Here is a 55,248-nt window from a genome sequence, read left to right on the forward strand (position 1 = left end):
CGGGCAGGGCGCCGTGCCCGGCCCACACCACCTCGCCGGTCGCGGTCAGCTCGTCGAGGTGGGCGGGCTCGTAGTCGCGGACCCGGGAGGCGAGCACCAGCGGCTCCAACGCGCTCGCCGGGACCGCGCAGCCCGCGAGCTGGTCGAGCACGGCGAGCACGCCGTCGACCCCGCGCAGCCCGCCGCGCCCGGTGCCGGCGGCGGTGACGTGCTGCCAGACGGGGAGGAACCGCGCGAGCGCGGCCGGCTCGACCGGCTCGACCTCCTGGCGCAGCCGGGCCAGCGAGCGGCGACGCAGCCGGCGCAGCACCTCGGCGTCGCACCACTCCTGGCCCGCCCCGGAGGGGCGGAACTCGCCGTCGAGCACGCGCCCCTGCGCCGCGAGCCGCTCGAGGGTGTGGCGTACGACGGCCGCGCCCAGGCCCAGGCGGGCCGCGACCTGCTCGGTGGTGAACGGCCCGTGGGTGCGGGCGTGGCGCGAGACCAGGTCGGCGAGCGGGTCCTCGACCGGGTCCGTGAACGCGGTGGGGGTCCCCGGCGGCACCGGGACCCCGAGGCCGTCGCGCAGCCGGGCGACGTCCTCGATGACGCTCCAGCGCTCCTCGCCGCCGACGCGGACCTCCACGACGCGGCGCGCCCCGGCGAGGGCGGCAAGCCAGTCCTCGACGTCGGCACCGTCGACGCAGCGGGCGCCGGCCTCGGCGAGCGAGAGCGGGCCGAGCCCGCGCAGCAGGTCGACGAGCCCCTCGGCGTCGCGGGCGCGCCGGTCGGGGGCGAGGCGCTGGAGCTCGGCCTCCACCTCGGCGAGGACGTCGGGGTCGAGCAGCTCGCGCAGCTCGGCACGCCCGAGCAGCTCGGCGAGCAGGCCCTGGTCGAGCGAGAGCGCGGCGGCGCGGCGCTCGGCGATGGGGGAGTCGCCCTCGTACATGAACTGCGCGACGTAGCCGAACAGCAGGGTGCGGGCGAAGGGGGACGGGGCGTGGGTGGCGACGTCGACGACCTGGGTCTCGCGGCGCTCGACGCTGCGCATCAGCGCCACCAGCGAGGGCAGGTCGTAGACGTCCTGGAGGCACTCGCGCACGGCCTCCAGGACGATCGGAAACGAGGGGTACTTGACCGCGACCTCCAGCAGCGCGGCCGCGCGCTGGCGCTGCTGCCACAGCGGCGAGCGGCGCCCGGGGTCACGGCGGGGCAGCAGCAGCGCGCGGGCCGCGCACTCACGGAAGCGCGCGGCGAACAGCGCCGAGCCGCCGACCTCGGTGGTCACGAGGTCCTCGATCTCGCCGGGCTCGAAGACGATGACGTCGCCGCTCGGCGGCTCCGCGTCGGTGTCGGGGATCCGGATCACGATGCCGTCGTCGGAGGCGACCGCCTGCCCGTCGGTGCCGTAGCGCTCGCGCAGGCGCGCGTTGATCGCCAACGCCCACGGGGCGTGGACCGGGGTGCCGTAGGGGGAGTGGATGACCAGGCGCCAGTCGCCGAGCTCGTCGCGGAAGCGCTCCACGAGCAGGGTGCGGTCGCTGGGCAGGACGTTGGTGGCCTCGAGCTGCTCGTGCAGGTAGGTCACGAGGTTGTCGGCGGCCCACTCGTCCATGCCCTGCGCGCGGGCGCGGGCCCGGGCGGTCTCGGGGAGCTCGGAGCCCAGCTCGCGGGTGAACGCGCCGATGGCGGCGCCGAGCTCGGCCGGACGGCCGAGCGAGTCGCCCTTCCAGAACGGCAGCCGCCCGGGCACGCCCGGGGCGGGGGTCACCAGCACCCGGTCGTGGGTGATGTCCTCAATGCGCCAGCTGGTCGCGCCGAGGGCGAAGACGTCGCCGACGCGCGACTCATAGACCATCTCCTCGTCGAGCTCGCCGACCCGGCGGCCCGGGCCCTCCCCGCCGACCAGGAAGACGCCGAACAGGCCGCGGTCCGGGATCGTGCCGCCGCTGGTGACGGCGAGACGCTGGGCGCCCGGGCGCCCGGTCAGCATGCCGGTCACGCGGTCCCACACGATGCGGGGGCGCAGCTCGGCGAACTCGTCGGAGGGGTAGCGCCCGGCCAGCAGGTCGAGCACCGCGTCGTACGCCGAGCGCGGCAGGCGGGTGAACGGCGCGCTGCGGCGCACCAGGTCGTAGAGGTCGTCGGCCGACCAGGCCTCCAGGGCGGTCGTGGCGACCACCTGCTGGGCCAGCACGTCGAGCGGGTTGGCCGGCACCCGCAGCGACTCGATGGCGCCGGTGCGCATGCGCTCCACGGCGACGGCGGTCTGCGCGAGGTCGCCGCGATGCTTGGGGAACAGCACCCCGCGCGAGACCTCGCCGACCTGGTGGCCGGCGCGCCCGACCCGCTGCAACGCGCTCGCGACCGACGGCGGGGACTCGATCTGCACGACGAGGTCGACGGCGCCCATGTCGATGCCGAGCTCGAGGCTGCTGGTGGCCACCACGGCAGGGAGCCGGCCGCGCTTGAGGTCGTCCTCGATCAGCGCGCGCTGCTCCTTCGACACCGAGCCGTGGTGGGCCTTGGCGATCACGACCGTCGGCTGGTCGGGGTCCGGTGCGAGGGCCGTGGCGGTGGAGCCGGACTGCGCCATGAGCTGGGCAGGCACCCGGGCGGGCGAGAGCCCGGTCGCACGCGCGGTCGCGATCTCGTTGAGGCGCGCCGTGAGCCGCTCGGCAAGGCGGCGGGAGTTGGCGAAGACGATGGTCGAGCGGTGCTGGGCGATCAGGTCCGCGACCCGCTCCTCGACGTGCGGCCAGATCGACTGGGCGCGCTGGGGGTCGCCGTCGCCGTCGGGGTCCACCTCCTCGGGGGCGGTCATGTCCTCGACCGGCACGACCACCCGCAGGTCCCACTCCTTGACCGCGGGCGGCGCGACGATCTCCACCGGCGCGGTGCCGCCGAGGAACCGGGCGACCTCCTCCAGCGGTCGCACGGTCGCGGACAGGCCGACGCGCTGCGCGGGGCGGGCGAGCAGGGCGTCGAGACGCTCCAGGGTGATCGCGAGGTGGGCGCCGCGCTTGGTGCCGGCGACCGCGTGCACCTCGTCGAGGATCACCGTCTCGACACCGCGCAGCGACTCGCGCGCCTGGGAGGTCAGCATCAGGAACAGCGACTCGGGGGTGGTGATCATGATGTCCGGCGGGGCGCTCACGAGCTTGCGCCGCTCCGCCGCCGGGGTGTCGCCGGAGCGGACCCCGACCCGTACCGGTGTGACTGCCTCGCCCAGCCGCTCGGCGGTGTGGTGGATGCCGGCCAGCGGGGCGCGCAGGTTGCGCTCGACGTCGACCGCGAGCGCCTTGAGCGGGGAGATGTAGAGGACCCGGCAGCGGTGCTGCTTCTCCTCCGGCGGGGCGGTGTGCAGCAGCCGGTCGAGGGACCACAGGAACGCGCTCAGGGTCTTGCCGCTGCCGGTCGGGGCGACGACGAGGGCGTGGCGCCCGGCGGCGATCGCCTCCCAGGCGGCGACCTGCACCGGGGTGGGCCTGGCGAACGCGGCCTCGAACCAGGTGCGCGTGGCCGGGCGGAACCGCTCGAGGGCCGCCCGCGCGCCTGCCTCTGCCCCGCCGCCGGAGGTCGGTGTCGCTGCCATGTCGCCATCCTCTCCCACGGCACCGACACCGGGGTCCCGGCTCACAGCACGACCAGCGCCACCCCGGCCGCCACGGCGCCCGCGCCGGCCAGCCGGGTGGCGGTGAGCCGCTCGCGACCGGTGAGCGCGAGCAGCAGGACGACCATCACGACACTGGTCTCGCGCACCGCGGCCACCGGCGCCGCCGGGGACTCGGTCAGGGCGAGCAGGACCAGGCCGTAGGCGCCGAGGATGCCGAACCCCGCGACCAGGGTGCGCCACGCGTCCGGCCCCCGCAGCGTCGCGTCCAGCAGCGTCCCCACCCCGGTGCGGCTCGCGATCGCGCCCGCCTGGACGAGCGCGGTCGCCCCCAGCACGACCACCAGCAGGGCCACCGGCGAGGCGTGCTCGAGCGCCAGGCTGTCCAGCAGCGTGTACGCCGCGATGCAGGCGCCGATCCCCACCGCGAGCAGCACGTGGCGCAGCCGCACGTCGCGCCCGGGTCCCCGGACCAGCAGGACCCCGGCCACCACCAGCGCGACCCCCACCGCGGCGTACCACGCGACGGCCTGGCCCAGGGTGAGCCAGCCGACGAGCAGCACCAGCACCGGCGCGCTCCCGCGGGCGACCGGGTAGACCACCCCCAGCGGCGCCACGCGGTACGCCGCGGACAGCGCGACGAAGTAGGCCAGCTCGCACGCGGCGGAGGCGGCGGCCAGCGGCCAGACCTCGGGCTCCCAGCGCCACCCGGGCACGGCGAGCGGCACGGCCACGACGCAGGCCACGAGCATCCCCACCGCGGATCGGGCCGCCGGGTTGGCCGACCCGGCCAGGACCTGGTTCCAGACGGCGTGCACCAGCGCGGCGGCGAGGGCCAGCAGGAGCGCGGTCGGGGTCACCGGTCGCAGTGTGGCGTGTCCGGGGGCGATGAGGACGCCGAACGGGGCAGGTCACACCTACAGTGCTCAGCGTGCCCGAGACCGACGTCATGATCCGTGCCCGCGGCCTGCGCAAGTCCTTCGGCGACTTCGAGGCCGTCCGCGGCGTCGACGTCGACGTCCACCGCGGGGAGGCCTTCGGGTTCCTGGGGCCCAACGGCGCCGGCAAGTCCTCCACGATGCGGATGATCGCCGCGGTCTCGCCCGTGACCGGGGGCGAGCTGCGCATCCTGGGGCTCGACCCGGCGACCCACGGCCCCGCGATCCGGGCCCGCCTCGGTGTCTGCCCCCAGGAGGACACCCTCGACACCGAGCTCAACGTGCGCGAGAACCTCTACATCTACGGTCGCTACTTCGGGCTGCCCAAGGCCGAGGTGCGCGACCGGGTCGAGGAGCTGTTGGAGTTCGTGCAGCTCACCGACAAGGCCGAGGCGCTGGTCGAGGACCTCTCCGGCGGGATGAAGCGCCGCCTCACCATCGCGCGCTCGCTGGTCAACAGCCCCGACCTGCTGCTGCTCGACGAGCCGACCACCGGGCTCGACCCGCAGGCCCGCCACGTGCTGTGGGACCGGCTGTTCCGGCTCAAGCAGGCGGGCGTGACGCTGGTGATCACCACCCACTACATGGACGAGGCCGAGCAGCTCTGCGACCGGCTCGTGGTCATGGACAAGGGCGTGATCGTCGCGGAGGACTCCCCGCTGGCGTTGATCCGCACCCACTCCACCCGCGAGGTCGCCGAGCTGCGCTTCGGGGTCGCGGAGACCGACCAGGGCCACGAGGCGCTCGCGGAGAAGGTCGCCGACCTCGGGGAGCGCGTGGAGGTGCTCGCCGACCGGTTGCTGGTCTACGGCGACGACGGCGAGGAGGTCGTCGCCAAGGTTCACGAGCGCGGGCTGCGCCCGGTGGCCACGCTGGTGCGCCGCTCCAGCCTCGAGGACGTCTTCCTGCGCCTCACCGGCCGCACCCTGGTGGACTGATGGACCCCTCCGAGATCTCCCGCGCCGCGCCGCGGCCCGCCGACGCGGGGGCCGGCCGTGGCCCCGCCTCCGGGGACCTCCCGCTCGCCGAGGGCGTGCGCCGCCAGGTCGACTACTGGATGGTGGTCGTCCGGCGCACCTGGAAGGGCTCGGTGGTCTCCTCCTTCCTCTCCCCGCTGCTCTACGTCGTCGCGATGGGCGTCGTGCTCGGCGGCTTCATCGCGGGCGACCCCGAGACCCTCGAGGGCGCGGACTCCTACCTGGCGTTCGTGGTGCCGGGCCTGATCGCGGCCCACGCGATGCAGACCGCGGTCAGCGAGACCACCTACCCGGTGATGGGCATGATCAAGTGGCAGCGGGTCTACGACTCCATGCTCGCCACGCCGCTGCAGGTCCAGCACGTCGTCGCCGCCCACCTGGGCTTCGTGGCGGTGCGCCTCGCGACCACCTGCGCGGTCTACAACCTGGTGCTGGCGCCGTTCGGGGTCTTCGCGACCTGGTGGGGCGCGATCGCGGCGTTCCTGGCCCAGGTGCTGGTCGGCATGTGCTTCGCCACCCTCGTCTACGGCGTCAGTGCCCGGCTGCGCTCCGAGGAGGGCTTCGGCGTGATGTTCCGCCTCGGGGTCTTCCCGCTCTTCTTGTTCTCCGGCGCCTTCTTCCCGGTCTCCAACCTGGGGGAGGCGGGCGCGTGGGCGGCGCGGCTCACCCCGCTGTGGCAGGGCGTGAACCTGTCACGGATGTTCGCGCTCGACCACGTCACCTGGTGGCTGGCCGGGGTGAACACGCTGGTGCTGCTGGTGCTGTGCGTCCTGGGCTGGTTCTGGTCGGTCTCCGGCCTGCGGCGACGGATGGTCTCGTGAGCGCCACGAACCCCGTGGCCCCGGGGACTCCCGCCGCCGGCTCCCCGCTCGGCCCCGTCGAGGCGGTCGGCCTGCTGGTCCTGCGCAACTACCTGACCTACAAGAAGGCCTGGAAGCTCTACCTCACCGGCTTCCTCGAGCCCTTCTTCTACCTGCTCTCGATCGGCATCGGCGTCGGGCAGCTGATCGACACCTTCGACTTCAACGGCGAGCCCATCCCGTACGCCGAGTTCGTCGCCCCCGCCATGCTGGCCGCGTCGGCGATGAACGGCGCGCTGATGGACTCGACGTTCAACGTCTTCTTCAAGCTGCGCCACCAGAAGCTCTACGACCAGATGCTGGCCACCCCGCTGAGGAGCATCGACGTCGCGCGCGGCGAGATCGCCTGGGGCCAGCTGCGGGGGAGCAGCTACTCCGCGGCCTTCCTCGTGGTGATGGCGCTGATGGGGCTGGTCCACTCCTGGTGGGCGCTGCTGGCGCTGCCGGCCGCGCTGCTGATCGGCTTTGCGTTCAGCGCCGTGTGCATGGCGCTCACGACCTACCTGAAGTCCTGGCAGGACTTCGACAAGATCACCCTGGTGCAGCTGCCCCTGTTCCTGTTCTCGGCCACGTTCTTCCCGATCACCGCGCTGGACCCGTGGGCGCGCTGGCTCGTCGAGGTCACCCCGCTCTATCGCGGCGTCGTGCTCTGCCGCGAGCTGGTCACCGGCTCGGTCACCTCCGCGTCGGCGGTCTCCGTGGTCTACCTGCTGGTGATGGGCGTGGTCGGGCTGGTCGTGGTGCGCCGGCGCCTGGAGCGGCTGCTCCTGCAGTGAGCCCGGGCAGCACGGGGGAGCACCGGCGGCCCGGCTGGGCGCGCTGTTCTACGGTGGGCGCATGAGGCACACGGAGTTCTGGGCGCGCATGGAGCAGGCCCTCGGTGCCGGCTACTGCCGGGTGTGGGCCGACCAGTTCGTGATGGCGGACCTCGGCGGTCGCACCGCGAGCGAGGCGCTCGCCGCCGGTGTGTCCCCCAAGCAGGTGTGGGCAGCGGTCTGGCAGGCGCTCGACCTGCCCGCGCGCGAGCGCTGAGGCGCGACACGCCGACCCGACGTGTGTGCTCGAACAGACGTTCGGGCTAGGGTGTGTCCACAGGTACGACGCCGGGCGAGGTCGTCCACAGTCGCGACGCGCTGATCAGGCGTTGTCGGTGGCTCGCTCTAGCGTCGAAGACGTACCTGACACACGACGATCAGATGGGGATTGACATGGCTGGTGGAGACCGCGAGAAGGCCCTGGACGCCGCGCTCGCCAATATCGAGAAGTCCTTCGGCAAGGGCTCGGTCATGCGCCTGGGCGACGAGACGCGCGCGCCGCTCGAGGTGATCCCCACCGGGTCGATCGCGCTCGACGTCGCCCTCGGCCTCGGTGGCCTGCCCCGCGGCCGGGTCGTCGAGATCTACGGCCCGGAGTCGTCGGGTAAGACCACCGTCGCCCTGCACGCCGTGGCCAGCGCCCAGGCCGCCGGCGGCATCGTCGCCTTCATCGACGCCGAGCACGCGCTCGACCCCGACTACGCCAAGGCCCTCGGCGTCGACACCGACGCCCTGCTGGTCTCCCAGCCCGACTCCGGTGAGCAGGCCCTGGAGATCGCCGACATGCTGGTCCGCTCCGGTGCGCTGTCGCTCATCGTCATCGACTCGGTGGCCGCGCTCGTGCCGCGTGCCGAGATCGAGGGCGAGATGGGCGACAGCCACGTCGGTCTGCAGGCGCGCCTGATGTCGCAGGCGCTGCGCAAGATGACCGGTGCGCTCAACAACTCCGGCACCACCGCGATCTTCATCAACCAGCTACGCGAGAAGATCGGCGTCATGTTCGGCTCGCCGGAGACCACCACCGGTGGTCGCGCGCTGAAGTTCTACTCCTCGGTGCGCCTCGACGTGCGCCGCATCGAGACGCTGAAGAACGGCACCGACATGGTCGGCAACCGCACCCGCGTCAAGGTGGTCAAGAACAAGGTCGCCCCGCCGTTCAAGCAGGCGGAGTTCGACATCATGTACGGCAAGGGCATCAGCCGCGAGGGCGGTCTGATCGACGTCGGCGTCGAGGCGGGTCTGGTCCGCAAGGCCGGCGCTTGGTACACCTACGACGGCGACCAGCTCGGCCAGGGCAAGGAGAACTCCCGCAAGTTCCTCCAGGACAACCCCGACCTGGCCAACGAGCTGGAGAAGCGCATCCTCGAGAAGCTCGGCGTCATCCCGAGCGTCGAGGCCGACGCCGGTGCCGCCGCCGAGCCGGTCGGGGTCGACGACTTCTGATCCCGGCAGGCTCGCATCACCGAGGGGGTGCTGTGTGAGGGAGGACCGGCCGCCGCCGTCGTGGCTCGGTGACGTCTCCGCAGGTGTGGACGCGTGGACCCAGCGCGCGTCCGCCCCTCCCGCCCCGGAGCCCGTGCGCGAGGACGAGCGCCCCGCCCGCAGGCGCGGCGCGGGCTCGCGGCGTACGACCGGCGGGCGCCGCTCGCGATCCTCGGCTCCCCCCGAGGACACCGTCGCCCTCGGTCCGCCCGCCGACCCCGAGGCGGTGGCGCGCAAGATCCTGCTCGACCAGCTGACCGGGCAGGCGCGCACCCGCAAGGAGCTGGGCGACAAGCTCGCGGCCAAGGAGGTCCCGACCGAGATCGCCACCCGTCTCCTCGACCGTTTCGAGGAGGTCGGGCTGATCGACGACGAGGCGTTCGCGCGGGCCTGGATCGCCAGCCGCCAGCCCGGCAAGGGGCTGGCGCGCCGTGCCCTGGCCCAGGAGCTGCGCCGCAAGGGCGTCGACGACGAGGTCGCCCGCGACGCGCTGGACGAGATCGACCCCGACGACGAGGAGGAGGCCGCGCGCCGGCTGGTGCGCAAGAAGCTCCGCTCGCTGTCCCGGGTCGACGACCAGACCGCCACCCGGCGCCTGGTCGGGATGCTGGCGCGCAAGGGCTACTCCTCGGGCCTGGCGTTCTCCGTGGTGCGCGAGGAGCTGGCGCAGGCCGGTCGTGACGAGCCCGACATCGATCCCGACTGACGCCCCGGTCGCTCCCGGGCCTGACCGGTGCTCGGTGCACAATGCCGTCATGGCCGACCACGAGCGCGAGATCCTGACCTACGAGCTGTTCGGCGTTGCCGTACGCGACCTGGCCCAGCAGGTGGTCGACTCCGGTTACCGCCCCGACCTGGTGCTGGCGATCGCCCGCGGTGGTCTCGGACTGGCGATGGGTCTGGGCTACGCGCTCGACGTCAAGAACCTCTCGGCCGTCAACGTCGAGTTCTACACCGGCGTCGACCAGCGCCTCGACGTGCCGATGATGCTGCCGCCGACCCCGGCGGCCGTGGACCTGTCCGGGCTCAAGGTGCTCGTCGCCGACGACGTCGCCGACAGCGGTCGCACCCTGCAGGTGGTCCGCGAGTTCTGCGGCGACCACGTGGCCGAGGCGCGCACCGCGGTGATCTACGAGAAGCCGTGGTCGGTGGTGAAGCCGGACTACGCCTGGCGCCGCACCGAGAAGTGGATCAACTTCCCGTGGTCCAGCGAGCCGCCGCTCGTGGACCGTCGCGGGGGCCTCGCGCACTGACGAGGCGCACCACCGGTTCCTCGCGGGGGTTGACAGGGCCCGCGAGGATCGAGCCATGGCGATCGAGCACCCGACGAGGCTGGCGGCCGGGCCGGTGGACCTGAGGGCGCTCGAGACCGGCACGACGCCGGGCTTCGAGGGGGACAAGGCGGCCGGGCAGAAGGCACTCGAGCACCTGGGGCGTGAGCTCGCCGACCTGCAGGAACGGCTCTTCGCGCACGGCCGGGTCGGCGGACGTCGACGGATGCTGCTGGTGCTCCAGGGCATGGACACCTCCGGCAAGGGTGGCACCGTGCGCAAGACGGTCGGCCTGGTCGACCCGCAGGGCGTGCGCACCGTGTCCTTCCGGGCACCCACCGAGGAGGAGCGCGCGCACGACTTCCTGTGGCGGGTACGCCGGGTGCTGCCGCCCCCGGGCGACCTCGGCGTCTTCGACCGCTCGCACTACGAGGACGTGCTCGCGGCCCGGGTGCGGGGCCTCGCGCCGCCCGCGGAGATCGAGCGGCGCCTGGGAGCGATCAACGAGTTCGAGGCCGAGCTCGCGGCCGACGGGGTGAGCATCGTGAAGTGCCTGCTGCACATCAGCCCGGACGAGCAGCTGCACCGGCTGCTGGCGCGCCTCGACGACCCGAGCAAGCACTGGAAGTTCAGTCCCGACGACATCGACGACCGGGCCCGGTGGGGTGAGTACCGCGCGGCCCACGAGGTCGCGCTCGCCCGCACCAACACCGAGGCCGCGCCGTGGTTCGTCGTACCGGCCGACCGCAAGTGGTACCGCAACCTCGCGGTGGCGCAGATCCTGCTGGCCGCGCTGCGGGACATGGACCTCGCCTGGCCGCCGGGGGACTTCGACGTGGACGCCGAACGGGCCAGGCTGCTCGGCACGGAGCCGAGCGCCTGACCCGTTCTGAGTCGTGATCTGCCCAGGATCAGCGGGCGTGGATCAGCGGGGCCGCATCAGTAGGTGATGTAGCGCCCGGTCGTCGGGGCGAACTTCTTGTTGCCCTTGAAGGTGATCTTCCACTGGAACTTGCCGTTGCGGGGCGCCGGCAGGTAGATCGTGAAGCGGCCCTTCTTGTCGGTCTTCTGGGTGCGGAAGCCCTTCCACTTCTTGCCGGCCTTCTTCTGGATCGTGATCTTGGTCTTGGCCCCGGGCACGATCTTGCCCTTGACGCCGGCCCGCTTGCCCGAGATGAACGAGGTGTTCAGCTTGCGCTGCACCTTCTGCTTCTTCGAGATGCTCGAGGCGCTGTAGGCCGAGGTGCCGCCGTAGACGGCACGGTAGGTGCCGTTCTGGCGGGCCTTGATGGTCTCGTAGAGATAGGCGGTCGAGGAGCTCGCGACCGTCTTCCACTTCTTGGTGCCGGTCGCCTTGAACTGCACCTGCAGCGGGCCGTCATAGATCTGGGCGCCGCCGCTGTTCACGACGTTGACGGAGAGGTAGAGGCTCTCGCCGACGGCGGGGACCTTGCCCTGGCTGCGGTAGCCGGGCTCCAGCCACGGGCCACCGTCGCCGCTCACGATGCGGGTCGACTCGGCCGCGGAGGCGGGGGCGGCGGTGCTGATCACGGCTGCGGTGGGGCCGACCAGGGCAGTGGCCAGCACCGCGGCGATGAAGGGGCGAATACGCACGGGATCGTCCTGTTCTTCGTGGAGGTGAGGGAGGGCCCCGAGGCCCGAGGCCGTTACCTTCCCCACTTCGGCCCGGCTCACACCGGGCGGCGCTGCGAGCAGTCTCACGGCGCCCACCGCGTGTCGTGCAGGGGGGATCGAGGCGCCTCGTGGCGCAACGGCGAACCTCGCTAGGGTGACGCCGTGATCCCTGTCGTGGCCGTGACCCGTTACGTCACGCCGTTGCGGGAGGGCGGCTCCCTCCCGGGCGTGGTGGAGGCGGAGGACCTCGGCACCTACGTGTGCAAGTTCCGCGGCGCCGGCCAGGGCGTGCGGGTGCTGGTGGCGGAGGTCGTCGTCGCCGAGCTCGCTCGCCGCATCGGCCTGCGCACGCCGCGGCTGGTCGGGCTCGAGCTCGACGCGAGCCTGGCGCGCTACGAGGCCGACGAGGAGGTCCAGGACCTGCTGGTGGCCAGCGTCGGGCTCAACCTCGGCGTCGACTTCCTGCCGGGCTCCTTCGGCTTCGACGGCGAGGTCGCCGACCCGGCCGTGGCCGCTCGCGTGCTGTGGCTCGACGCGTTCTGCGCCAACGTCGACCGCAGCTGGCGCAACCCCAACCTGCTGCTGTGGCACGGCGACCTGTGGGTCATCGACCACGGCGCCTCGCTGTACTTCCACCACGGGTGGCGCGGCGGTGTCACCGACCCGGCCCGGTTCGCGGCGCAGCCGTGGTCGATGGACGACCACGTGCTGGCGGCGTACGCCGGCGGTCTGGCGAAGGCCGACGCGAGCATCAGCGCGACGCTGGGCACCGACGACTTCGTCGAGACCCTCGCGCTGGTGCCGGACGCTTGGCTGGAGCCGGTGCCGGGCGCCGAGACCCCCGAGGCCGTGCGCGCGGCGTACGTCGATTTCCTCTCGGCCCGCTTCGCCACCCGCTCCTGGCTGCCGCAGGTGGGCGCATGAGCACCCGCCTGCCCTACCAGTACGTCGTGCTGCGCTGCGTCCCGCGCGTGGACCGCGAGGAGTTCCTCAACGTCGGGGTCGTCCTGTACTGCCAGGCCGCCGACTACCTCGCCGCCCGCTGGGACGCCGACCCCGAGCGGCTCGGTGCGCTCTTCGCCGGCCTCGACGTGCAGCAGGTCTGCGACGCGCTCGCCTTCGCCGAGGGCGTGTGCGCCGGGGACGAGCGCGGGGGCGCCGCGTCCGCGCACCCGATCGGTCAGCGCTTCGGCTTCCTCAGGGCGCCCAAGAGCACGGTGATCCAGCCCGGTCCCGTCCACGGCGGGCTCACCGAGGACCCGGCGGCGGAGCTCGTGCGCCTGGTCGCCCACCTGGTCGGCTGACGACAACGGCGGCGGGCCGTCCGAGGACGACCCGCCGCCGTGGCGTGTGCAGGGCGAAGGCTCAGACCGGCACGAGCTCCACCGCGCCGACGGCGTAACGCGCCAGGATCGTGCGCGCGACCTCCGGGTGGGCACCCAGCGGGGCGGACACGGCGACCGCGCCGGCCTCGAGCGCCAGCTCGGCGGCCCGGTCCGGCAGGAGGCCGGGGGCCAGGAACAGCGAGGCGACCGCGATGTGGCGCCGGCCCTCGGCACGGAAGGCACGCACGGCCTCGCCGGCCGCCGGCGGGGCCGCGGAGGCGAAGGCCGCGGTCACCGGCAGCTTGTGGTGGCTGCCCCAGACCCGCGCCAGCCGGGCCACGGCCTGGTTGGCCAGCGGGTCGCTGGAGCCGGCGGCGGCGAGCACCAGCGCGTCGAGCTCGCGCACCCGGGCCTGGGCCAGGGCAGCGCGCAGCCGCTCGTCGAGCACCTCGAGGAAGCGGGCCTCCAGGCCGAGGATGGACGTCGCGCGGATCTTGAGCCCGGGGTGGCGCTGCGTCGCCGCGTCGATCGCGGACGGCACGTCGACCTTGGCGTGGTAGGCCTCGGTCAGCAGCAGCGGTACGACGACGATCTCCTCGTGCCCGGCCCGCACCAGCCGGTCGACGACCGTCTGGAAGGAGGGGCGGGACAGCTCGAGGAACGCCTGCTCGATGCGCAGGTCCGGGCGCATGGCGCGGACCTCGTCGACCAGGGCGGTGATCGTCTCGGCGGAGCGGGGGTCACGGCTTCCGTGAGCCAGCGCCACCAGGGCGGGAGCAGCCATCAGTGCGGCCTCCTCGGGTGCGGTGCAGCGGGGTGCGGGGCGACGGCGTTGTCGCCCCCGGGGTGGGTGGGGTGGTCGGGGTGCGCGAGCGCGGGGCGGCTCATGTGTGGATCCCGCACTCGGTCTTGTTCAGGCCGGCCCAGCGGCCCGAGCGCGGGTCCTCGCCGGGCGCGACGCGACGGGTGCACGGCTCGCAGCCGATCGAGGGGTAGCCGTCGTAGGCGAGGGGGTTGACCAGGATGCCGTTCTCGGCGGTGTAGCGCTCGACCTGCTCGTCGCTCCAGCGGGCGAGCGGGGACACCTTGACCTTGCCCTTCTTGGCGTCCCAGCCGATCACCGGCGCGATGACCCGGTTGCGGGTCTCGGCGCGGCGCAGGCCGGTGGCCCAGGCGTCGTACCCGCCGAGCATCCGGCTGAGCGGCTCGACCTTGCGAAGCTTGCAGCACAGGTCCGGGTCGGTGCGGTACAGGTCCTTGCCGTACGTCGCGTCCTGCTCGGCCACGCTCTGCACGGGCGTGATCGAGATCAGGTTGACGTCCAGCGTGGCGGCGACCGCGTCGCGGGTGCCGATGGTCTCCACGAAGTGGTAGCCAGTGTCGAGGAAGAGCACGTCGACGCCGGGGACCACCTTCGAGACCAGATGGGCCAGCAGGCCGTCGCCCATCGAGGAGGTGACGCAGAACCGCTCGCCGAAGGTGGCGGCGGCCCACTCGATGATGACCTCGGCGGGAGCCAGCTCGAGCTCGGCGCCCCAGTGGGAGACGATCTCGCGCAGCTCCTCGGGGCTGCGGCCCTCGGTCAGCACGCCACGGGCGTTGCGGGCGGCCACGGACGAGGCGGAGCTCATGCGGGTCCCTCCTTGCCGGTCTCGGGGGCGGTGTGGCGGTCTCGGTCGCGCCGGAGCAGGCCGAGGTACTTGAGCGAGAAGGCGCGCATGCAGCCCCGGCACTCCCACGTGCCGTGCGGCGAGGTGATCTCGCCGTCCTCGGCGACGACCTCGTGCGGGCGGAGGTCCTCCTCGCCGCAGTAGGGGCAGTGGAACGGGGCAGCGCGCTCGCTCACGGTGCTCCGACCTCCTGCAGGGTGGACTCGCCGCGCAGCAGCTGCTCGTCGGCACGCACCACCCAGTCGGCGAACGACTCCCCGTCCTGGCGGTCGGCCAGGTAGGCGTTGACGACGTTGGTGACGTAGTCGTCGAGGCCCGCGCTGGTGACCTTGTGCGCGCGCAGCTTGCGCCCGAAGTTGGCGTTCAGGCCGGTCGCGCCGCCCAGGTGCACCTGGAAGCCCTCGACCTGCTCGCCGTCGGCCATCACCAGCTGGCCCTTGAGGCCGATGTCGGCGACCTGGGTGCGCGCGCAGGCGTTGGGGCAGCCGTTGACGTTGATCGTGATCGGGGTGTCCAGCTCGGGGAAGCGGCGCTCGAGCTCGGTGACGAGACGGCGGGCGCGCTCCTTGGTGTCGACGATCGCGAGCTTGCAGAACTCGATGCCGGTGCAGGCCATCGTGTTGCGCCGCCAGTTCGAGGGACGCGCGGAGAGCCCGATCGCGTCGAGGCGGGGGAGCAGGTCCTCGACCACGTCCGGCTCGACGCCGATCAGCACGATCTTCTGGTACGGCGTGAGGCGGGCGCCGGCGACGCCGAACTCCTCGAGCAGGTCCGCGAGCTGCACCAGGGTGGTGCCCGAGATCCGGCCGGCGGTCGGGGCGACCCCGACGTAGGCCTTGCCGTCCTTCTGCTCGTGCACGCCGATGTGGTCGCGGTGCCCGACGGGGGAGACCGGCGAGGGGTTGGAGACCAGCGCGCGCTTGAGGTACTCGGTCTCGAGGACCTCGCGGAACTTCTCCACGCCCCAGTCGCTGACCAGGAACTTCAGGCGGGCACGCGAGCGCAGGCGGCGGTAGCCGTAGTCGCGGAACACCGAGGCCACGCCCTCCCAGACGTCGGGGACCTCGTCGAGGGGGATCCAGACGCCGAGCTTGGCGGCGAGCATCGGGTTGGTCGACAGGCCGCCGCCGACCCAGACGTCGAAGCCGGGGCCGTGCTCGGGGTGCACGGTGCCGACGAAGGAGACGTCGTTGGTCTCGGGGGAGACGTCGTGGCTGGGGTGGCCGGTGAGCGCGGTCTTGAACTTGCGCGGGAGGTTCGAGAACGCCGGGTCGCCGATGTAGCGGCGGAAGATCTCCTCGAGCGCGGAGCTGCCGTCGATGATCTCGTCGGCGGCGACGCCGGCGACCGGCGAGCCGAGGAACGGGCGCGGGGAGTCGCCGCACGCCTCGAGCGAGCTGAGCCCGGCCTCGTCGAGCCGGTCCCAGATCGCCGGGACGTCCTCGACGCGGATCCAGTGGTACTGGATGTTGGCGCGGTCGGTGACGTCGGCGGTGTCGCGGGCGAAGTCCTGGCCGATGGTGCCGAGGGCGCGCACGGCGGCCGGCGCGAGCAGGCGGCCGTCGGAGCGCACGCGCAGCATGAAGTAGCGGTCGTCGAGCTCCTCCTCCGGCACCGTCGCGGTCTTGCCGCCGTCGAAGCCGGGGGCGCGCTGGGTGTAGAGGCCCATCCACCGGAAGCGGCCACGCAGGTCGGCCGGGTCGATGGAGTCGAAGCCGCGCTTGGAGTAGATGTTGATGATCCGGGCGCGGACGTTGAGCGGGTTGTCGTCCTTCTTGGACTGCTCGTTCTTGTTCAGCGGCTCACGGTGACCGAGGGCCCACTGGCCCTCACCGCGCTTGGGGCGGGGGCGGGGCGTGCGTGCGGCAGGCTGGGCAGACATGGACGTGAGGGCTTCCTTGGCGTGGGAGTGCGCGCGACTTCGTCAGGGCCCGGACCACGTCATCGGGGTCGGGTCGGCCTTCCGCAACCGTGCGCCCGGGGCTGTCTCGGGGCGGCGGTTGCCGCAGGTACGTCGTGGACGTGCGTGCGGCTCAGCGGGGCCAACACATCATGCTGCGGGTACGCCCGAAGTCCACGTGGCGTCGAACCACGAGGTGGGTGTGGGTTGCAGCAGTGACCATGTCAAGGAGTCTCAGCCCTCGGACCCGGCCCCCACAACCGCAATATCATTGGGTGAGACGCGAGTCCACGAAGTGAGACGTCCGGTGATGCCTGCCACGGGGATCGGCGGTCGCGTGTGGCGCAGGTCGCACCGCGCGGCGGGCGTCGCCGCGGGCAGGGGTGGGCACGGTGGACGGTTGCGCGGCGGGCCGTTCTAGGCTGAGCACCATGAGCGACCTCGATGCCCTCACCAGCAGCGCCTACTCCCAAGCCCTCGAGGTCATCGCCTCGGTGGAGCCCCGCATCGCGGAGGCGACCCGGCAGGAGCTCGTCGACCAGCGCGGCTCGCTGAAGCTGATCGCCAGCGAGAACTACGCCTCCCCGGCCGTCCTGCTCACCATGGGCACCTGGTTCAGCGACAAGTACGCCGAGGGCACCGTCGGGCACCGCTTCTACGCCGGCTGCCAGAACGTCGACACCGTCGAGTCGATCGCCGCCGAGCACGCCCGCGAGCTCTTCGGCGCCGAGTACGCCTACGTCCAGCCGCACTCCGGCATCGACGCCAACCTCACCGCCTTCTGGGCGATCCTCGCGCACCGTGTCGAGGGCCCGTGGCTGGAGAAGGCGGAGAAGAAGAACGTCAACGACCTCACCGACGAGGACTGGGAGTCGCTGCGCCGCGAGCTCGGCAACCAGCGCCTGCTCGGCATGAGCCTGGACACCGGCGGCCACCTCACCCACGGCTTCCGCCCGAACATCTCGGGCAAGATGTTCCACCAGCAGCAGTACGGCACCGACCCGGTCACCGGCCTGATCGACTACGACGCCCTCGCCGCCAAGGCGCGCGAGTTCAAGCCGCTGATCCTGGTCGCCGGCTACTCCGCCTACCCGCGCCGGGTGAACTTCGCCAAGATGCGCGAGATCGCCGACTCCGTGGGCGCGACCCTGATGGTCGACATGGCGCACTTCGCCGGCCTGGTCGCGGGCAAGGTGTTCACGGGCGACGAGGACCCGATCCCGCACGCCCACGTGGTCACCACGACCACCCACAAGTCCCTGCGCGGCCCGCGCGGCGGCATGGTGCTGGCCACCAAGGAGTACGCCCCCTCCGTGGACCGCGGCTGCCCGATGGTCCTCGGCGGCCCGCTCAGCCACGTGATGGCCGCCAAGGCCGTCGCGCTGGCCGAGGCCCGCCAGGAGTCCTTCCGTGGCTATGCCCAGGACGTCGCGGACAACGCCAAGTCGCTGGCCGAGGGCTTCTTGACTCGCGGCGCCAACCTGGTCACCGGCGGCACCGACAACCACCTGGTGCTGCTCGACGTCACCTCCTTCGGCCTCACCGGTCGCCAGGCGGAGTCGGCGCTGCTCGACGCCGGCGTCGTCACCAACCGCAACTCGATCCCGAACGACCCGAACGGCGCCTGGTACACCTCCGGCATCCGCCTCGGCACCCCGGCGCTGACCACCCGCGGCTTCGGCCGCGACGAGTTCGACAAGACCGCCGAGCTCATCGTCGAGGTCCTGTCGAACACCACCCCGGGCACCACCAAGGCCGGCGGGCCGTCGAAGGCGAGCTACACCCTCGCCGACGGCGTGGCCGACCGGGTCCGCTCCGCCTCCGCGGAGATGCTCGACAAGCACCCGCTCTACCCGGGTCTCGAGCTCTCCTGACCCGAGCGCACGGCGCGCACGAGCGCGTCGACGACCTCGGCGGTCCCCGCCGTGCCGCCGAGGTCGCGGGTGCGCGTGCCCGGGTCGCGCAGGCTGCGGCGTACGGCGTCCATCAGGTGCGCGGCGGCATCGGCGTGGCCGAGGTGGTCGAGCATCATCACCGCCGACCAGACCGTGCCGATCGGGTTGGCGACCCCGGTCCCGGCGATGTCGGGGGCCGAGCCGTGCACCGGCTCGAACATCGAGGGGTGCTCGCGGGTCGGGTCCAGGTTGGCCGACGGCGCGATGCCGATGCTGCCGGCGACCGCCGCGGTGAGGTCGCTGAGGATGTCGCCGAACAGGTTGGACGCGACGATCACGTCGAAGCGACCCGGCTCGAGCACGACCTTCGCCACCAGTGCGTCGATCAGCTCTGAGTCCCAGCGCACGTCGGGGTGCGCGGCGGCGCGCTCGCGCACCACCTCGTCCCAGAACGGCATCGTGTGGACGATGCCGTTGCTCTTGGTCGCCGAGGTGAGGTAGCCGCGGCGGCGCCGGGCGAGGGCGAAGGCGTGGTCGGCGATCCGGGTGACGCCGGCGCGGGTGAAGACCGACTCCTGCACCGCCATCTCGTCGGGGAAGCCGCGGTTCATCCGCCCGCCGATCTCGCTGTACTCGCCCTCGACGTTCTCGCGCACGACGACCAGGTCGAGCCCGCCGGGCTCCACGGCGCGCAGCGGGCTGGTCATCCCCTCGAAGAGTGCGATCGGCCGCTCGTTGACGTACTGGCGGAAGTGTCGCCGGATCGGGATCAGCAGGCCCCACAGCGACACGTGGTCGGGGACGCCGGGCCAGCCGACGGCGCCGAGCAGGATCGCGTCGTGGGCCGCGAGGGTCTCCAGGCCGTCCTCGGGCATCATCGTCCCGGTCTCGGCGTAGCGGCGGCACGACCAGTCGTGCTCGACCCAGGCCAGGTCGAGGGTGTGCACCTCCGCGACGGCGTCCAGGACGGTGCGGGTCGCCCCCACCACCTCGGGCCCGATGCCGTCGCCGGGGATCACCTCGATCTCGTGCGGCACCTCAGATCAGCCCCACCGTCGCGGCCATCACCGGCAGGAAGAGCACGATCAGGATCGCGCCGATCACGTCGAAGGACGCCCCGGTGCGGATCATCGTGGTGATCGGGACGGCGCCGGAGCCGTAGACCACGGCGTTCTGCGGGGTCGAGACCGGGAGCATGAACCCGAACGACGCGGCGAACGTCGCGGCGAGCGCGGGTACGAACGGGTTGACCCCGGCGGCGAGCGCGATCGGGATGATGATCGGCACCACCACGGCGGCCGAGGCGGTGTTGCTGGTGGTCTCCGAGACGAGGATGGCCAGCGCGACCGCGAAGACGGTGATCCAGAAGACGCTGGAGAGCCCGAGCGCGTCGGAGGCGCCGTTGCCGAGGGTCTCGGCGAGGCCGCTGGACTCCAGCAGGCTGCCGAAGATGATGCCGGTGCCGAAGAGCATGACGGTGCCCCAGTCGATGCGGGCGGCGTCGCTCCAGCGCAGGGTGAACTCGCGCTCCTCCCACTTCGTGGGGAGCAGGAAGAGCAGCGAGGCGCCGAGGATGGCGACGACGCCCTCGTCGAGGCGGTTGCTGACGGTCTCGTAGGCGCTGGACTCGGTGCCGGCCACCAGGGCCACGACGCCCGGCGTGATCCACAGCGTCACGGTGACCGCGAAGGCGATCAGGGTGTTGCGCTCGGCCACCGAGATGCTGCCGAGCTTGGCCTTCTCCTCGCGGACGTAGTCCTCGACGCCCTCCAGGTGGCGGGTCTCCGGCCGGTTCAGCAGCAGCACCAGGACGGCGAGCGCCACGAACATCACCGCGCAGATCGGCAGTGCCATGAGCACCCAGTCGAGGAAGGAGATCCGCTCGCCGGTCGCCTCCTCGATCAGGCCGCGCCCGATCAGGTTGGGCGGCGAGCCCACCGGGGTCAGCAGCCCGCCGACGCTGGCGCCGTAGGCCAGCATCAGCATCAGCGCGGCGCCCACCCGCAGGCGCAGCGGGTCGAAGTCCTCCGCGACCTCGCCCCGGGACTGCAACAGCTTGGCCACCACGCTCAGGATGCCGATCGCGGTCGGCAGCAGCATCGCCACGGTCGCGGTGTTCGAGACGAACGCCGAGAGCAGGGCGGTGATCGCGCCGAAGGCGATCACGATGCGGATCGTGGAGGTGCCGATGCTCGGCAGGCTCAGCACGAACATCGCGAAGCGCTGCGCCACCCCGTGCTTGAGCATCGCCTGGGCGAGGATGAAGGCGCCGATGAAGGTGAAGACGGTGGAGGAGCCGAACGGCTCGAGCGCCTCGTCGGCGGTGACGACGCCGAGCAGCACGATCGCGCAGATGCCGATGAACCCGCCGATGGGGATCGGCACCGGCTCGGTGACCCACAGCACGATGACGCCGAGGAGGACCGCCGCGAGGGTGTGCTGGTCGTCCTCCAGGCCGACCGGCAGGAGCAGGAAGACGATCGTGACCAGCGGGGCCAGCACCAGCCCGGTGGTGCGCCGGGCCTTCTCGAAGCGCTCCTCGCGCGGGGACAGCTGCTGCTCGCCGAGGCTGCGGTAGGTGGCGTTGTCGAGGAAGGCCTTGTCGACGTCGGTGCGCCGGGCACCCCCCTGCTGTCGCTCGTGGGCGGTGGTCACGGGCACCTCCGGAGGAGTGTGGGCTGCGTCACACGGTCATCCGCGCCGTTACCCGACCCTCGCCGCCGGAAACGCCCGGGGCGCGCGCCTCAGAGGTGCGGGGCGGCGCGTGCGACGATGCCGCGCAGGTCGCCGCCCTCGAGGGCGCCGAACGTCCCGTCGTACGACGTGCCGAGGCGGGAGGCGCAGAAGACGTCGGCCACCTCCGGCGGGGCGAAGCGCACCAGCAGCGAGCCTTGGAGGACCGCCGCCATCCGCCCGGCGAGGCGGCGCGCGCCGCTCTCGAGGCGGTCGACGTCGGCCATCAGCGAGCCGAGCAGCGCCAAGGTGTCGTCGACGGCGCGGTCGAGGCGGGTGTCGCCGCCGCGGGCCCGGCCGACCTCGGTGATCCAGGCGTCCAGCGCCGCCGGCTCGCGGGTCAGGGCGCGCAGCACGTCGAGGGCGTTGACGTTGCCCGAGCCCTCCCACACCGAGTTGAGCGGGGACTCGCGGAAGAGCAGCGGCAGCACCGACTCCTCGACGTACCCGTTGCCGCCCAGGCACTCCAGCGCCTCGGCCACCGCGGCCGGGGTGCGCTTGCAGACCCAGAACTTCGCCAGCGGCAGCGCGATGCGGCGCAGCGCGGCCTCGTGCGGGTCGGTGAGGCCGTCGACCGCCGCGGCGAGGCGGACGGCGAGCGCGGTCGCGGCCTCGGTCTCCACGGCGAGGTCGGCCACGACGTTGCGCATCAGCGGCTGGTCGAGCAGCCGGGCGCCGAAGGCGGAGCGGTGCGCGGCGTGCCAGGAGGCCTCGGCGAGCGCGCGGCGCATCAGCGAGGTGGAGCCGAGCACGCAGTCCAGCCGGGTCGCGGCGACCATCTCGATGATGGTGCGCACCCCGCGGCCCTCCTCGCCGAGCCGGGCGGCGACGGTGCCGTCGAGCTCGAGCTCCCCGGAGGCGTTGGAGCGGTTGCCGAGCTTGTCCTTGAGTCGGACCACGTCGAGCTGGTTGCGGGTGCCGTCGGGCAGCACCCGCGGGACCACGAAGCAGGTGAGGCCGCCCGGCGCCTGGGCGAGCATCAAGAACACGTCGTTCATCGGTGCGGAGGTGAACCACTTGTGCCCGTGGAGCGTGTAACCGGTGCCGTCCCCGGCGGGCCGGGCCACCGTGACGTTGGTGCGCACGTCGGAGCCGCCCTGCTTCTCCGTCATCCCCATCCCGGCGAGAGCGCCGAGCTTGTCGTCGGGCAGCCGCACGCCCGGGTCGTAGATGCGCGAGGCGAGCAGCGGGGTCCACTCCGCGGCCAGCGCCGGGTCGGTGCGCAGCGCGGGCACCGCGGCGTACGTCATCGAGACCGGGCAGCCGTGGCCCGGCTCGGTCTGGGACCAGGCCATGAAGCCGGCCGCGCGGCGCACGTGGGCGTGCGGGTCGCCGTCGGCCTGCTGCTCCCAGGCGGTGGCGCCGAGTCCGTGGCCGACGGCGCGCTCCATCAGCCAGTGCCAGGAGGGGTGGAAGGCGACCTCGTCGACCCGGTTCCCGTAGCGGTCGTACGGCGTGAGCCGCGGTGGGTGCTCGTTGGCCAGCTGCCCGTGCTCGCGCGCCTCCGCACTGCCGGCGTCGGCACCGAGCGGCACCAGGTCCTCCAGGACAGCGGGGGAGGCGTGGCGCACGACCGCCTCGCTGAGCGCGAGGTCGGCGCTCACGACGTTGTGACCGACCAGCGGCGGCGCCTGGTTGGTCACGACGCGGATCGCGGATCGCGGATGCGAGGTCTCCATGTGGCTACGGTAAGTCCCATGGCCTCGCACACCCGGCACGCTGCGGCCGGGCCGGCGACGGCGTGGCTCCTGCGGCTGCGCCACACCCTGTGGCGCCTGGTGGTCACCACCGTCGGCTCGTGCATGCGCCACCGGGTCACCGGGCTGGCGGCCGAGGGGGCGTTCTTCGCGGTGCTGTCGGTGCCGCCGCTCATCTTCGCGCTGACCGGCGCCATCGGCTACGTCACCGCGCGGTTCTCCCCGGGCGAGGTCGAGGACGTGCGCGAGGCGGTGGTCGAGCTCTCCTCGCGCCTGCTCACCGACAGCGCGGTCGACCGGGTGATCGTGCCGACGATGGACGACGTCCTCGAGGGCGGGCGCTTCGACGTGATCTCGCTGGGCTTCGTGCTGGCCCTGTGGTCGGGGTCCCGGGCGCTCAACGTCTTCGTCGACACCATCACGATCATGCACGGCCTCGGCGGCTCGCGCGGGATCATCCGCACCCGCGCGCTGTCGTTCGTCCTCTACGTCATGGCGCTCGTCACCGGGGTCGTCGCGGTGCCGCTGATGGTGCTCGGACCGGCCCTGCTGCGCGACTGGCTGCCCGCGGGCTTCGACTTCGTGCTCGGGTTCTACTGGCCGGTGGTCCTGCTGGTCTGCATCTGCTTCCTCGCCACGCTCTACCACGTGTCGGTCCCGGTGCGGACGAGCTGGCGCTTCAACCTCCCGGGTGCGACGTTCTCGCTGTTCGCCTGGGTGGTCGGCTCCTACGTCCTGCGCTGGGTGCTCACCGCGACCGCCGCGGACTCCCGCTCGATCTACGGTCCGCTGGCCGCACCGATCGCGGTGCTGCTGTGGCTCTACGTCGTGGCGATCGCGGTGCTCATCGGCGCGGCCGTCAACGCGGCCTTCGACGAGGTGTTCGCGCAGTCCTCGACCTCGCGGGCCCGGCGCGAGCTGGTGCAGCGCCTGCGCGTGCTCGGGGGGCGAGACCGCGCCGCGCCGACGGCGGGGTCGGACTCCGACGGGAGCCTGCCGGGCACGGAGGCCCGTGTGGACTAGATTCGATCCGTGCCCGCCCCTCCCACCCCTGCCCACGAGGCCCTCGGCGTGGTGTCGCTCCCCGAGCGGGTGCGCTCCCCGTGGTGGGAGCTGGGCCGCCGGTTGCTGGCCGCGCTGGCGATCCTGGTCGGCACCGTCCTGCTGGTCTACCTCGACCGCGACGGCTACGTCGACGGCAACGACCCGACGGGCAAGATCACCCTGTTGGACGCGATCTACTACACGACCGTCACACTGAGCACGACGGGCTACGGCGACATCGCACCGGTCAGCGATGCCGCCCGCACCATCAACGCCTTCGTCATCACCCCCGCCCGTATCGCCTTCCTCGTCCTGCTGATCGGGACGACCCTCGAGGTGCTCGCCTCGCAGGGACGGGAGATGTTCCGGGTGGCTCGCTGGAGGAAGCACATGGGTCACCACGTCGTCGTCGTCGGGTACGGCACCAAGGGCCGGAGCGCGGTCGACACCCTGGTCCGCAACGGCCTGGACCGGGAGGCGGTGGTGGTCGTGGACCCCAGCGGCGTCGCGCTCCAGGACGCCCACGCCGACGGGCTGGCCGTCGTCACCGGGGACGCCACGCGCCGCAACGTGCTGCGCCGCGCGGGCGTGGCGGAGGCCGACCAGATCATCATCACGACCGACTCCGACGCCTCCAACGTGCTCGCGACCCTCACGGTGCGCCAGCTCAACCCGGACGCCTGGATCGTGGCGGCCGTGCGCGAGCAGGAGAACGCGCCGCTGATGAAGCAGTCCGGGGCCAACTCGGTGATCACCTCCTCCGACGCGGTGGGACGCCTGCTCGGGCTCTCCTCGCTGTCCCCGACCCTCGGGTCGGTGATGGAGGACCTGCTCACCTACGGTCACGGCCTCGAGGTCGCCGAGCGCGAGCTGCTCGTCTCCGAGGTGGGCCGCCCACCTCAGTCGCTGCCCGACCAGGTGATCGCGGTGGTGCGCGACGAGAAGGTCTACCGCTACTTCGACCCGGTGGTCTCGCTGCTGGCCCGCGGTGACCGGCTGGTCGTCGTCCGCGCCTCCCGCGAGCTGCCCTGGGCGCCCCGCCCGGGCACCCACGACGAGGACCTCGCCTCCGACCACGAGGACTGAGCCCCCTCGCCGCCGGCGGAGGTCCCCCTCTGGCGCTCGTTCGAACAGGTGTTCTACGCTGGCGGGGTGAGGGATCAGGTCACCGGGCTCCAGGGACACGACGTGCCGCGCCACGTCTGGGTGTGCCGCACGGGTCGCTGGCAGGAGCGCAGCCCCGGGCTGATCCTGGAGTGGCGCCGGGTCCAGGGGCACTGGGAGGCGCTGGTCGTGTGGGCCTCGGGCGGCGGCGTGCGCGCCTGGGAGCTCGCGCACGGCTGGGTGCGCGCCGAGCACGTGCGACCGCGCGACTGAGGGGGCGCCGGAGTCAGTCGCCCCAACCCATGGAGAACACCTCGAAGGCGGTGGCGAAGGTCGTGCCGAGCCGCTGGCCGGCGCCGCGCGAGGCGGCCTCGAGGAACTCCCGGGCGTCCCAGTCCACCCAGCCCAGGCCCTCGATGTACGCCGCGTGCGCCTCCAGCGAGGCGACGCCGGCGTCGAAGGTCGCGGTGGTGTCGACGCCGTGCGCGGCCAGCGGGGAGCCGGCCGCCCAGACCTCGCGCACGCCGCCCCACGGCTCGACCCGGTCCTGCAGCTGCTCGGGGAAGACCCATCGGTTGCCCGCGTCGCGGACGGCGTCCAGGGTGGCGCGCCCGACGGCGACGTGGTCGGCCTGGTTGAGGCTCGCCCCGCCCCACGTGTCGCGGAAGTTGTTGGTCACCACGATCTCGGGACGGTGGCGCCGGACCACGCCGGCGATGGCGCGGCGCAGGTCCACGCCGTACTCCACGATGCCGTCGGGCCGGCCCAGGAAGTCCACGACGTCGACGCCGACGATCCGGGCGGACTCCACCTGCTCGGCCTCGCGCAGCGGGCGGCACGCGTCGGGGCGCAGCCCGTCGATGCCGGCCTCGCCGCTGGTCACCATGCAGTAGACGACCCGCTTGCCCTGGCCGGTCCACCGCGCGATCGCCGCGGCTGCGCCGAACTCCAGGTCGTCGGGGTGGGCGACGACGCACAGCGCGCGCTCCCACTCCTCGGTGACGGGCGTGAGCGGGCTCGGGGGAGCGACGTCGCTGTCCATGCCCCACTGTCGCAGGACCGTGACACGCGCGACAGGGGGAAGGGCGGCGATCCGCGGGCAACCACCGGGCGCAGCCCCTAGCATCAGGCTGGTCATGCCTGTGTCCTCCACCTCACGTCCTGCCCGGAACCGGGCTCTCCGCGCGCCGTACGTCGCGCTGGCCGGGGTCCTCCTCCTCGTGGTGCTCGCCGCCGTCGGGGCGACCCAGGGCCGCGCGGAGCCGACCGGCAACTACCGCCCCGAGCTGGCGGCGGACACGCTGGAGGTGGGCTGCTACCCGCTGCCCGAGGGGGTCGTCCTCGACTTCCCCTACGTCGTACGCCGCGACGGCGACGCGGCCGCCGCCTCCGGCGCGCGCCGGCACCTGGTCCTGCACTGGTCGCTGCTGGAGACCGACGAGGTGCGCGAGCGGCTCGCCGCGACGCTGGCCGACGCAGGCTTCGACGTCGAAGCCGGGTCGACGGGTGACGACGTGCTGAGCGCCCGCCGCGCCGAGACCGGGGGAGCGGCGACCGTGGTCGAGGCCCGGCTCACCGAGCTCGACAACCCCTCGCCCGACCCGATCGTCCGCGGCGTCCTCGAGCTCGACCTGCCGGTCGCCGAGCGCGCCTCCGACGCCCCGGACTGCGACAACCCGTTCGTGACCAAGCGCTTCGAGGAGGAACAGTGACCGGCCCGATGGGCACCGCCGGCACCGCGGACACGGTCCGGACGGCGCCGGACACCGCGAGCCCGCCTGCGACCGCTTCCGCGGGGCCGCCCGGGCTCCGCGGCTGGTGGCAGGCACGCTCGCGCGGCGAGCAGGTGCTGCTCGGGCTGGTGGTGGCGCACCTGGTGCTCAAGCTGGTCGTCTACCTCCAGGTCGCCGGTGGCCAGCTGGTCGGCGACGAGTCGTCGTACGTCAACGGCGCGATGTCGCTGTCGAACCTGTTGCGCGACGCCGTCACCCTCACCCCGCCCGACCTCGCGGAGGTCGAGCGCAACGTGGTCGGCAGCGGGTGGTTCATGCCGGGCATGTCCCTGCTGCTCGCCCCGCTCTACCTGGTCGTGCCGGACGCCGACGTCGCCGTCCTGCGGGCCTACCTCGCCGTGGTGACCAGCGTGGTCTTCCTGCTCACCGTGCTGCGGGTGCGCCGTGTGCTCGGCGTCCGGTACGCCGCCGCGCTGCTGGTCGTCCCCGGCCTGGTGCCGACCTGGGCGGCGTTCTCGATGGCCGCCTGGGGCGACCTGTTCGCGGGCGTCCTGGTGGTCCTGCTGCTGATGGAGCTCGTCGTGCTGAGCCGCCGCCTGCGTCGCGGCGAGGCGCCGTCGCTCGGTGAGGGGTTCCGGCTCGGGCTGGTGGCGATCGCGGTCGTCTACTTCCGCTCCAGCACCTCGCTGCTGGTGGCGGGCCTCGGCGTGGTCGCCCTCGTCGCGGCCGTGTCACTGCTGCGCGGCGCCGAGCGCCGTCGCGCCGTCGTGGCCGCGGGCGTCGGCGCGCTGACGTTCGTGGGGCTGCTGCTGCCGTGGTCGGTGGCCGCGTCGGCGACCCTGGGCGGCCGGGTGATGACGACGACCTCGGTGCCGACCGTGCTGGCCAACACCTTCGGCGACCGCGAGCAGGTCTGCTTCGGCCCGTGCGACCCGGGCTCGACGGCGTGGTTCAGCCCGCTGCGCTACTCCCGGGAGACCGCGCGCGCGACGGGGCTCTCGGAGATGGACGTGGCCACCCAGATGTCGGCGTACGCCCGCCAGGACGTCACCGCCTCCAGCTACGCCGAGGACGTCCTGGACAACCTGCACGCCTACGTCCGCGAGCCCGAGCGCTTCTCCTCCTACCTGCGCCCCGACGCGGAGCGCGCCGACGCCGGAGGTCTGGCCACCACGCTCGACGCGCTGACGCGCGGCCTGGTCTGGGCGGCCTTCGCGGTCGGGGTGGCCACGATCCTGCTCGTCCTGCGGCGCCGCCGCGAGGCACAGGTCGTGAGCGTGCTGCTCACGCTGTCCTTCGGTGCGCTGCTGACCCAGCCGTTCGTGCACATCGCGGGACCGCGCTACTGGACCACCGCCGCGCCGGTGCTCGGCCTGGCGGCGGCCCTGCTCGTGACCCAGGTGCTCGCGCGCCGGGCCGTGGACGCCCCGCTGGGGGCGCGCGACGCGGCCCTGGGGACGTGGCTGACCCGGGTGCAGGTCCTGCTCGCAGTCGGGGCGGTGCTGGTGGCGATCTGCGTCCCCCTCGTCGCGTCCGCGGCCTAAGACAGTTCTTCTTCGAGAGAGTGGGTCCATGACGTCCCGAACCCCGTCGCGACCGTCCGTGGCGTACGTCCTGCCGGTCTACAACGAGGACGCCAACATCGACGTCTTCCACGCGACGCTCGTCGAGGCCGTCGCCGCGCGGCCCGACATCGACTTCGAGTTCGTCTACGTCGACGACGGCAGCCGGGACTCCTCCCTCGAGCGGCTGCTGGCGCTGCGGGAGCACGACGACCGGGTCACCGTCGTGGGCTTCTCGCGCAACTTCGGCCACCAGATCGCGGTGACCGCCGGTCTGGACCGGGTGGAGGACGCCGCCGCCGTGATCGTGATGGACACCGACCTCCAGGACCCGCCCCGGGTGAGCCTCGAGATGATCGAGGCCTGGGAGCGCGGCGTGGACGTGGTCTACGCCCAGCGGCGCACCCGCAAGGACACCTGGCTGAAGCGGACGACGGCGTACGCCTTCTACTGGCTGCTGGGGCGGCTGGCCTCGATCGACATCCCGCGCAACACCGGGGACTTTCGCCTGATGGACCAGCGCGTCGTGCGCGAGGTGAACCGCTACCGCGAGCAGGACCGGTTCCTGCGCGGGATCGTCGCCCACGTCGGGTTCCGCCAGGAGGCGCTGCTCTTCGACCGCGACTCCCGCCACGCCGGCACGTCGGGCTATCCGTGGAAGAAGATGGTCGCGTTCGCGGCCAGCGGGATCTTCGGCTTCTCCACCGCTCCGCTGCGGATGATCTCGCGACTGGGCTACCTGATCTCCGGGTTCAGCCTGCTGCTCGCGCTCTACGTCCTGGGAGTGCGGCTGTTCACCCCGGACCAGGCGGTGCCGGGCTGGGCGTTCCTGGGCGTCGGGATGTTCCTGCTCAGCGGGCTGCAGCTGATCATGATGGGCGTGATCGGCTCCTACCTCGGCCGCGTGTACGTCGAGGTGCAGGACCGCCCGCTGTACTCCGTCGCCCTCCAGGCGCGGGGTGCGCGCCTGGCGCCGCTGACGCGTGGCCTCGAGGGCGTCAGCGACCGGGCCGGCGACCTGGCCGGCGAGGGCAGCGGGAGCCTGCGCTGAAGACGTCCCTCCGCGCGCTGCTGGGCTCCTCCGCGGTGCGGTTCGCCGCCGTGGGCGTGGTCAACACCGCGATCGACGTCGTCTTGTTCACGCTGCTGCACCCGCACCTGGGGATCGTGGCGGCGAACCTGATCTCCACGAGCGCGGGGATGCTGTTCAGCTTCACCGTCAACGGTCTGCTGGTCTTCGACGCCGGCCGGCTGCGCTGGCGCGACGCCGCACGGTTCGTCGCGACCACGGGGGTGAGCATGTGGGTGCTCCAGCCGGTGCTGATCCACCTGCTCATCGACCACGCGCCGGCGCCGGTCGCGAAGCTGATGGCGACCGCCATCACCGTGGTGGTCAACTTCGTCGCCTACCGCTACCTGGTGTGGCCCGCGAGGGCCCGGGCCTGATCGCCCGAGATGGGCGGCACCCGTTCGAGAGCCGGGTGCCGCCGGGGGCTGACGTCAGTCGCAGTCGCGGCAGTGGTCGGTGCCGGGTACTCGCATCGAGGGGCCGTGGAGCAGGAAGCAGCGCGAGCACATGAACTCGTCGTCCTGGCGGGGAGTCACCACGATGTGGAGCTCCTCGTGGGAGAGGTCGGCGCCCGGCAGCTCGAAGGAGTCACCCTCGGTGTCCTCGTCGACATCGACCTTGGGCGACTGCTTCTCGGTCGGATTGCCCCGGAGGGCCTCGATGGAATCAGCCTCCGGCTCGTCCTCGGGCCGGTTGCGTGGTGCGTCGTAATCGGTCGCCACAGCGACCACCTCCTCGTGAGCAGCGGAGCGCCGCACGATACGGCAGGTGCTGTGGGCGTCCGGAGGTGCCTTCCCATCGGACGCCCTCGTGCATGGCGTACCTCACGCTGTGCTCATCGAGGCGGAAAAAACAAGGGTCCTTCGGGCCTCAACGCCGCACCCGCAGCCGGGGGCTCTGGGTCTTCGCGAAGCCACCCCCTGCCTTGATCTGGACGCGGAACTCGAAGGCCCCGGCGCGGCGCGGCGGCACCGCCAGCTGGGCGCGGAACCGGCCCTTCGCGTCGGTGCGGACGGTGCTGAACCGGGCCCACGTCCGCCCGGTCCGCTTCTGCACCACGAGCTTCTTCCTCGCGAAGCCCGGGCTCACCTTGCCGACGGCGAAGGCCCGCGCGCCCTTGCGGACCACCCGGGGCTCGCCGAGGTCGCGCTGCACCTTGAGGGTGCGCGACGTCGTCGACCCGGCGTACTGGGAGTCGCTGGGCACGAAGGTCGCCCGGTAGGTGCCGTTGCCCCGGGCGCGGGTCGCGTCCCAGTCGTAGATGGAGGGCGTGCGCCCGCTCGTGCGGCTGATCAGCTTCCACACCGAGGAGCCCTGGGCCTGGAACTCGATGCTCAGGATGCCGGCGTACACCGACCGCCCGGCGAGGTCTTCCACGGTCACGGTGAGGCCCAGGACGTCGCCATGCTTCACCGGCCCCGGCCGGGTCTTGTCGCGGGCCGGGTAGATCCACGGGGTGCTGGTGCTCCCGGACGCTCCTGGTGACGCGGAACGACGTGCACGTCACACCCGGCCCGGCCCGGCTCCGCGCTCATGCGAGCGGGTGAGCTTCGCCGGGGCGGGACCCGGATACCCGGTGTCGACTTTTCCTCGAGGAGGCGAGAGCACCATGACCGAGAACGCCGCAGGCCGATCCGGGCCCGCCGGGACCAGCCCCCACCGGGGCGTCGCCGCGCCGTCGTCGGGTGACCGGCTCGCCCGGATGATGGCCGCCGGCACCGCCGGGCTCTTCCTCGTGGTCGGCGTGCTCGGGTTCGTCCCGGGCGTCACCACCGACCTGGACCGGCTGGACTTCAGCGGGCACCACAGTGGCGCCGAGCTGCTGGGGATCTTCCAGGTGTCGGTCCTGCACAACCTGTTGCACCTGCTCTTCGCGGTCGTCGGGTTCGTGCTGGCGCGACGCGCCCGCACGGCCGTGGCCTACCTCGTCGCGGGGGGCGTGGCGTACCTGGGGCTGTGGGTCTACGGCCTGGTCGTCGACCACCACGGCGACGCCAACTTCGTGCCCCTGAACTCGGCCGACAACTGGCTGCACCTCGTGCTCGGGGTGGCCATGGTCGCCATGGGTCTCGTGGGCCTGCGTGGGCTCCGCGGCGGAATCGGCAGCCAGACCCCGATGTGACGGTCCGCCGATTCGCGAGCGTGGCCTGCGGGTACACGGCGCACGTGCACCCTCGATGGACCAGCGGACCTCGCGCCCTCACCCTCGTGCGCCACGGTGAGAGCGTCGGCAACCAGGCGGACCAGGCGGCGCGGGAGGCGGGCGCCGAGGAGCTCGAGCTGACGGTGCGCGACGCCGACGTCGAGCTCTCCGACACCGGGCAGCAGCAGGCGGAGGCCCTCGGGCGCTGGATGGCCGACGCGTCCGAGGAGCTGCGGCCGACCCTGGTGATCAGCTCGCCGTACCGTCGCGCGGCGCAGACGGCCGAGGTGGCCGCTGCACGCGCGGGCCTCCCGGTGTGGTTCGACGAGCGGCTGCGCGAGCGCGACCTGGGCGCCTTCGACGGCCTGACCGGGCGCGGCATCCGGGCCCGGCACCCGGAGGAGTCCGCGCGGCGCACGCGGCTCGGGAAGTTCTACTACCAGCCGCCGAGCGGGGAGAGCTGGGCCGACGTCGTGCTGCGGGTGCGCAGCCTGCTCGCCGACCTGCGCCACGGGTACGACGGGGAGCGGATCTGGATGTTCAGCCACCAGGCCGTGATCATGACCTTCCGCTACGCGCTGGAGGGGATCCGCGAGCCGGACCTGCTCGAGATCGACCGTGAGGTGCAGATCCCCAACGCCTCGATGACGCGCTACCGGCGCGACGAGCGCGACGGTGGCTCCTTCGTGCTCGAGACCTTCGCCGACACCGAGGCCGTCGCCCGCACGGAGGCGACCGTGACCGAGGAGGACCCGCGATGAGCGGTCCGCAGGTCGTGACCCCCGCAGTGCTGCGCGACTGGCCGCTGGCCGAGCCGGGCAGCTCGAAGGACTCCAGCGGGGAGCTGCTGGTGCTGGGCGGCAGCGCCTCGACCCCGGGAGCGCTGCGTCTCGCGGGGGAGGCCGCGCTGCGCGCCGGTGCCGGCAAGCTCGCGATGGCGACGGTCGCCTCCACCGCCGCCAGCCTCGGCGTCGCGGTCCCGGAGGCGCAGGTCGTCGGCCTGCCGGAGGACGGGGACGGCTCGCTGGCGCCGGCCGCCGCGGACCTCGCGGTCGACCGCGCGGCCTCGACGGGGGCGGTCCTGGCCGGCCCGGGGCTCATGGACCCCGAGCACGCCTCGTCTCTGCTGGCCTCGGTCCTGCCGCGGCTGGAGGTCGCCGTGGTGCTGGACGCGCTGGGTACCTGCTACCTCACCGACCACCCCGAGGGGCTGCACCACCTCGACGGGAGGGCCGTGGTGACCGCCAACCCCGTGGAGGTCGCCCGGATGAGCGGGCGCGAGGAGCTGGCGGACGACGACGAGCTCCTCGAGGCGGCGGTCGGTCTCGCCGCTCGCTGCCGCGCGGTCGTGCTGGCCGGGGCGGCGACCAAGTACGTCGCGGCGCCGGACGGGCGCACCTGGGCGATCGCGGGCGGGGGTCCCGGGCTCGGGGTCTCCGGCTCCGGCGACGTCCAGGCCGGGATCGTGGCCGGGCTGCTGGTCCGGGGCGAGGAGCCGGTGAAGGCGGCCGTGTGGGGCGCCCACGTGCACGCCCGGGCGGGGGAGCAGCTGGCCGGGCGCGTCGGGCAGGTCGGGTACCTCGCCCGGGAGCTGCCGGAGGCGGTGTCCGCGGTGCTGCTCGCGTTGCGCTGAGGGCGCGGAGAGGCGCTGGGGCGCCGCGGCTACCGGGCGTCGCTGCGCTCGCGGGCGATCGCGCCCCGGGTGATCAGCTGCGCCATCCGGGACCTGACCGACCGGCGCCGCCGGCGCTCGGCCGCCAGGATCGGCAGCACCAGGTTGAGGATCGCGGAGGCGCCTGCCAGCGCCGTCAGGATCACCAGCAGCGTGATCACGGTTGGCCTCCAGGTGACCGGGGTGGCGGTGCGGGATCGGCCGCGTCTCGCGCGACAGTGGACGGCTGTCCGGTGCCCGGAACGCCCCGGGGGGATGCCCACCCGCAAGGGTGTCCCGGCGTCGCGGGGTGCCGGGTCATGGCCGCGCGGGTTTCGGGACACCGGGGGCCATGGCGCCACGACCCCGGGTCCCGGCGAGCCTGGAGTTCGTCGGCACCGCCACGACGATCCTGCGGCTCGGACCGTTCACCGTGCTCACCGATCCCAACTTCCTGCACCGCGGGCAGCGCGCGTACCTCGGCAAGGGGTTGTTCTCGAAACGGCTGACCGAGCCGTCGTTGCGGCCCGCCGACCTGCCGCCGGTGGACCTCGTCGTCCTCTCCCACCTGCACGGCGACCACTTCGACCGGGTCGCGCGTGCCGAGCTCGACCGCCAGCTGCAGATCCTCACCACCCCGGCCGCCGCTCGCCGGCTGAGCCGCTGGGGCTTCCGGCAGGCGCAGCCGCTGGACACCTGGACCAGCGCCCGCCACGAGCGGGAGGGGTGGTCGCTCACGGTGACGGCGGTGCCCGGCACCCATGCCCCGACCCTCGCGCGCCCGCTGCTGCCGCCGGTCATGGGCAGCGTGCTGCACCTCGTGGCCCCGGCCGGCGACGAGTTTCGGCTCTACCTGAGCGGGGACACGCTGTACCGGCCCTGGCTGCGCGAGATCGTGGAGCGCGCCGGCCCACTGGACGCGGCTGCGGTCCACCTCGGCGGGACGCGGGTGCTGGGCCTGCTGGTGACGATGGACGGTCGGCAGGGCGCCGACCTCGTCGAGCTGCTCGGCCCGGAGGTCGCCGTACCGATCCACTACGACGACTACACCGTCTTCCGCTCGCCGCTCTCGGACTTCATCGACGAGTGCGCCCGGCGCCAGTTGCCCACGGAGGTCCGCACCGTCGAGCGTGGGGAGACCGTGACGCTCGGTGCGCGGACCGCGGCGGACGGGGAGCCGGCCTAGGCCCCGACCGGCTCGCCCGACGGTTCGTCGGCCCACTGCGCGGTGAAGGCCTCGTGCGGGAGGGTGTCGGTCCACCGGCCGGTGAGCGCGAGCCCCGCGCCGAGCCGTCCGATCTCGTCGGCGGACATCGCGCCGCGCTCGCCCTCGACGAGCACGACGGTCCGGTCGTCCACCCGGTCGATGTAGGGCCGGTCCGAGGGGGTGGCGCAGACCAGGCAGGGCCGGGTGCGCATCGACAGCGGCTCGAGGTCCGGCAGCAGGTCGGCCAGCAGGGCGCGGGCCTCCTCGATGTCGGCCGCGTTGCCGCCGGTGCGCACCCAGGCGGCGATCTCCTCGCGGGTCTCGAGCGGGTGGGCGAGGAGGCTGGCGCCGGAGGTCTTGAGGTACCAGCGTCCGTCGGGGTACCTCACCGGCGCCATCACGATCCCACCGAAGAGTCGGCGGCCGTCGCGGACCTTCATCATCATCATCGTCGGCATCTCCACCGCGTCGGGCCCGTCGATCTCGGCGAGCACCACGGTGGCGCCGTACGTCGCGAGCCTCAGCGGCCGCTCGAGCAGGCCGGTGGCGTTGGTGGCGGCGCCCGTGGCGTGCACGACGCTGCGTGCCGTCCACGCCGCGCCGCCGCGCCCGCAGACCCGGACGCCGTCCTCACGCCGTTCGGTCGAGACGACCTCGTCGCGCACCAGCTCGGCTCCGGCCGCGAGCGCCGCGGCCAGCTCGGCGCGCACCAGACCGCGGGGGTCGAGGATGAACGCGTCCTGCTGGCGCAGCGCCACGTGGCCGGGCTCGAAGCGCAGGGCGGGGTACGCCGCGGCGAGCGCGTCCTCGTCGAGGTGGTCCACCTCCACCCCCAGGTCGGCGGCGTTGCGGGCGAGCGGCTCGGCGTCGAACCACAGCGACGCCGAGCCGCCGGGAGCCTGGTCGGGGAGCACGGTCACCGAGTGGGTCGGGGTCAGGAAGTTCACGCCGGTGCGCGTGATCAGGTCCGCGAAGCGGCGCTGGCTCCGCATCGCCAGCAGGGAGGTCACCAGCGGTACCTCGAGCACGTGGCACAGCCGCCCCTGGTCGTAGTGCCCGGACCAGGTGCCCTCGTGCGTCGTGGGATCGGCCGGCTCGTCCGGCCCGATCAGCACCACGCGCGCCCCCGTCTCGGCCGCGTGCCGCGCGGTCGCGGCCCCCAGGGGCCCGGCACCGATCACGGCGAGGTCGTACGTCGGCTCTGTGCTCATGGCGTCTCCGTGCATCGGTCGGGTCGGGTGCCCAGCATCCAGCGGCGCAGGAACCAAAAGCAACAGTGTGAGGCGTTAAAAGGGGGAGCTCGTTGGCGAGCGGGCCGAGGTCTACTCGTCGGGTGGGTGTGCGGTGAGGAGGCGGGTGGTGCCGTCGGACTTCACGAGGTGGAGGCCATGCGGCGATCGCCAGAGATAGGTCGCCTGGTCGGTTCGTTCGTAGGTCCAACCGGTATGGGTCTTGGCCCGGTGATGTCGGCGGCACAGCGGGGCCAGGTTGCAGGAGCACGTCGGGCCGCCGTCGCCGTGGGCGACGACGTGGTCGGTGTCGCAGTGGCGGGCCGCCCGCTCGCACCACGGGAACGCGCACGTCGGCTGGGTGAGACGGGTCTGCTCGACCAGCCGGTCGGGGACGGCGTAGGCGTCGGTGTGGTGGTGGGCGTCGAGGTCGATGACGGGCTTGACGACGACCTGGGCGTCACCGCTGCACCAGTCGCGGACCTGGTCGGTGGAGACGATGGAGCGGGTCTCCTCGACCCCTGCGATGCCGGGCTCGCCACCGAGCGCGGCCTCGGAGAGGTGGACGTGGATCACGACCTGCCGCGGCTTCACCACCGACCCTGCTCCCTCGCCGGTCTCGGCCATCAGGTCCAAGGTGAGCTGGCGTCGGGCGAGCTCGCCGGCCGCCATCGAGCGGCGCACGTCCAGCGGCTCCTCCGACCCCAGCGCAGCCAGCTCCTCGGCGCCCTGGCGGATCGCAGCGTCGAGATCGAGCGCGTCGGCGAGGTCGAGGGTGCCCTCGACCTGGACCGTGCCGTCGAAGTCGGCCGACTCGGTGTGGACGTCGAAGCGTCTGCCGTCGGCGGCCTGACGGCGCTGCTTCTCCGCGCCGTCGGGGTCGAAGGTGACGCGGGCGTGGTCGACGAGCCGCTCGATCGCGGCCCAGCCCACGTTGCCGATGGCGGCGGCGAGCTGACGGTCGACGAAGTCGGCGCCGTCCAGCGGGAGCAGTCTCGTGAGCTGCGCCAGTCGCCGGCCCTTCCAGGTGGGGACCGTTCCCGCCTGCACGAGCGCCCAGGTCCGCTTGAGGCGGTGCGCGAGCTCGAGGGCGTCGCCGATGAGCGCCTTCGCGGAGTCCGTGGACACCCCGAGCGCGGCGCCGAGCTCCATGAGCGCGAACTCGGCGACCAGCGGGGTGCCCTCGCCCGCGAGGGGAACGGCCAGCTCGGCGAAGATCAGTCCGCCGGCACCGTTGGTCGAGTTCGTCGGGATCGACTCCTCGGGGTGCATCGCCGCCCACGTCAGAGCGGCTTCCAGGACCTTGACCTCCGCGGCCTGGGCCGCAGCCCGCTGCGACCGTGCGAACGCCAGCACCGCGACTGGGGTGTCGCAGTCGGGGAGATCTGGGGAGGCCATGCCTCATTGTAGTCGAACATGTGTTCGAGATCAAGGGTTCGTCCCCAGGTCTCTGCCGTCCCCCTGGGGCTCGACAAGCTCGACCAACGGCGCGGCGCTCTACCGACGGCGCGCACTAGGGTGGGCGATCATGACCGTCCCGACACGACAGCGCAGTGGTGGGCGCAGCGAGCAGGTGCGGCTGGCCGTGGGGCGGGCGGTGCTGGAGCTGTTGAGTGAGGAGCGGTTCCCGTTCACGACGGTGGAGGTCGCGGAGCGGGCGGAGGTCAACCGGCGCACGCTGTACCGCTGGTGGCCCACCCACGACGACCTGCTGGCCGAGGCGCTCACCCAGCACGCGCGCACCGTGGTGGTCCCCGACACCGGCTCGTGGGCGGGCGACCTGCGGGCCTTCGCGCACCGGGTCGCGGCCTTCGCGGCCGATCCGGTCGACCTGACGATGACGCGCATCATGGTCTCGGGGCGCCACCCGGGGTTCAACGACGCCGTGGCGGCGCACTTCGCCCCGATCATGCAGGACTGGCACCAGATGCTCGAGCGCGCGGTCGCCCGTGGCGAGGCCGGCACCACCCACGACGCGACGACGGTGATGACCACGCTGGTCTCGCCGCTGTTCCTCGCGCCGCTGACCTCCGGGCGGGCGCCGGGCCCCGGCTACGTCGACCGACTGGTCGACCTCGTCCTCGACGCCACCCGCCCGACCCGCTGACGCCCGACGGGCGACGGCAGCGGCCCCACCGGTCGGGCCAGCTCGTTGACGGCGCCGTCGAAGACCCGCGGCAGCGCGCGGGCCGCGGGCACGATCGCGCGCCGCAGCGCTCGCGGGCGGGTGCCTGCCAGCAGCCCGGCGGTGAGCCAGCGGTAGCGGCGGGTCAGGCGCACCCAGTCCTGCTCGTAGCGCTGCGGCTCCCCGGCGCGCATCGCGGCGACCGCCGCCTCCGCCTGGGCGAACGCCAGGGCGAGCCCCTCGCCGGTGAGCGCGTCGACGTACCCGCCCGCGTCCCCGACCAGCAGCACCCGGCCGGCGACCCGCCGCCGTGCGCCCTGCCGCAGCGGGCCCGCGCCGCGCACGTCGCTCGCCGGCTCCGCGCGCGCGAGCCGCTCGCGCAGCTCGGGCACCGCCGCCAGCCGGGCGTCGTACGACGACCCGGGCGCGCCCAGCACCGCGACCGACACCAGCTCGTCCCCGACCGGGGTCACGTAGGCCTCGGCGCCCGGCGCCCAGTGCACCTCGACGTACGGCGACCACGGCGCGAGGGTGAAGTGGCGGCGCAGCCCGAACCGGGCGTGCCGGGCCGCGGGCAGGTCCAGGCCGAGGCGTCGTCGCACGGGGGAGTGCAGCCCGTCCGCAGCGACCAGGTGGCGCGCCCGCACCTCCGCGACCCGCACCCCGCCGGCGTCCTGGTCGACCGCACCCACGGTGCGTCGCTCCAGGCGTACGCCGGCCTCCAGCGCCGCTCGGGTGAGCTCGGCATGCAGGGCGGTACGCCGGATCCCGCGCCCCGGGCCGTGGCGGAAGTCCGCGGTCGCGGCCCGGCCACCGGCGGCGTAGCGCACCCCGAGCAGGTCGTGCCCCGCCGGATCCGCGCCCAGGGCGAGCAGCGCTGCCAGCGCGCCGGGCATCAGCCCCTCCCCGCAGGCCTTGTCGATGGTCCCGGCGTCCGTCCCGTCGAGCGCCCCGCTGCGCGGGTCCCAGACCTCGACCTCCCAGCCGGCACGCCCCGCGTGCACCGCGGCGGCCAACCCGGCCGGACCGCCGCCGGCCACGAGGAGGTCGACCGTGCGGACGCTCACGAGACGGTCGCGGCGCTCAGCGCGCGGTCCTCGACCCGGATCCGCACCCGCAGCAGGGCGGCGTTGGCGACGGTGAACACGACGGCGGTGATCCAGGCGCCGTGGATCAGCGGCAGCGCCATGCCCTCGAGGACGACGACCAGGTAGTTGGGGTGGGGCAGCACCCGGTAGGGCCCGGCCTGCACCAGCGGCAGGTCCGGGACCACGATCACCCGGGTGTTCCACTGCCGCCCGAGCACCGTGATGCACCACCAGCGCACCGCCTGGCAGACCACGACGAGGGCCAGCATCGACCAGCCCAGCAGCGGCTCGAAGCTGCGCCCGGCGGCGTGCACCTCGACCAGGCAGCCGACCAGCAACCCGGCGTGCAGCACCACCATCACGGGGTAGTGGCCCCGCCCGGACTCGACCCCGCCCCGGGAGAGGGCCCAGGCGGCGTTGCGCTGGGAGACGACGACCTCGGCGCATCGTTCCAGCACCACCGCGAGGATGATCGCGGTGTAGAGCACCTCGCTGCTCATCGCGGCATCCGCATCAGCACGAGCTCGGAGCAGAACCCCGGCCCCATCGCCAGCAGCAGCCCGTAGGACCCCGGGCGCGGTGGGCGGTCGCGCAGGGTGTCGGCCAGCACGTGCAGGACCGAGGCGGAGGAGAGGTTGCCGATGTCGCGCAGCGAGTCCCAGGTGACTTGGAGCGCCTCCCGCTCGACGCCGAGCGCCTCCTGCAGGGCCTCCAGGACCTTCGGCCCGCCGGGGTGCGCGACGTACCACTCGACGGCGTCGCGGGTCAGTCCGTGGTCGGCGAGGAAGCGGGTCGCGTCCTCGCCCACGTAGCGGCGTACGACGTCGGGCACCGCGCCGTCGAGCACGACCTTCAGGCCGCTGGAGCCGACGTCCCATCCCATCACCCGCTCCGAGCCGGGGTAGAGCCGGCTGCGGCTCGCGAGCACCTCGGGCTGGACGTGGCCCTCGGCGACCAGCTCCTCGGCCCGGCCACTGCCGGTGGCCACCACCGCGGCGGCCCCGTCGCCGAACAGCCCGCTCGCGACCAGGTTGGCGATCGAGGGGTCGGTGCGCTGGAGGGTCAGCGAGCACAGCTCGACGCTCATCAGCACCGCCACCGCGTCGGGGTGGCCGAGCAGGTAGTCGTGCAGCCGGGCGATCCCGGCCGCGCCCGCCACGCACCCCAGGCCCACCAGCGGCATGCGTACGACGTCCTCGCGCATGCCGGTCAGGCCGGCCACGCGCGCGTCGAGGGAGGGGACGGCGAGGCCCGTCACCGTCGCGGAGATCAGCAGGTCCACGTCGTCGGGGCGCAGGCCCACGGCCTTGAGGGCGTCGACGACCGCCCGGGCGCCGAGCTCGACGCCGTGCTCGATGAAGGCGTCGTTGGCTGGCCCGAACCCCTCGAGGTCGGGGTAGGCGCTCAACGGCAGCACCGTGTGGCGGGTCTCGACGCCGGCGTTGCGGTGGAAGCGCTCGACGACCCTGCGGTCGACGCTGTCGCGCATCACGGTGTCGACGAAGGAGGCGGTGATGGCCGCCTGCGGGTGGCGGTGCTCGGGCAGGGCGCCGCGGACGCTCAGAATGCGCATGAACGACTCCTCGGGGGGTGGGGGACGGGGGCAGCGGGCGGTCGGGGACGGCGCACCGGGTGCCACGGGCTCACGCGGTGGCTCCGAGCAGCAGGACGACGTCGAGCAGGGCGATGAGCATCGCGGCGCGGAAGGGCCAGCGCCCCTCGCCGCGCAGCGCCACCACCGCGAGCGCGCCGACAGCGGCGAGGACGACGAGCGACCAGGTCGCGACCGGTCCGCCGGGGCCGAGGACGGCGAGGGCGGAGGCGACCAGGAGCAGCAGCGTGGCCCCGACCCGGCTGCGGCGGGCGCCGAGGCGGTGGGGGAGGCCGCGGACGCCGGTGCGGGCGTCGTCGTCGAGGTCGGGCACGGCGTTGACCAGGTGGGCCGCGACCCCCAGGACAGCGCCCGCGAGCACCGCCCACCACGCGGGGCGGGCCGGGTCGGGCACCGCGAGGGTGGCCACGGCCGGGAGCAGCCCGAAGGCGCCGGCGTACGGCAGCCAGGACCAGACGGTCGCCTTGAGACCCAGGTTGTAGGCGTGCGCGAGGCCGACGCAGCCGAGGTGCGCGAGCGCGGCGCGCCAGCCCAGCAGCGCCGACAGCACGACGCACGCCGCCACGGCCAGACCGAGCGCGACCCGCGCCGTACCGATCCCGAGCTCGCCGGTGGCGAGCGGCTTGTCGGCGCGCCCGGTGACTCGGTCGCGAGCGAGGTCGACGAGGTCGTTGCCCCACCCGACGCTCAGCTGTCCGCACAGCACGGCCGCGGTCACCAGCGCCACCGTCGTCGCGGGCCGCCCGGCGGCCACGGCGAGCAGGCCGGCGATCGTGGTCACCGCGAGGACCGGTCCCGGGTGGGTGGCGCGCAGGAGCGCGGTGCTCGTGCCGGAGGGGCGAGCAGTGCCGGAAGCGGAGGCGGTGCCGGGCCTGACGGCGGAGGCGGTGCCGGGCCGGGCGGCGCCCGTGGCGCGCTGGTGGCTCTCCGCACGCGCACGGTCCATCGGTGCCTCCTCGGGGCAGGTACGGCAGCCGGTGCCCGCAGACGGCCCGCTCACACCAGTTCCGGCGGACCGGGTTTGCGGGGCAGGTTTGGTGGGGCGGATCGCGGATACCCGCACGCATCGGCCCACGCCGGCCCGCGGCGTGCGTCACCGAGCCCGAGGAGTCAGCCGTGGTCGCCGACCCGATCCTTCTCCGTTCGACCGGCAGGCCCGCCCGCCCCGCGCTGGGCAAGGAGCTGGTCCGGGTCATGACGACCACCGATCACAAGCTGATCGGCAAGCTCTACCTCACGACGTCGTTCATCTGGTTCCTCGTCGGTGGCCTGATGGCGGTGCTGATCCGGTCCGAGCTGGCCTTCCCGGGCCAGCAGGTCGTGAACGACGAGGTCTACAACCAGCTGTTCACGATGCACGGCACGATCATGCTGCTGCTGTTCGCGACGCCGCTGTTCTTCGGGTTCGCCAACGTCCTGATGCCGATCCAGATCGGCGCACCCGACGTGGCGTTCCCACGGCTGAACATGCTGAGCTACTGGCTCTACCTCTTCGGCGGCCTCATCGCGGCCTCCGGCTTCCTCACCCCGCAGGGCGCGGCCGACTTCGGCTGGACGGCGTACACGCCGCTCTCCGACGCGGCCCGGAGCCCCAGCGTCGGCGGTGACCTGTGGATCATGGGTCTCTACATCGCCGGTCTCGGCACCATCCTGGGCGCGGTCAACTTCATCACGACCATCATCTGCATGCGCGCGCCGGGGATGACGATGTTCCGGATGCCGATCTTCACCTGGAACACGCTGATCACCAGCCTCCTGGTGCTGCTCGCGTTCCCGATCCTCGGCGGCGCGCTGCTGATGCTCGAGGCCGACCGGGTGCTCGACGCCCAGATCTACGACCCCAGCAACGGCGGGCCACTGCTGTGGCAACACCTGTTCTGGTTCTTCGGCCATCCCGAGGTCTACATCATTGCGCTGCCGTTCTTCGGCATCGTCTCCGAGATCATCCCGATCTTCAGCCGCAAGCCGATCTTCGGGTACGTCGGCCTGGTGGGGGCCACGATCGCGATCGCGCTGTACTCCGTGGCAGTGTGGGCGCACCACATGTTCGTCACCGGCGCGGTGAACCTGCCGTTCTTCTCCGGCATGACGTTCGTGATCGCGGTGCCGACCGGGGTGAAGTTCTTCAACTGGATCGCCACCATGTGGGGCGGGTCGTTGTCCTTCGAGACCCCGATGCTGTGGACCATCGGCTTCCTGGTGACGTTCCTGTTCGGCGGTCTGACCGGGGTCATCCTGGCCAGCCCGCCGCTGGACTTCCACGTCTCGGACTCCTACTTCGTGGTCGCGCACTTCCACTACGTCGTGTTCGGCACCGTGGTGTTCGCGATGTTCGCCGGGTTCTATCTCTGGTGGCCCAAGCTCACCGGGCGGATGCTCGACGAGCGGCTGGGCAAGGTGCACTTCTGGCTGCTCTTCGTCGGCTTCCACCTGACGTTCCTGGTCCAGCACTGGCTGGGCGTCGCGGGAATGCCCCGCCGCTATGCCGACTACCTCCCGGAGGACGGGTTCACCGCGATGAACCAGGTCTCGACGGTGGGAGCGTTCCTGCTGAGCCTCTCGACGCTGCCGTTCCTCTACAACGTCTACATCACCAGCCGCAACCCGCAGGTCGGCGAGGACGACCCCTGGGGCTGGGGTCGCTCGCTGGAGTGGGCCACCACCTCCCCGCCGCCGCGGCACAACTTCGAGCAGCTGCCGCGGATCCGCTCGGAGTCGCCGGCCTTCGACCTGCACCACCCCCGCACCGCGCTCACCGAGCTGCGCGAGAACCCGGGCGAGGCCGAGGGCTCCGACGCACCTCTGGTGGACGCCCCGGACCAGGACGGGCGCGCGGCGTACCTGCGCGAGGAGATCGGTGCGGCGCCGCCCGGATCGGCGCACGAGCTCACCGAGGAGCACCGCCGCCAGGAGGAGCAGGCCCCGTCGCGCAGCGGCCTCAAGCGCTACCTCACCGCGCTGTACGTGCTCGGCGGCGTGGTCGTCGCCCTGCTCGCGATGCTGGTCGTCGGGATCGTGCTGCTGCGCTGACGCCCGCCTCGGCGGGCGTGGCTCAGCGGTCGACGGGACGCCCGAGCAGCGGCCCGACGAGCCGGCGGATCTCGGAGGACGGCGGCAGCCCGAGCTCGTCGGCGAGCTGGCGGCGGTAGGTGTCGTACTGGCGCAGCGCGGCGGCGTGGTTGGCCTCGGCCAGGTGCACCTCGATCACCCGCCGGTGGGCGCTCTCGCGCAGCGGCTCGGACCGTACGGCGCCCAGCGCGGCGCGGAGCGCCTCGTCGAAGCGCCCGGTCTCGCGCAGCGCGCGCGAGGAGTGCTCCAGGGCGTGCAGGCGCCGCTGCCGGTGGGCCTCCTGGTCCACGAGCAGCCAGTCCTCCTGCCAGTGCGGGAGCAGGTCGGCCTCGAGCAGGTGCAGGCTGGCCAGCGCGTCCGGGTCGGCGCCCGCGTCGGCGCACAGCGCGCGGGCGAGGTCCTCCGCCTCCCACAGGTCGACCGCAAGGTCGTCGGACAACCGGACCTGCGTGGCGGTGGCCAGGACCAGGCTGCGGGCACGCGGACGGGGCATGCGCCACAGGATCGAGCGCAGGTTGGACGTCGCCTTCTCCACCGCGGTGTCGGGCCAGAGCCGCTCGGCCAGGCTCATCCGGCTCGCCGGGGCGCGGCGGTGCTGGATCGCCAGGACCGCCAGCAGCCGCTGGGCGGCGGGGGCCACCCGCACCGGCTGGGCGTCGAAGCTCAGCTCGAGCCCGCCCAGGAGCGCGAGGCGTCCGAGTGGGGGACGAGGACTGTCCACGGAGCCTCCCAGCTGCTGTCGACGCGTCGAACGAGCCCCGGTGACCCCGTCCCGACGGACCCATACCCACCCGTGGGGGTGGTCCTGGGCCCGCACCGCGGTTGAGGTGGCGACGCGACGGTGACGGCGCGGACACGCGTCCCGCACGCACATGGCCACACCCGTGCCTACGTCCGGGCCGACGGCGCGGTGACGGCGGCCCGGAAGGGTCCTCGGCACCGATCGGCCCCGCCCGGGGCCCGGACGAGGAGGAGCACCCATGTACCGACACAGCAGCGCCCTTCAGTTCCACGCCAAGCCCGAGCGTCCCGACGCGTTCTTCGCGTCCCGGCTCCAGGAGCTCGTCGGCGGACAGTTCGGCGAGATGACGGTGATGATGCAGTACCTGTGGCAGGGCTGGAACTGCCGGATGCCCGGCAAGTACAAGGACATGATCATGGACATCGGGACCGAGGAGATCGGTCACGTGGAGATGCTCGTGACGATGATGGCCCGCCTCCTCGAGGGCGCGCCGTCCGAGACCCAGGCCGAGGCGGCCGCGGCGAACCCCGCGCTCGCGGCGGTGCTGGGCGGGCAGAACCCGCAGCAGGCGATCGTGACCGGCGGCGCCGCGATGCCCACCAACAGCCAGGGCGTGCCGTGGAACGGCGGGTACATCGTGGCCAGCGGCAACCTGCTCGCGGACTTCCGCCACAACGTCGCCGCGGAGGCCCAGAGCCGGCTGCAGACCGCGCGGGTCTACCAGATGACCGACGACCCGGGCGTCAAGGACATGCTCCAGTTCAACCTGGCACGCGACACCTTCCACCAGCAGCAGTGGCTCCTGGGGATCGAGCAGCTGATCGAGGACGGGTTCACCGACGGGATCGAGGACTCGCTCAAGGACGAGGAGAAGACCGAGCCGGCGCGGACCTTCTACAGCTTCCACGACGACTCGACCGCCCACGAGGGCCGCTGGGCCCAGGGCACCACGCTCGTCGGTGACCAGCAGATCTCCTTCGAGCAGGGACGCCCGCTGGCCGACGACGTCAACGAGGTCCCGGCGCCGGACCCGCTGCTGTTCGCGACGTACGACGGCTCCAAGGGTCCTGGCAAGCCGGGCAACGCGGGCGGGGCCTACGCGCAGGGTGCGCAGAACCTGTTCTCCAAGGCCAAGGACGCGCTCACCCCGGACGACTGAGCCCGATCCCGAGTCCGGACAGCGAGGAGCACCCTCATGACCGACCTCGTCCTGCGCCCCCTGGCCGACGCGTTCATGCAGGTCGGCGTCTTCGTCGCCCTGCTGGTCGCCCCGGTCGGGTGGGCCCACTACCGCTGGGGCGGGCGCCTCGACGAGCTCGTGGTCCGCTACCGGCGCCTGGCGCCGCTGGTGGCCGCGCTGCTCACGATGCCGCCCGGCTGTGGTGGGGCGATCCTGGTGGTGGCCGCCTATGCGCGGGGCGCCGTGTCGTACGGCGCGGTCGTGGCGGCCCTGGTCGCCACGATGGGCGATGCCACGTGGGTGCTCCTCGCTGCGGAGCCGCTGCTGACCCTCCAGCTCAAGGCGCTCCTGCTCATCACCGGCGCGGCCAGCGGCTACCTGGTCGACGCGCTCGGCATCGCACCCGCGCGCCGCGAGCGTCCCCGCCCGGCAGCCGTCGTGGCGCAGCCCCGGCCGGCGCGTCCCGCCGTACAGGTGGGTCCGGAGGCCGGGGTGACGGTGCGGGCGGCGCTGCTGAGCAGGGAACCGGCCACGGCGCTGCACGCCCTCGGCGTGCTGCCGCTGCTGCTGTGGGTCACCTTGGGGGCCGGGGCCACGATCAGCATCCCGGTCACCTTCCAGGTGATCACCCCGTCGGGGACCTATCTGGTGCTGGGCCTGGCCGGCACGTTCGTCGCGGTGCTCGCGTTCGTCCGGGGCGGCTGCCGGCTGGCCGACGACGACCTGGGCGACGCGCGCCCGACGTCGATGGCCCACGTGCTGCGCCACGGCGGCCACGAGGTCGCCTTCGTGACGGTGTGGGTAGCCGCGGCGTACCTCGCGTGGTCGGTGCTCTCGCACGCCACCGGCTTCGACGGCACTCAGCTGCCGGTCCTGGGGCTGGTCGGAGTGGCGGTGGGGGCGCTCGTCGGACTGATCCCCGGGTGCGCCATCCAGATCGTCTTCACCGGCATCTTCCTCGCCGGTGGGATGCCGCTGCCGACGCTGGTCGCCAACATGGTCAGCCAGGACGGGGACGCCCTCCTGCCGCTCGCGGCCCTCGAGCACCGCGCCGCCCTGCTGGCCACCGTGCTCACCACCCTTCCCGCCCTCGTGGTCGGCGGAGGGCTGTTCCTGCTGCTCTGACCGCTGCCGGCAGCCGCCGGCCCGCCACCCTCGTCGCGAAGGATCCGTCATGAGCCTCACCACGCGTCTGCACCTGCTGCCCGCACTCGTCTGCGCCCTCACCGGCACCCCGCTCGGCATGGCCGCCGGGGCGCTGATCCTGCTCGTGCTCCTCGCCCGTCTCGGCGTCCTCACCCGTCCGGGCGGAGGTCGGCGTACGGGTGAGTGAGGCCGCCGGACTCGGGTACACGGTGCCCGGCGGCCACCCGAGCGGGCGCCCACGAACCGGTCAGCGACGAAGGAGAGCGCATGCGCGCGATGGTCTACCGGGGTCCGTACCGGATCCGGGTCGAGGAGAAGGACCGACCCCGGATCGAGCACCCCGGTGACGCGATCATCAAGGTCACCCTCGCCGCGATCTGCGGGTCCGACCTGCACCTGTACCACGGGATGATGCCGGACACCCGGGTCGGCCACACCTTCGGCCACGAGTTCGTCGGCGTCGTCGACGAGGTCGGACCGGACGTGCGCAACCTCAAGGTCGGCGACCGGGTGATGGTGCCGTTCAACATCTACTGCGGGTCCTGCTTCTTCTGCGCTCGCGGGCTGTACTCCAACTGCCACAACGTCAACGCGAACGCGACCGCGGTGGGCGGGATCTACGGCTACTCCCACACCTGCGGCGGCTACGACGGCGGTCAGGCGGAGTACGTCCGGGTGCCGTTCGCCGACGTGGGGCCGGCGCTGATCCCGGAGTGGATGAGCGACGAGGACGCCCTGATGTGCACCGACGCCCTCGCGACCGGCTACTTCGGCGCGCAGCTGGGCGAGATCCGCGAGGGCGACACCGTCGTCGTCTTCGGAGCCGGCCCCGTCGGTCTGTACGCCGCGCTGTCGTCCTGGCTGATGGGCGCCGGGCGGGTGCTCGTCGTCGACCACCTCGACCACCGCCTGGAGAAGGCGCGGACCTTCGCGCACGCCGAGACGATCAACTTCGCCGAGCACGACGACGTGGTCGTGCACCTCAAGCGGATCACCGGCTTCCTGGGTGCCGACGTGGCCATCGACGCCGTGGGGGCCGAGGCCGACGGCAACCTGCTCATGCACGTCACCTCGGCCAAGCTCAAGCTCCAGGGCGGCTCGCCGGTGGCCCTCAACTGGGCCATCGACGGGGTCCGCAAGGGCGGCTCGGTCTCGGTGATGGGCGCCTACGGGCCGATGTTCAGCGCGGTGAAGTTCGGCGACGCGCTCAACAAGGGGCTCACCCTGCGGATGAACCAGTGCCCGGTGAAGCGGCAGTGGCCCCGGCTCTTCGAGCACATCCGCAACGGCCACCTGCGCCCGAGCGAGATCATCACCCACCGCTTCCCCCTCGAGCACATCGCCGAGGGCTACCACACGTTCTCCGCCAAGCTGGACGGGATCATCAAGCCCGTCATCGTGCCGGCGGCCTGAGAGAGGCTCCTAGATGTCCCAGCAGAACGACGACGGCGCGGAGCAGACCGTGGCCGAGCTGATGACGCAGTACACCTACGCCCGGCACAAGCCCCCGCTGGCGGAGTCCCGCGAGGTGCTGCGGGCCCGGATCCCCGGCTGGGGCGCCGACCTCGACCCGGCGGACCGGCCCTCGGTCCCGCAGGAGGTCTACGACCCCGCCGCGTCGGGCGCCCGCTGGACCTTCCCCGAGCGCCAGCCCGGGGGAGAGGGGCGCGAGCGCTCGGTCGAGCACGCCTTCCTGACACCGGTCTTCGGCACCGCCCAGCCGCTGCGCGGCGCCTCCGGAGCGCTGCGTCGCGTCGCCTACCGCCGCTTCAGCGAGGGCCGTGCCGCCCACTGGCTGCTGCTGCTCGCCGCGGACCGTGTCGACGTCGCCGAGGGGTTCGTCTCGGCTGCGGTGCGCGGTCGCCCCGACAACCTGGTCGCGGAGACGGGGGTGCTCTCCGAGCGGCGCCGCCACGGCCTGTCCTCGCGGCTGGGCCGCGGGCGCGCGGACGTCGTGCACCACGCGCTCGACCCGGTCGTGGTCGCCGGGCCCTGGGTGCTCGCCTCCGTGGCGAGCTACCGCGTGGTCCGCCGGATCCGGGGGGCACGTCGATGAGGACCGAGAACGCCCAGGACGCCGTACCGGCCTCCGGCAGCGCGGAGCCCGCTCCGTCGCAGAGCCCCCACGAGCCGCAGCGCCAGGCCGGGTACGCCGCGGCGATGGCGACCTTCGGCTCGGCCGCGGTGCTCGCCGGCTGGGCGGCGCGGCGTACCGGACGGGTGCCGGAGGGCTACGCGGCCCGGGACCTGGTGCTCGGCGCGCTGGCGACCCACAAGTTCGCCCGGATCATCGCCAAGGAGGGGGTCGCGACGCCGCTGCGCGCGCCGTTCACGGTCTTCGAGGGCGAGGCCGGGGCCGCGGAGGTCGACGAGCGGCCGCGCGAGGGGCACCGCCACACGGTCGGGGAGCTGCTGCTGTGCCCGTTCTGCCTCGGTCCGTGGGTCGGCGGCGCGTACGTCGCCGGACTCGCGCTCGCCCCGGGCGCGGCCCGTGCGTGGGCCGCCACGTTCTCGATCGTGGGCGTCTCGGACTTCCTCCAGCACGCCTACGCCCGGCTGCGCGCCGACTGAGCCACGGGCAGCGCATCGGCCGGGGCCTTCCTGGGCACCGAGGGCCCTCCCGAGCCTGGAGGAGAACCATGCGAGCAGCGAGGCAGCACCGACCGGCGGCGCGACGGGAGGCTCGCCATGGGTGAGGAGCGGCTGGTCGCCGACCTGGTGGTCGAGCGGCTGCTGGCGTGGGGCGTGCACCGGGTCTTCGGCTACTCCGGGGACGGCATCAACGGCCTGATGGGCGCGCTGCGCCGTGCCGACGGCGACCCCGAGTTCGTGCAGGCACGGCACGAGGAGAACGCCGCGCTGATGGCGGTCGGGCACACCAAGTACACCGGCGAGGTCGGGGTCATGGTGAGCACCCAGGGGCCGGGAGCCGTCCACCTGCTCAACGGGCTGTACGACGCCAAGCTCGACCACCAGCCGGTCGTCGCGATCGTGGGCCAGCAGCCGACGACCGCGCTCGGGGCGGAGTACCAGCAGGAGCTCGACCTCACCGCGCTCTTCAAGGACGTGGCGGCGCAGTACGTGCAGGCGGTCCTGGCGCCCGAGCAGGCGGCGATGGTCGTCGACCGGGCGTTCCGCACCGCGCTGGCGACCCGGTCGCCGTGCGTGGTGGTGCTCCCGCACGACGTGCAGGTCGCGCCGGCGCCGGTCGTGCCGCCGCACGAGCACGGCGTCGTGCCGACCGCGCCGCAGTGGCGCCCGCCGCGGGTGCTGCCCCACGACGAGGACCTCGCCGAGGCCGCGGCGGTGCTCAACGCGGGGGAGAAGGTGGCGCTGCTGGTCGGCCAGGGCGCGCGCGACGCCGGTGACCTCCTGGCGGCCGTCGCCGAGCGCCTGGGTGCCGGCGTCACGACCAGCCTGCTCGGCAAGCCGCACTGGGACGAGTCGCTGCCCACCAGCTGCGGGGTGATGGGTCACCTCGGCACGACCGCCTCGGGCTGGCTGATGGACCAGTGCGACACGCTGCTGGTCGTGGGCAGCAACGACCCGTGGACGGAGTTCTACCCCGCCCCGGGGCAGGCGCGGGCCGTGCAGGTCGACATCGACGGGCGCCACCTCGGCAACCGCTACCCGGTCGAGGTCGGCCTGGTGGGCGACACCGCCGAGACGCTGCGCGCGCTGCTCCCGCTGCTCGAGGAGCGCCGGGGCACGAGCTGGCGCACCGAGGTCGAGGCGCAGGTGGAGCGCTGGCACCGGCTGGCCGCCGAGCGGGCCGGGCAGGACGCGGACCCGCTCAGCCCCGAGGTGGTGGTGCGCTCGCTGTCGGAGCGGCTGCCCGACGACGCCCTGGTGAGCGTGGACGTCGGCTCGGTGACCTACTGGTACGCCCGGCACCTCCGGCTCCCGCCCGGCGTCCCGGCCCACCTCTCCTCGACGCTCGCCTCGATGGGCTCGGGGGTGCCCTACGGGCTGGCCGCGAAGCTCGCCGCCCCGGAGCGGCCGCTGGTCGCGCTCGTCGGTGACGGCGCGATGCAGATGAACGGCGTCACCGAGCTGATCACCGTCGCGCACCGCTGGCGGGAGTGGGCCGACCCGCGGTTCGTGGTGCTGGTCCTGCACAACGGCGAGCTCGCGGAGGTCACCTGGGAGCAGCGCGAGACCGAGGGCGACCCTCGCTACGACGCCAGTCAGCGCCTTCCCGACTTCCCGTACGCCGGGTACGCCGAGCTGCTCGGCCTCACCGGCATCCGCGTCGAGCGGCCCGAGGACGTGGACGCCGCCTGGGACCGTGCCCTCGCAGCGGACCGCCCGGTGGTCCTCGAGGCCGTCGTCGACCCCGACGTACCGCTGCTGCCGCCGTTCCCGGCGGGGCGCGAGAAGCTCGACAGCTTCCGCCGCGGGCTGGACCAGGAGGAGGACGGCGCGCACGCGCGGGCGCTGCTCGACGAGCAGGCACGGCAGGAGGGGGACTGAGGTCCGCGCCGGCCGGGCGCGGGATCACCGGGAACGGGTGATGGCCGCGGCCCGCCCGGGGCGCACGGTGGGAGATGCCCTGCCCGGCCGGCCGAGCGCGCCGGGCCCGTCTCACAGCGAGGAGCGCAGCGATGGCGCAGCCCACCCTGACCGTGTGGAAGTTCGACAACCCCCGAGGTGCCGACGAGGCCGAAGCCACGCTCGCGGAGCTTGCCCGCGCGAACGTCGTCACCCTCATCGACGCCGCGACCGTGTCGTGGGAGGAGGGCAAGAAGCGGCCGAGGACCCACCAGGCCAACAACACCGTCGGCATCGGGGCGCTCGGCGGTGCCTTCTGGGGGATGCTCTTCGGCCTGATCTTCTTCGTGCCGCTGATCGGGGCCGCGCTCGGCGCCGCGACAGGTGCGTTGGCGGGGTCGCTGACCGACGTGGGGATCGACGACGAGTTCATCAACCGGGTCCGCGACCAGGTCACGCCCGGCACGTCCGCGCTGTTCGTGCTGACCTCCGACGCAGTCGTGGACAAGGTGCGCGATGCCTTCGCCGACCACAAGCCGGCCGAGCTGCTCTTCACCAACCTGTCCACCGACCAGGAGGCTGCGCTGCGCAAGGCCTTCGCCGAGGACTGAGGGCCCGACGATGAGCACCCGCCCGCCTCCCCGGCGGTCCGATGAGTCGGCCGGCAGCGTGTTCGCGGCCGGCGTGGCTGCGTTCGCCGGCGTCATGCTGGCGACCGTCTCGGTCTTCCAGGTCCTCCAGGCCGTCGCCGCGATCGGCGAGGACGACATCTACGTGAGGGGCCGCGAGGACTACGTCTGGGCCTTCGACGTCAGCACGTGGGGCTGGGTGCACCTCGTGATCGGTGTCATCGGCCTCGCCGCCGGGATCGGGATCCTCACCGGACAGACCTGGGCCCGCGTGATCGGCATCGTCATCGCCGTCCTGGGCTGCGTCACGAACTTCGTGTTCCTGCCCTACTACCCGTTCTGGGCGATCGTCGTCCTGGCCTTCAACGTGCTGGTCATCTGGGCGCTCTGCACCCGCATCGCGCGGGACTGAGCGGGCCGCCCGGTCGGGTCCGGGCCTCGGGGCGGAGACGCTCGCGCGCCGACGCTCGCCAACGCTGGGGGCTCGGCATACCGTCGAAGGCAGACGAACGACCAGACGAGACGGCTCGGGCCGGCCCGCGGTCGGTCGCAGGGCCCCGTCGCTCCGTCCGGTCCCTGTGCCCCGCTCGGGTGCGGATCCAGGGACGGGAGCGCGGTGTGAAGGACGGCAACCCCGACGACGGAAGCACGGCGGGCCCGTCCGCGACGTACCGCCCGAGCCGGCTCACCGGCAGCGGGACGGTGGCGGGGTTGCCGCGGCTGCCCGAGGGCTACGTGGCCCGGCGCCGGTTGTGGGAGCAGCTCGACGCCGCCGCGGGCCGCGCCGTGACCCTCCTGGTCGCCCCGACCGGGGCGGGGAAGTCGCTGGGGGTGGCGGGCTGGGTACGGCGTGGCGCCGGGCCGGTCGCGGGGAGCGAGGTCGCCTGGGTGCAGGGCGATCCGACCTGGACCGGTGACCGGCTCGCCGCGGTGCTCGACGTGGCCCGCGCCCGGCGCCCCCGACTGGTGGTGGTCGACGACGCGCACGCGCTCGCTTCCTCGGCGGTGGCACGCCTGGACGCGCTCCTGCGCGAGGACCCCGAGCGGCTCCGGGTCCTGCTGGTGGGCCGGTCGGAGCCGGCGCTGTCCCGGCGGGTGCCGGAGCTCCTCGGCCACCTGAGCGTCGTGCCCGGCGGCGTCCTGCGGATGAGCGCGGCCGAGACCGCTGCGCTGGTGCGCGTCCACGCGCGGACCGAGGACCCGGCCGTGGTCCGGGCCGTCGACGAGTACGCCGCGGGCTGGGGCGCTGCGGTGGTGCTCGCCTCTCGCGCGGTCGCGACGAGCCCCGACCCCGCCGCCACGGCCGACGGCCTCGGTCGTGGCGGCGGGCGCCCCGGCGACCTGCTCGGCGACGAGGTGTTCGGCTCGCTGACGCCGCGTGAGCGCCACCTGCTGCTGAGCGTGGCCGCCGAGGGGGAGGTCGACGCTGCCTGCGCCGTGCACCTGTCGCACGACCCGGGGGCCGGCCAGGTGCTCGCCCTGCTGGCGGCCACGGGGCTGCTCGCCGGCCGCGTGGCGCCTCCCGACGGGCAGGCGACCGGCGAGCCGCGGTTCCGGGTCCACCCGGTGCTGGGAGACGCGGCGCGCAGGCGGCTGGCGGAAGGGGGTGTCGACGCGGTCCAGGCGCGCGGCACGGTCGCCCGTGCGGTCGGCCTGGACGTCGCGCGCGGGGACCTGCACGACGCCTTCCGGCGTCTGGTCGCGGTGGGCGACGTCGCCGCGGCCGCGGCGCTGCTCGGGACCCACGGCCTGACGATGCTCGTGCGCCGCCACGGCGAGCGGGTGCGCGACTTCGCGCGCCGTTGTGCCGAGGAGGTCGAGGAGATCCCTGCCTCGTGGTTCGCGATCGCGTGGGAGCGCTGGGCGGAGGGCGACGTGGTGGCGGCGCAGCACTGGATGGAGCGGACCGCCTCCGATCCTCACGTGTCGGGGGCCCTGCAGCACGCGTGCGTCCGGCTGTGGCGCGCGCGGCTGGGGCTGGAGCCGCTGGGCGCAGCCGTCGAGCACGCGCGCGGGCTGGTCGCCACGGTCGACGACGCGCTGGGTGCGGGGCCCGACCGGGCGGTCCTGCCGCTGCTGCTCGCCGAGCTCGGCGCCACCGAGGGCTGGCGCGGTGAGCTCGAGGACGCGGAGGCGCACCTGGCCGCCGCGGTCGGGATGGCAAGGGCCCGCGGGCTCCCGGCCCTCGTCGGGTCGGCCGCCTCCCACCTCGCACTGACCGAGCACGCCGCCGGACGCGAGCGGGCCTGCGCCGAGGCCGCGGGTGAGGCGAGCCGGCTGCTCGCCGAGCAGGGAGCGGGAGCAGGCCACGACGCCGCGCGCGCCCAACTCGCGCGGGCGCTGGCCGGGTCCGTGGAGCCGCCGACCGGGCCCGGCGCGTGGGGGACCCGCTCCTGTCCACCGGACGGTGGGTCGGCGCACCCGGCGGACCCGGGCACCCGCTTCTGGCAACGCGTCCACACCGCGCGGGTCGCGTGGCAGGGCGGGGACGCGGCCGAGGCGGAGCACCTGCTGCGCGCGCCGTGGGAGCAGCTGCCCGGCGCGGCGGGGCTGCCGGTGCACCTGCGGGTGGTGGTCCTCGTCGAGCGCGCCCTGGTCGCGGTGCTGCGCTCGGACGCCCAGGGGCTGGACGCGTTCACGGCCGACCTCGCCGCCCTCGGGGCCGCGGGCGAGTCCGCGCTCGCCGCGGGCCTGCGCGCCGACCTCGCGGGCGCCCGCGCCGAGGCCAGCGCGCAGTTCGCGGTCGCCGCGCGCGACGCGTCGTACGCCCAGCCGCCGAGCCGGGAGGTCGCGCTGGTCTGCGAGGCGCAGCTCCTGGACTCGCTCGGCCAGGAGGCGGCGGCGTACGAACGGCTGGCCGAGGCCTGCCGGGCCAGCGAGCTGCGCCGCAACGCCGTGGCGTTCCTCGGCTGGTCGCGCCAGGGCACGCCGCTCGGAGCGCTGCTGCGGCGCTTCGCCGCCGCCCACCCCACCCCCTGGACGCTACGCGTCGCTGCCGACGCAGCCTCCCGCCCCGACCTCGTGTTCGCCAGCCCCGTCACCGTCGCGAGCCCGGGCGACCCGGCAGCCGCGGCGGCCCCGGCGGGGTCGCCCGGGCTCAGCCCGCGCGAGCGCGAGGTGCTCGTGCACCTCGCCCGCGGCGAGACCTACGACGACATCGCGGCCGCCCTCTTCGTCTCCGGCAACACCGTCAAGACCCACGTCTCCCACCTCTACGCCAAGCTCGGCGTCGGGCGCCGCAGCGAGGCGCTGGCGGTGGCGCGGACGTTGCACCTGGTCTAGGGGTCGGCGCGCGGATCCGCCCATTCCCGGCCGGGGCGCAGACGTGTGCCACGACACAACGCACAATTCTCGGTCCGGGCACCTGTGCACAACGCTCGTTGACCCTCGCGTCCCACGGAAGGAGATTGGCACGCATCTAGTGGGCGGTCGTACGGATCCGCTCCGGAGCTGTAGAGGAGACCGGTCGGATGGACTTGACCGCAGGGCACTGGATCTACCTTCTCGGCATGATCGTGATCATCGTCGTGATGATCTACCGCAAGAACGTCGTCGTGCCGGCCGTGACCGCCACGTTCGTCACCGCGTGGGTGTTCACCGGAAGCCTCGCGGATGGACTCTCCTCCGTCTTCAA

Annotated in this window: 55 protein-coding genes and 1 pseudogene (2 of these 56 only partly in view); 35 read left to right on the plus strand and 21 right to left on the minus strand. The window is 73.4% G+C overall.

Features of this window, described 5'->3' with window-relative positions; translation table 11 throughout:
* Positions 1–3,574 carry the 5' portion of an ATP-dependent helicase gene (locus HOQ23_RS08315; protein WP_172213666.1) on the minus strand. 1,061 nt of this gene lie to the left of the window's left edge, so the window shows 3,574 of its 4,635 coding nt (coding positions 1–3,574); it begins with the start codon at positions 3,572–3,574; the stop codon falls past the left edge of the window.
* A 41-nt stretch (positions 3,575–3,615) separates the two neighbouring features.
* Positions 3,616–4,452, minus strand: a complete 837-nt coding sequence (locus HOQ23_RS08320; protein WP_172213668.1) for an EamA family transporter — start codon at positions 4,450–4,452, stop codon at positions 3,616–3,618.
* An 89-nt stretch (positions 4,453–4,541) separates the two neighbouring features.
* Here HOQ23_RS08320 and HOQ23_RS08325 point away from each other — a divergent pair, with 89 nt between their 5' ends.
* From HOQ23_RS08325 to HOQ23_RS08360, 8 genes are all read left to right on the plus strand, one after another.
* Positions 4,542–5,468, plus strand: a complete 927-nt coding sequence (locus HOQ23_RS08325) for an ABC transporter ATP-binding protein (protein WP_172213888.1) — start codon at positions 4,542–4,544, stop codon at positions 5,466–5,468.
* A complete protein-coding gene (locus tag HOQ23_RS08330) occupies positions 5,468–6,328 on the plus strand; it encodes an ABC transporter permease (RefSeq protein WP_172213670.1) in 861 nt (286 codons plus the stop codon). The genes HOQ23_RS08325 and HOQ23_RS08330 overlap by 1 nt, the downstream gene beginning before the upstream one ends.
* Positions 6,325–7,143 carry an ABC transporter permease gene (locus HOQ23_RS08335; RefSeq protein ID WP_367650426.1) on the plus strand — a complete coding sequence of 273 codons (819 nt, stop codon included), beginning with the start codon at positions 6,325–6,327 and terminating at the stop codon, positions 7,141–7,143. The genes HOQ23_RS08330 and HOQ23_RS08335 overlap by 4 nt, the downstream gene beginning before the upstream one ends.
* A gap of 61 nt (positions 7,144–7,204) precedes the next feature.
* Complete coding sequence (locus HOQ23_RS08340) at positions 7,205–7,399, plus strand: DUF3046 domain-containing protein (protein WP_172213672.1); 195 nt, start codon at positions 7,205–7,207, stop codon at positions 7,397–7,399.
* 176 nt (positions 7,400–7,575) lie between these two features.
* The gene (gene recA / locus HOQ23_RS08345) at positions 7,576–8,625 is read left to right on the plus strand and encodes a recombinase RecA (RefSeq protein ID WP_172213674.1); all 1,050 of its coding nucleotides are present in this window, start codon (positions 7,576–7,578) and stop codon (positions 8,623–8,625) included.
* Positions 8,626–8,659: 34 nt separating this feature from the next.
* Positions 8,660–9,370, plus strand: coding sequence for a regulatory protein RecX (locus HOQ23_RS21500; RefSeq protein ID WP_172213676.1), 711 nt, complete (start codon positions 8,660–8,662; stop codon positions 9,368–9,370).
* Positions 9,371–9,419: 49 nt separating this feature from the next.
* On the plus strand, positions 9,420–9,917 hold the full coding sequence (locus HOQ23_RS08355; protein ID WP_172213678.1) for a phosphoribosyltransferase: 498 nt from the start codon (positions 9,420–9,422) through the stop codon (positions 9,915–9,917).
* A gap of 55 nt (positions 9,918–9,972) precedes the next feature.
* Complete coding sequence (locus HOQ23_RS08360; protein WP_172213680.1) at positions 9,973–10,818, plus strand: PPK2 family polyphosphate kinase; 846 nt, start codon at positions 9,973–9,975, stop codon at positions 10,816–10,818.
* A 56-nt stretch (positions 10,819–10,874) separates the two neighbouring features.
* Here HOQ23_RS08360 and HOQ23_RS08365 read toward each other — a convergent pair whose 3' ends face one another.
* Positions 10,875–11,549 carry a hypothetical protein gene (locus HOQ23_RS08365; protein WP_172213682.1) on the minus strand — a complete coding sequence of 225 codons (675 nt, stop codon included), beginning with the start codon at positions 11,547–11,549 and terminating at the stop codon, positions 10,875–10,877.
* Between the two features lie 183 nt (positions 11,550–11,732).
* Between HOQ23_RS08365 and HOQ23_RS08370 the strand changes: the two genes are divergently transcribed.
* Both HOQ23_RS08370 and HOQ23_RS08375 read left to right on the plus strand, forming a co-directional pair.
* Complete coding sequence (locus HOQ23_RS08370; RefSeq protein WP_172213684.1) at positions 11,733–12,494, plus strand: HipA family kinase; 762 nt, start codon at positions 11,733–11,735, stop codon at positions 12,492–12,494.
* The gene (locus HOQ23_RS08375) at positions 12,491–12,874 is read left to right on the plus strand and encodes a DUF3037 domain-containing protein (protein ID WP_172213686.1); all 384 of its coding nucleotides are present in this window, start codon (positions 12,491–12,493) and stop codon (positions 12,872–12,874) included. The genes HOQ23_RS08370 and HOQ23_RS08375 overlap by 4 nt, the downstream gene beginning before the upstream one ends.
* Positions 12,875–12,935: 61 nt before the next feature.
* Here the strand turns inward: HOQ23_RS08375 and HOQ23_RS08380 are convergent, their stop codons facing one another.
* The 4 genes from HOQ23_RS08380 to HOQ23_RS08395 form a co-directional block, all read right to left on the minus strand.
* Entirely contained in the window at positions 12,936–13,679 is a 744-nt protein-coding gene (locus tag HOQ23_RS08380; RefSeq protein WP_172213688.1) for a sirohydrochlorin chelatase, read from the minus strand.
* A 100-nt stretch (positions 13,680–13,779) separates the two neighbouring features.
* On the minus strand, positions 13,780–14,526 hold the full coding sequence (locus HOQ23_RS08385; RefSeq protein ID WP_172213690.1) for a phosphoadenylyl-sulfate reductase: 747 nt from the start codon (positions 14,524–14,526) through the stop codon (positions 13,780–13,782).
* The gene (locus tag HOQ23_RS08390) at positions 14,523–14,741 is read right to left on the minus strand and encodes a hypothetical protein (protein ID WP_172213692.1); all 219 of its coding nucleotides are present in this window, start codon (positions 14,739–14,741) and stop codon (positions 14,523–14,525) included. Before HOQ23_RS08390 ends, HOQ23_RS08385 begins: the two co-directional genes overlap by 4 nt.
* Complete coding sequence (locus HOQ23_RS08395) at positions 14,738–16,447, minus strand: nitrite/sulfite reductase (RefSeq protein ID WP_172213694.1); 1,710 nt, start codon at positions 16,445–16,447, stop codon at positions 14,738–14,740. The genes HOQ23_RS08390 and HOQ23_RS08395 overlap by 4 nt, the downstream gene beginning before the upstream one ends.
* Before the next feature lie 449 nt (positions 16,448–16,896).
* Between HOQ23_RS08395 and HOQ23_RS08400 the strand changes: the two genes are divergently transcribed.
* A complete protein-coding gene (locus tag HOQ23_RS08400) occupies positions 16,897–18,339 on the plus strand; it encodes a glycine hydroxymethyltransferase (protein ID WP_172213696.1) in 1,443 nt (480 codons plus the stop codon).
* On the opposite strand, the gene HOQ23_RS08405 is transcribed toward HOQ23_RS08400, so the two are convergent.
* From HOQ23_RS08405 to HOQ23_RS08415, 3 genes are all read right to left on the minus strand, one after another.
* Positions 18,315–19,397 carry a tartrate dehydrogenase gene (locus HOQ23_RS08405; RefSeq protein ID WP_172213698.1) on the minus strand — a complete coding sequence of 361 codons (1,083 nt, stop codon included), beginning with the start codon at positions 19,395–19,397 and terminating at the stop codon, positions 18,315–18,317. The two genes, HOQ23_RS08400 and HOQ23_RS08405, sit on opposite strands and share 25 nt — an antisense overlap.
* A 1-nt stretch (position 19,398) precedes the next feature.
* Entirely contained in the window at positions 19,399–21,015 is a 1,617-nt protein-coding gene (locus HOQ23_RS08410; RefSeq protein ID WP_172213700.1) for a DASS family sodium-coupled anion symporter, read from the minus strand.
* Positions 21,016–21,104: 89 nt separating this feature from the next.
* The gene (locus HOQ23_RS08415; protein ID WP_172213702.1) at positions 21,105–22,772 is read right to left on the minus strand and encodes an acyl-CoA dehydrogenase family protein; all 1,668 of its coding nucleotides are present in this window, start codon (positions 22,770–22,772) and stop codon (positions 21,105–21,107) included.
* Positions 22,773–22,790: 18 nt separating this feature from the next.
* Between HOQ23_RS08415 and HOQ23_RS08420 the strand changes: the two genes are divergently transcribed.
* The 3 genes from HOQ23_RS08420 (at position 22,791) to HOQ23_RS08430 (ending at position 25,211) form a co-directional block, all read left to right on the plus strand.
* Complete coding sequence (locus tag HOQ23_RS08420; RefSeq protein WP_253945277.1) at positions 22,791–23,813, plus strand: YihY/virulence factor BrkB family protein; 1,023 nt, start codon at positions 22,791–22,793, stop codon at positions 23,811–23,813.
* A 9-nt stretch (positions 23,814–23,822) separates the two neighbouring features.
* Positions 23,823–24,920, plus strand: a complete 1,098-nt coding sequence (locus tag HOQ23_RS08425; RefSeq protein WP_367650427.1) for a TrkA family potassium uptake protein — start codon at positions 23,823–23,825, stop codon at positions 24,918–24,920.
* A gap of 66 nt (positions 24,921–24,986) precedes the next feature.
* Positions 24,987–25,211 (plus strand): hypothetical protein, encoded by a 225-nt coding sequence (locus HOQ23_RS08430; RefSeq protein WP_172213704.1) that lies wholly within the window; start codon positions 24,987–24,989, stop codon positions 25,209–25,211.
* Positions 25,212–25,224: 13 nt separating this feature from the next.
* Here the strand turns inward: HOQ23_RS08430 and HOQ23_RS08435 are convergent, their stop codons facing one another.
* The gene (locus tag HOQ23_RS08435; protein ID WP_172213706.1) at positions 25,225–25,980 is read right to left on the minus strand and encodes a PIG-L deacetylase family protein; all 756 of its coding nucleotides are present in this window, start codon (positions 25,978–25,980) and stop codon (positions 25,225–25,227) included.
* A gap of 94 nt (positions 25,981–26,074) precedes the next feature.
* Between HOQ23_RS08435 and HOQ23_RS08440 the strand changes: the two genes are divergently transcribed.
* The 4 genes from HOQ23_RS08440 to HOQ23_RS08455 are packed head-to-tail and all read left to right on the plus strand — an operon-like array spanning position 26,075 to position 29,679.
* Positions 26,075–26,650: a hypothetical protein gene (locus HOQ23_RS08440; RefSeq protein WP_172213708.1), complete on the plus strand. Its 576-nt coding sequence runs from the start codon at positions 26,075–26,077 to the stop codon at positions 26,648–26,650.
* Entirely contained in the window at positions 26,647–28,215 is a 1,569-nt protein-coding gene (locus tag HOQ23_RS08445) for a hypothetical protein (protein WP_172213710.1), read from the plus strand. Before HOQ23_RS08440 ends, HOQ23_RS08445 begins: the two co-directional genes overlap by 4 nt.
* Positions 28,216–28,243: 28 nt before the next feature.
* Entirely contained in the window at positions 28,244–29,284 is a 1,041-nt protein-coding gene (locus HOQ23_RS08450) for a glycosyltransferase family 2 protein (RefSeq protein WP_172213712.1), read from the plus strand.
* 35 nt (positions 29,285–29,319) lie between these two features.
* Positions 29,320–29,679, plus strand: coding sequence for a GtrA family protein (locus tag HOQ23_RS08455; protein ID WP_172213714.1), 360 nt, complete (start codon positions 29,320–29,322; stop codon positions 29,677–29,679).
* Positions 29,680–29,733: 54 nt separating this feature from the next.
* Here the strand turns inward: HOQ23_RS08455 and HOQ23_RS08460 are convergent, their stop codons facing one another.
* The gene (locus HOQ23_RS08460; protein ID WP_153323850.1) at positions 29,734–30,024 is read right to left on the minus strand and encodes a DUF4193 family protein; all 291 of its coding nucleotides are present in this window, start codon (positions 30,022–30,024) and stop codon (positions 29,734–29,736) included.
* A gap of 148 nt (positions 30,025–30,172) precedes the next feature.
* Positions 30,173–30,685 (minus strand): hypothetical protein, encoded by a 513-nt coding sequence (locus HOQ23_RS08465; protein WP_172213716.1) that lies wholly within the window; start codon positions 30,683–30,685, stop codon positions 30,173–30,175.
* 226 nt (positions 30,686–30,911) lie between these two features.
* Between HOQ23_RS08465 and HOQ23_RS08470 the strand changes: the two genes are divergently transcribed.
* From HOQ23_RS08470 to HOQ23_RS08480, 3 genes are read left to right on the plus strand one after another with little or no spacing between them, the layout of a single operon-like run.
* On the plus strand, positions 30,912–31,424 hold the full coding sequence (locus HOQ23_RS08470) for a DUF4383 domain-containing protein (protein WP_253945278.1): 513 nt from the start codon (positions 30,912–30,914) through the stop codon (positions 31,422–31,424).
* A 44-nt stretch (positions 31,425–31,468) separates the two neighbouring features.
* On the plus strand, positions 31,469–32,206 hold the full coding sequence (locus HOQ23_RS08475; RefSeq protein ID WP_172213718.1) for a histidine phosphatase family protein: 738 nt from the start codon (positions 31,469–31,471) through the stop codon (positions 32,204–32,206).
* Positions 32,203–33,078, plus strand: coding sequence for an NAD(P)H-hydrate dehydratase (locus HOQ23_RS08480; protein ID WP_172213720.1), 876 nt, complete (start codon positions 32,203–32,205; stop codon positions 33,076–33,078). Before HOQ23_RS08475 ends, HOQ23_RS08480 begins: the two co-directional genes overlap by 4 nt.
* A 29-nt stretch (positions 33,079–33,107) precedes the next feature.
* On the opposite strand, the gene HOQ23_RS08485 is transcribed toward HOQ23_RS08480, so the two are convergent.
* Positions 33,108–33,278: a hypothetical protein gene (locus HOQ23_RS08485; protein WP_172213722.1), complete on the minus strand. Its 171-nt coding sequence runs from the start codon at positions 33,276–33,278 to the stop codon at positions 33,108–33,110.
* Positions 33,279–33,448: 170 nt separating this feature from the next.
* Between HOQ23_RS08485 and HOQ23_RS08490 the strand changes: the two genes are divergently transcribed.
* Positions 33,449–34,282 carry an MBL fold metallo-hydrolase gene (locus HOQ23_RS08490; RefSeq protein ID WP_172213724.1) on the plus strand — a complete coding sequence of 278 codons (834 nt, stop codon included), beginning with the start codon at positions 33,449–33,451 and terminating at the stop codon, positions 34,280–34,282.
* Here the strand turns inward: HOQ23_RS08490 and HOQ23_RS08495 are convergent.
* Positions 34,279–35,514: an FAD-binding oxidoreductase gene (locus HOQ23_RS08495; protein ID WP_172213726.1), complete on the minus strand. Its 1,236-nt coding sequence runs from the start codon at positions 35,512–35,514 to the stop codon at positions 34,279–34,281. The two genes, HOQ23_RS08490 and HOQ23_RS08495, sit on opposite strands and share 4 nt — an antisense overlap.
* Positions 35,515–35,625: 111 nt before the next feature.
* Positions 35,626–36,930 (minus strand): HNH endonuclease signature motif containing protein, encoded by a 1,305-nt coding sequence (locus HOQ23_RS08500; RefSeq protein ID WP_172213728.1) that lies wholly within the window; start codon positions 36,928–36,930, stop codon positions 35,626–35,628.
* Positions 36,931–37,060: 130 nt separating this feature from the next.
* On the opposite strand from HOQ23_RS08500, the gene HOQ23_RS08505 reads away from it, so the two are divergent.
* Complete coding sequence (locus HOQ23_RS08505; protein ID WP_172213730.1) at positions 37,061–37,639, plus strand: TetR/AcrR family transcriptional regulator; 579 nt, start codon at positions 37,061–37,063, stop codon at positions 37,637–37,639.
* Here the strand turns inward: HOQ23_RS08505 and HOQ23_RS08510 are convergent.
* The 4 genes from HOQ23_RS08510 to HOQ23_RS08525 form a co-directional block, all read right to left on the minus strand.
* Entirely contained in the window at positions 37,585–38,724 is a 1,140-nt protein-coding gene (locus tag HOQ23_RS08510; protein ID WP_172213732.1) for an FAD-dependent monooxygenase, read from the minus strand. The genes HOQ23_RS08505 and HOQ23_RS08510 overlap by 55 nt on opposite strands.
* Complete coding sequence (locus HOQ23_RS08515) at positions 38,721–39,245, minus strand: isoprenylcysteine carboxyl methyltransferase family protein (protein WP_172213734.1); 525 nt, start codon at positions 39,243–39,245, stop codon at positions 38,721–38,723. The genes HOQ23_RS08510 and HOQ23_RS08515 overlap by 4 nt, the downstream gene beginning before the upstream one ends.
* A complete protein-coding gene (locus HOQ23_RS08520; protein ID WP_172213736.1) occupies positions 39,242–40,318 on the minus strand; it encodes a type III polyketide synthase in 1,077 nt (358 codons plus the stop codon). Before HOQ23_RS08520 ends, HOQ23_RS08515 begins: the two co-directional genes overlap by 4 nt.
* A 70-nt stretch (positions 40,319–40,388) precedes the next feature.
* On the minus strand, positions 40,389–41,303 hold the full coding sequence (locus tag HOQ23_RS08525; protein ID WP_172213738.1) for a UbiA family prenyltransferase: 915 nt from the start codon (positions 41,301–41,303) through the stop codon (positions 40,389–40,391).
* A 248-nt stretch (positions 41,304–41,551) separates the two neighbouring features.
* Here HOQ23_RS08525 and ctaD point away from each other — a divergent pair.
* A pseudogene (gene ctaD, locus HOQ23_RS08530) lies at positions 41,552–43,111 on the plus strand (cytochrome c oxidase subunit I); the annotation flags it as partial.
* Positions 43,112–43,409: 298 nt separating this feature from the next.
* Here ctaD and HOQ23_RS08535 read toward each other — a convergent pair.
* Entirely contained in the window at positions 43,410–44,147 is a 738-nt protein-coding gene (locus HOQ23_RS08535; protein WP_172213740.1) for a bacterial transcriptional activator domain-containing protein, read from the minus strand.
* Positions 44,148–44,406: 259 nt separating this feature from the next.
* Here HOQ23_RS08535 and HOQ23_RS08540 point away from each other — a divergent pair, with 259 nt between their 5' ends.
* The 11 genes from HOQ23_RS08540 to HOQ23_RS08590 all read left to right on the plus strand — a co-directional run.
* A complete protein-coding gene (locus HOQ23_RS08540; protein WP_172213742.1) occupies positions 44,407–45,327 on the plus strand; it encodes a manganese catalase family protein in 921 nt (306 codons plus the stop codon).
* A gap of 36 nt (positions 45,328–45,363) precedes the next feature.
* On the plus strand, positions 45,364–46,473 hold the full coding sequence (locus tag HOQ23_RS08545; RefSeq protein WP_172213744.1) for a putative manganese transporter: 1,110 nt from the start codon (positions 45,364–45,366) through the stop codon (positions 46,471–46,473).
* 49 nt (positions 46,474–46,522) lie between these two features.
* On the plus strand, positions 46,523–46,681 hold the full coding sequence (locus HOQ23_RS08550; RefSeq protein WP_172213746.1) for a hypothetical protein: 159 nt from the start codon (positions 46,523–46,525) through the stop codon (positions 46,679–46,681).
* A gap of 80 nt (positions 46,682–46,761) precedes the next feature.
* Positions 46,762–47,907, plus strand: a complete 1,146-nt coding sequence (locus tag HOQ23_RS08555) for a zinc-dependent alcohol dehydrogenase (RefSeq protein ID WP_172213748.1) — start codon at positions 46,762–46,764, stop codon at positions 47,905–47,907.
* A 13-nt stretch (positions 47,908–47,920) separates the two neighbouring features.
* On the plus strand, positions 47,921–48,550 hold the full coding sequence (locus HOQ23_RS08560) for a hypothetical protein (RefSeq protein WP_253945279.1): 630 nt from the start codon (positions 47,921–47,923) through the stop codon (positions 48,548–48,550).
* Positions 48,547–49,065, plus strand: coding sequence for a DUF1360 domain-containing protein (locus HOQ23_RS08565; protein ID WP_172213750.1), 519 nt, complete (start codon positions 48,547–48,549; stop codon positions 49,063–49,065). The genes HOQ23_RS08560 and HOQ23_RS08565 overlap by 4 nt, the downstream gene beginning before the upstream one ends.
* Positions 49,066–49,182: 117 nt before the next feature.
* Complete coding sequence (locus HOQ23_RS08570; RefSeq protein ID WP_172213752.1) at positions 49,183–50,967, plus strand: thiamine pyrophosphate-requiring protein; 1,785 nt, start codon at positions 49,183–49,185, stop codon at positions 50,965–50,967.
* 131 nt (positions 50,968–51,098) lie between these two features.
* Positions 51,099–51,596 carry a DUF1269 domain-containing protein gene (locus HOQ23_RS08575; protein WP_172213754.1) on the plus strand — a complete coding sequence of 166 codons (498 nt, stop codon included), beginning with the start codon at positions 51,099–51,101 and terminating at the stop codon, positions 51,594–51,596.
* Between the two features lie 10 nt (positions 51,597–51,606).
* Positions 51,607–52,026: a hypothetical protein gene (locus HOQ23_RS08580; protein WP_172213756.1), complete on the plus strand. Its 420-nt coding sequence runs from the start codon at positions 51,607–51,609 to the stop codon at positions 52,024–52,026.
* Positions 52,027–52,232: 206 nt separating this feature from the next.
* Positions 52,233–54,896: a LuxR C-terminal-related transcriptional regulator gene (locus HOQ23_RS21505; protein ID WP_172213758.1), complete on the plus strand. Its 2,664-nt coding sequence runs from the start codon at positions 52,233–52,235 to the stop codon at positions 54,894–54,896.
* Between the two features lie 188 nt (positions 54,897–55,084).
* On the plus strand, positions 55,085–55,248 hold the start of the coding sequence (locus HOQ23_RS08590; protein WP_172213760.1) for a hypothetical protein. 1,405 nt of this gene lie beyond the right edge of the window; 164 of the gene's 1,569 nt are visible here — the first part of the coding sequence; it begins with the start codon at positions 55,085–55,087; its stop codon lies beyond the right edge, outside the window.

The sequence above is a fragment of the Nocardioides sp. zg-DK7169 genome (assembly GCF_013155365.1).
Lineage (GTDB): Bacteria > Actinomycetota > Actinomycetes > Propionibacteriales > Nocardioidaceae > Nocardioides.

Coding starts and splice junctions, on each gene's coding strand:
- HOQ23_RS08375 (WP_172213686.1), top strand. CDS start 12,491: ATGAGCACCCGCCTGCCCTACCAGTACGTCGTGCTGCGCTGCGTCCCG.
- HOQ23_RS08575 (WP_172213754.1), top strand. CDS start 51,099: ATGGCGCAGCCCACCCTGACCGTGTGGAAGTTCGACAACCCCCGAGGT.
- HOQ23_RS08340 (WP_172213672.1), top strand. CDS start 7,205: ATGAGGCACACGGAGTTCTGGGCGCGCATGGAGCAGGCCCTCGGTGCC.
- HOQ23_RS08400 (WP_172213696.1), top strand. CDS start 16,897: ATGAGCGACCTCGATGCCCTCACCAGCAGCGCCTACTCCCAAGCCCTC.
- HOQ23_RS08545 (WP_172213744.1), top strand. CDS start 45,364: ATGACCGACCTCGTCCTGCGCCCCCTGGCCGACGCGTTCATGCAGGTC.
- HOQ23_RS08490 (WP_172213724.1), top strand. CDS start 33,449: ATGGCGCCACGACCCCGGGTCCCGGCGAGCCTGGAGTTCGTCGGCACC.
- HOQ23_RS08385 (WP_172213690.1), bottom strand. CDS start 14,526: ATGAGCTCCGCCTCGTCCGTGGCCGCCCGCAACGCCCGTGGCGTGCTG.
- HOQ23_RS08560 (WP_253945279.1), top strand. CDS start 47,921: ATGTCCCAGCAGAACGACGACGGCGCGGAGCAGACCGTGGCCGAGCTG.
- HOQ23_RS08415 (WP_172213702.1), bottom strand. CDS start 22,772: ATGGAGACCTCGCATCCGCGATCCGCGATCCGCGTCGTGACCAACCAG.
- HOQ23_RS08395 (WP_172213694.1), bottom strand. CDS start 16,447: ATGTCTGCCCAGCCTGCCGCACGCACGCCCCGCCCCCGCCCCAAGCGC.
- HOQ23_RS08420 (WP_253945277.1), top strand. CDS start 22,791: ATGGCCTCGCACACCCGGCACGCTGCGGCCGGGCCGGCGACGGCGTGG.
- HOQ23_RS08380 (WP_172213688.1), bottom strand. CDS start 13,679: ATGGCTGCTCCCGCCCTGGTGGCGCTGGCTCACGGAAGCCGTGACCCC.
- HOQ23_RS08580 (WP_172213756.1), top strand. CDS start 51,607: ATGAGCACCCGCCCGCCTCCCCGGCGGTCCGATGAGTCGGCCGGCAGC.
- recA (WP_172213674.1), top strand. CDS start 7,576: ATGGCTGGTGGAGACCGCGAGAAGGCCCTGGACGCCGCGCTCGCCAAT.
- HOQ23_RS08500 (WP_172213728.1), bottom strand. CDS start 36,930: ATGGCCTCCCCAGATCTCCCCGACTGCGACACCCCAGTCGCGGTGCTG.
- HOQ23_RS08450 (WP_172213712.1), top strand. CDS start 28,244: ATGACGTCCCGAACCCCGTCGCGACCGTCCGTGGCGTACGTCCTGCCG.
- HOQ23_RS08355 (WP_172213678.1), top strand. CDS start 9,420: ATGGCCGACCACGAGCGCGAGATCCTGACCTACGAGCTGTTCGGCGTT.
- HOQ23_RS08495 (WP_172213726.1), bottom strand. CDS start 35,514: ATGAGCACAGAGCCGACGTACGACCTCGCCGTGATCGGTGCCGGGCCC.
- HOQ23_RS08550 (WP_172213746.1), top strand. CDS start 46,523: ATGAGCCTCACCACGCGTCTGCACCTGCTGCCCGCACTCGTCTGCGCC.
- HOQ23_RS08540 (WP_172213742.1), top strand. CDS start 44,407: ATGTACCGACACAGCAGCGCCCTTCAGTTCCACGCCAAGCCCGAGCGT.
- HOQ23_RS08435 (WP_172213706.1), bottom strand. CDS start 25,980: ATGGACAGCGACGTCGCTCCCCCGAGCCCGCTCACGCCCGTCACCGAG.
- HOQ23_RS08525 (WP_172213738.1), bottom strand. CDS start 41,303: ATGGACCGTGCGCGTGCGGAGAGCCACCAGCGCGCCACGGGCGCCGCC.
- HOQ23_RS08440 (WP_172213708.1), top strand. CDS start 26,075: ATGCCTGTGTCCTCCACCTCACGTCCTGCCCGGAACCGGGCTCTCCGC.
- HOQ23_RS08565 (WP_172213750.1), top strand. CDS start 48,547: ATGAGGACCGAGAACGCCCAGGACGCCGTACCGGCCTCCGGCAGCGCG.
- HOQ23_RS08570 (WP_172213752.1), top strand. CDS start 49,183: ATGGGTGAGGAGCGGCTGGTCGCCGACCTGGTGGTCGAGCGGCTGCTG.
- HOQ23_RS08330 (WP_172213670.1), top strand. CDS start 5,468: ATGGACCCCTCCGAGATCTCCCGCGCCGCGCCGCGGCCCGCCGACGCG.
- HOQ23_RS08470 (WP_253945278.1), top strand. CDS start 30,912: ATGACCGAGAACGCCGCAGGCCGATCCGGGCCCGCCGGGACCAGCCCC.
- HOQ23_RS08480 (WP_172213720.1), top strand. CDS start 32,203: ATGAGCGGTCCGCAGGTCGTGACCCCCGCAGTGCTGCGCGACTGGCCG.
- HOQ23_RS08505 (WP_172213730.1), top strand. CDS start 37,061: ATGACCGTCCCGACACGACAGCGCAGTGGTGGGCGCAGCGAGCAGGTG.
- HOQ23_RS08520 (WP_172213736.1), bottom strand. CDS start 40,318: ATGCGCATTCTGAGCGTCCGCGGCGCCCTGCCCGAGCACCGCCACCCG.
- HOQ23_RS08555 (WP_172213748.1), top strand. CDS start 46,762: ATGCGCGCGATGGTCTACCGGGGTCCGTACCGGATCCGGGTCGAGGAG.
- HOQ23_RS08360 (WP_172213680.1), top strand. CDS start 9,973: ATGGCGATCGAGCACCCGACGAGGCTGGCGGCCGGGCCGGTGGACCTG.
- HOQ23_RS08325 (WP_172213888.1), top strand. CDS start 4,542: ATGATCCGTGCCCGCGGCCTGCGCAAGTCCTTCGGCGACTTCGAGGCC.
- HOQ23_RS08515 (WP_172213734.1), bottom strand. CDS start 39,245: ATGAGCAGCGAGGTGCTCTACACCGCGATCATCCTCGCGGTGGTGCTG.